Source organism: Catenovulum sp. 2E275, assembly GCF_025515275.1.
Lineage (GTDB): Bacteria > Pseudomonadota > Gammaproteobacteria > Enterobacterales > Alteromonadaceae > Catenovulum.
This window is the reverse complement of record NZ_JAOPFU010000031.1, coordinates 1-53,063: the sequence shown is the minus strand read 5'-3', so window position 1 is coordinate 53,063 and position 53,063 is coordinate 1. Positions and strand designations below refer to the sequence as shown.

At 38.0% G+C, this 53,063-nt stretch carries 42 protein-coding genes, 1 tRNA gene and 1 other RNA gene; 19 read left to right on the top strand and 25 right to left on the bottom strand.

Annotation, left to right across the window (positions count from 1 at the left end; all coding sequences use genetic code 11):
- Positions 1-82 precede the first annotated feature (82 nt).
- From N7931_RS13840 to N7931_RS13825, 4 genes are all read right to left on the bottom strand, one after another.
- Entirely contained in the window at positions 83-457 is a 375-nt protein-coding gene (locus N7931_RS13840; RefSeq protein ID WP_262794870.1) for a rhodanese-like domain-containing protein, read from the bottom strand.
- A gap of 112 nt (positions 458-569) precedes the next feature.
- On the bottom strand, positions 570-908 hold the full coding sequence (glnB, locus tag N7931_RS13835) for a nitrogen regulatory protein P-II (protein WP_262794869.1): 339 nt from the start codon (positions 906-908) through the stop codon (positions 570-572).
- A gap of 12 nt (positions 909-920) precedes the next feature.
- On the bottom strand, positions 921-2,522 hold the full coding sequence (locus N7931_RS13830; protein WP_262794868.1) for an NAD+ synthase: 1,602 nt from the start codon (positions 2,520-2,522) through the stop codon (positions 921-923).
- Positions 2,523-2,681: 159 nt separating this feature from the next.
- Positions 2,682-2,879, bottom strand: a complete 198-nt coding sequence (locus tag N7931_RS13825; protein WP_262794866.1) for a DUF4250 domain-containing protein — start codon at positions 2,877-2,879, stop codon at positions 2,682-2,684.
- 219 nt (positions 2,880-3,098) lie between these two features.
- Here N7931_RS13825 and dnaB point away from each other — a divergent pair, with 219 nt between their 5' ends.
- Positions 3,099-4,502 (top strand): replicative DNA helicase, encoded by a 1,404-nt coding sequence (gene dnaB, locus N7931_RS13820; RefSeq protein ID WP_262794865.1) that lies wholly within the window; start codon positions 3,099-3,101, stop codon positions 4,500-4,502.
- A gap of 236 nt (positions 4,503-4,738) precedes the next feature.
- Entirely contained in the window at positions 4,739-5,269 is a 531-nt protein-coding gene (locus tag N7931_RS13815; RefSeq protein ID WP_262794863.1) for a hypothetical protein, read from the top strand.
- A 171-nt stretch (positions 5,270-5,440) separates the two neighbouring features.
- Here N7931_RS13815 and N7931_RS13810 read toward each other — a convergent pair whose 3' ends face one another.
- The 7 genes from N7931_RS13810 to N7931_RS13780 form a co-directional block, all read right to left on the bottom strand.
- Positions 5,441-6,883: a sugar porter family MFS transporter gene (locus N7931_RS13810; protein ID WP_262794862.1), complete on the bottom strand. Its 1,443-nt coding sequence runs from the start codon at positions 6,881-6,883 to the stop codon at positions 5,441-5,443.
- 133 nt (positions 6,884-7,016) lie between these two features.
- On the bottom strand, positions 7,017-7,604 hold the full coding sequence (locus tag N7931_RS13805; protein ID WP_262794861.1) for a cytochrome c3 family protein: 588 nt from the start codon (positions 7,602-7,604) through the stop codon (positions 7,017-7,019).
- Positions 7,597-8,070 (bottom strand): nitrate reductase cytochrome c-type subunit, encoded by a 474-nt coding sequence (locus N7931_RS13800; protein WP_262794860.1) that lies wholly within the window; start codon positions 8,068-8,070, stop codon positions 7,597-7,599. Before N7931_RS13800 ends, N7931_RS13805 begins: the two co-directional genes overlap by 8 nt.
- An 11-nt stretch (positions 8,071-8,081) precedes the next feature.
- On the bottom strand, positions 8,082-10,577 hold the full coding sequence (gene napA / locus N7931_RS13795; protein WP_262794859.1) for a nitrate reductase catalytic subunit NapA: 2,496 nt from the start codon (positions 10,575-10,577) through the stop codon (positions 8,082-8,084).
- A gap of 26 nt (positions 10,578-10,603) precedes the next feature.
- A complete protein-coding gene (locus tag N7931_RS13790; protein ID WP_262794857.1) occupies positions 10,604-10,897 on the bottom strand; it encodes a chaperone NapD in 294 nt (97 codons plus the stop codon).
- 5 nt (positions 10,898-10,902) lie between these two features.
- A complete protein-coding gene (gene napF, locus N7931_RS13785; RefSeq protein WP_262794856.1) occupies positions 10,903-11,421 on the bottom strand; it encodes a ferredoxin-type protein NapF in 519 nt (172 codons plus the stop codon).
- A 29-nt stretch (positions 11,422-11,450) separates the two neighbouring features.
- A complete protein-coding gene (locus tag N7931_RS13780; RefSeq protein WP_262794854.1) occupies positions 11,451-11,606 on the bottom strand; it encodes a periplasmic nitrate reductase, NapE protein in 156 nt (51 codons plus the stop codon).
- A 416-nt stretch (positions 11,607-12,022) separates the two neighbouring features.
- Between N7931_RS13780 and N7931_RS13775 the strand changes: the two genes are divergently transcribed.
- On the top strand, positions 12,023-12,628 hold the full coding sequence (locus tag N7931_RS13775) for an ANTAR domain-containing response regulator (RefSeq protein WP_262794853.1): 606 nt from the start codon (positions 12,023-12,025) through the stop codon (positions 12,626-12,628).
- A gap of 103 nt (positions 12,629-12,731) precedes the next feature.
- A complete protein-coding gene (locus tag N7931_RS13770; protein WP_262794871.1) occupies positions 12,732-13,457 on the top strand; it encodes an RluA family pseudouridine synthase in 726 nt (241 codons plus the stop codon).
- Between the two features lie 107 nt (positions 13,458-13,564).
- On the opposite strand, the gene aroA is transcribed toward N7931_RS13770, so the two are convergent.
- Positions 13,565-14,851 carry a 3-phosphoshikimate 1-carboxyvinyltransferase gene (aroA, locus tag N7931_RS13765; RefSeq protein ID WP_262794851.1) on the bottom strand — a complete coding sequence of 429 codons (1,287 nt, stop codon included), beginning with the start codon at positions 14,849-14,851 and terminating at the stop codon, positions 13,565-13,567.
- A gap of 208 nt (positions 14,852-15,059) precedes the next feature.
- On the opposite strand from aroA, the gene ffs reads away from it, so the two are divergent.
- Positions 15,060-15,156: signal recognition particle sRNA small type (ffs, locus tag N7931_RS13760), an RNA gene on the top strand.
- A 363-nt stretch (positions 15,157-15,519) separates the two neighbouring features.
- Here the strand turns inward: ffs and N7931_RS13755 are convergent.
- The 7 genes from N7931_RS13755 to N7931_RS13725 all read right to left on the bottom strand — a co-directional run bounded on the left by N7931_RS13755 (position 15,520) and on the right by N7931_RS13725 (position 22,960).
- Positions 15,520-15,993 carry a murein L,D-transpeptidase family protein gene (locus N7931_RS13755; protein WP_262794850.1) on the bottom strand — a complete coding sequence of 158 codons (474 nt, stop codon included), beginning with the start codon at positions 15,991-15,993 and terminating at the stop codon, positions 15,520-15,522.
- 356 nt (positions 15,994-16,349) lie between these two features.
- Positions 16,350-17,714: an adenosylhomocysteinase gene (gene ahcY / locus N7931_RS13750; protein WP_262794849.1), complete on the bottom strand. Its 1,365-nt coding sequence runs from the start codon at positions 17,712-17,714 to the stop codon at positions 16,350-16,352.
- A gap of 73 nt (positions 17,715-17,787) precedes the next feature.
- Positions 17,788-18,786, bottom strand: a complete 999-nt coding sequence (locus tag N7931_RS13745) for an adenosine kinase (protein ID WP_262794847.1) — start codon at positions 18,784-18,786, stop codon at positions 17,788-17,790.
- A gap of 15 nt (positions 18,787-18,801) precedes the next feature.
- Positions 18,802-19,782: a cobalamin biosynthesis protein gene (locus N7931_RS13740; RefSeq protein WP_262794846.1), complete on the bottom strand. Its 981-nt coding sequence runs from the start codon at positions 19,780-19,782 to the stop codon at positions 18,802-18,804.
- Positions 19,779-20,483, bottom strand: coding sequence for a 5'-methylthioadenosine/S-adenosylhomocysteine nucleosidase (mtnN, locus tag N7931_RS13735; RefSeq protein WP_262794844.1), 705 nt, complete (start codon positions 20,481-20,483; stop codon positions 19,779-19,781). The genes N7931_RS13740 and mtnN overlap by 4 nt, the downstream gene beginning before the upstream one ends.
- Positions 20,484-20,665: 182 nt before the next feature.
- A complete protein-coding gene (locus N7931_RS13730) occupies positions 20,666-21,883 on the bottom strand; it encodes an aspartate aminotransferase family protein (protein ID WP_262794842.1) in 1,218 nt (405 codons plus the stop codon).
- A 108-nt stretch (positions 21,884-21,991) separates the two neighbouring features.
- Positions 21,992-22,960 (bottom strand): GGDEF domain-containing protein, encoded by a 969-nt coding sequence (locus tag N7931_RS13725; RefSeq protein ID WP_262794840.1) that lies wholly within the window; start codon positions 22,958-22,960, stop codon positions 21,992-21,994.
- Positions 22,961-23,177: 217 nt separating this feature from the next.
- Between N7931_RS13725 and mfd the strand changes: the two genes are divergently transcribed.
- The 3 genes from mfd to N7931_RS13710 all read left to right on the top strand — a co-directional run bounded on the left by mfd (position 23,178) and on the right by N7931_RS13710 (position 30,515).
- Positions 23,178-26,660, top strand: a complete 3,483-nt coding sequence (mfd, locus tag N7931_RS13720) for a transcription-repair coupling factor (protein ID WP_262794839.1) — start codon at positions 23,178-23,180, stop codon at positions 26,658-26,660.
- Between the two features lie 5 nt (positions 26,661-26,665).
- Complete coding sequence (locus N7931_RS13715) at positions 26,666-27,949, top strand: peptidoglycan binding protein CsiV (RefSeq protein ID WP_262794838.1); 1,284 nt, start codon at positions 26,666-26,668, stop codon at positions 27,947-27,949.
- Positions 27,950-28,151: 202 nt separating this feature from the next.
- Positions 28,152-30,515, top strand: coding sequence for an ABC transporter substrate binding protein (locus N7931_RS13710; RefSeq protein ID WP_262794837.1), 2,364 nt, complete (start codon positions 28,152-28,154; stop codon positions 30,513-30,515).
- Between the two features lie 5 nt (positions 30,516-30,520).
- Here the strand turns inward: N7931_RS13710 and N7931_RS13705 are convergent, their stop codons facing one another.
- Positions 30,521-31,282: a DUF4197 domain-containing protein gene (locus N7931_RS13705; protein WP_262794835.1), complete on the bottom strand. Its 762-nt coding sequence runs from the start codon at positions 31,280-31,282 to the stop codon at positions 30,521-30,523.
- Positions 31,283-31,341: 59 nt separating this feature from the next.
- Positions 31,342-31,416: transfer RNA gene (locus N7931_RS13700), tRNA-Arg, on the bottom strand.
- Positions 31,417-31,754: 338 nt separating this feature from the next.
- Between N7931_RS13700 and N7931_RS13695 the strand changes: the two genes are divergently transcribed.
- The 8 genes from N7931_RS13695 to N7931_RS13660 all read left to right on the top strand — a co-directional run bounded on the left by N7931_RS13695 (position 31,755) and on the right by N7931_RS13660 (position 42,268).
- The gene (locus N7931_RS13695) at positions 31,755-34,685 is read left to right on the top strand and encodes an EAL domain-containing protein (RefSeq protein ID WP_262794833.1); all 2,931 of its coding nucleotides are present in this window, start codon (positions 31,755-31,757) and stop codon (positions 34,683-34,685) included.
- Positions 34,686-34,824: 139 nt separating this feature from the next.
- Positions 34,825-35,433, top strand: a complete 609-nt coding sequence (locus N7931_RS13690; protein WP_262794832.1) for a MarC family protein — start codon at positions 34,825-34,827, stop codon at positions 35,431-35,433.
- Between the two features lie 60 nt (positions 35,434-35,493).
- On the top strand, positions 35,494-36,399 hold the full coding sequence (locus N7931_RS13685; protein ID WP_262794831.1) for a lysylphosphatidylglycerol synthase transmembrane domain-containing protein: 906 nt from the start codon (positions 35,494-35,496) through the stop codon (positions 36,397-36,399).
- A 141-nt stretch (positions 36,400-36,540) separates the two neighbouring features.
- A complete protein-coding gene (locus tag N7931_RS13680) occupies positions 36,541-37,593 on the top strand; it encodes a glycosyltransferase family 2 protein (RefSeq protein ID WP_262794830.1) in 1,053 nt (350 codons plus the stop codon).
- Positions 37,594-39,195 carry an ArnT family glycosyltransferase gene (locus N7931_RS13675; protein WP_262794828.1) on the top strand — a complete coding sequence of 534 codons (1,602 nt, stop codon included), beginning with the start codon at positions 37,594-37,596 and terminating at the stop codon, positions 39,193-39,195. It abuts the gene before it with no gap.
- A gap of 4 nt (positions 39,196-39,199) precedes the next feature.
- Positions 39,200-40,003: a phosphatase PAP2 family protein gene (locus N7931_RS13670; RefSeq protein ID WP_262794826.1), complete on the top strand. Its 804-nt coding sequence runs from the start codon at positions 39,200-39,202 to the stop codon at positions 40,001-40,003.
- 56 nt (positions 40,004-40,059) lie between these two features.
- Entirely contained in the window at positions 40,060-41,568 is a 1,509-nt protein-coding gene (locus tag N7931_RS13665; protein ID WP_262794825.1) for a glycosyltransferase family 39 protein, read from the top strand.
- Positions 41,555-42,268 (top strand): phosphatase PAP2 family protein, encoded by a 714-nt coding sequence (locus N7931_RS13660; RefSeq protein ID WP_262794823.1) that lies wholly within the window; start codon positions 41,555-41,557, stop codon positions 42,266-42,268. Before N7931_RS13665 ends, N7931_RS13660 begins: the two co-directional genes overlap by 14 nt.
- A 118-nt stretch (positions 42,269-42,386) precedes the next feature.
- On the opposite strand, the gene N7931_RS13655 is transcribed toward N7931_RS13660, so the two are convergent.
- Both N7931_RS13655 and N7931_RS13650 read right to left on the bottom strand, forming a co-directional pair.
- Entirely contained in the window at positions 42,387-45,098 is a 2,712-nt protein-coding gene (locus N7931_RS13655) for a TonB-dependent receptor (RefSeq protein ID WP_262794822.1), read from the bottom strand.
- 34 nt (positions 45,099-45,132) lie between these two features.
- Positions 45,133-46,254, bottom strand: coding sequence for a phosphatidylinositol-specific phospholipase C1-like protein (locus N7931_RS13650; protein WP_262794821.1), 1,122 nt, complete (start codon positions 46,252-46,254; stop codon positions 45,133-45,135).
- Between the two features lie 213 nt (positions 46,255-46,467).
- Between N7931_RS13650 and N7931_RS13645 the strand changes: the two genes are divergently transcribed.
- The 3 genes from N7931_RS13645 to N7931_RS13635 all read left to right on the top strand — a co-directional run bounded on the left by N7931_RS13645 (position 46,468) and on the right by N7931_RS13635 (position 48,727).
- Positions 46,468-46,962 carry an RNA polymerase sigma factor gene (locus N7931_RS13645; protein ID WP_262794820.1) on the top strand — a complete coding sequence of 165 codons (495 nt, stop codon included), beginning with the start codon at positions 46,468-46,470 and terminating at the stop codon, positions 46,960-46,962.
- Between the two features lie 119 nt (positions 46,963-47,081).
- Entirely contained in the window at positions 47,082-47,864 is a 783-nt protein-coding gene (locus tag N7931_RS13640) for an NPP1 family protein (protein ID WP_262794819.1), read from the top strand.
- A 50-nt stretch (positions 47,865-47,914) separates the two neighbouring features.
- Positions 47,915-48,727 (top strand): hypothetical protein, encoded by an 813-nt coding sequence (locus N7931_RS13635; protein WP_262794818.1) that lies wholly within the window; start codon positions 47,915-47,917, stop codon positions 48,725-48,727.
- A 43-nt stretch (positions 48,728-48,770) separates the two neighbouring features.
- Here the strand turns inward: N7931_RS13635 and N7931_RS13630 are convergent, their stop codons facing one another.
- Positions 48,771-51,785, bottom strand: coding sequence for a TonB-dependent receptor domain-containing protein (locus N7931_RS13630; protein ID WP_262794816.1), 3,015 nt, complete (start codon positions 51,783-51,785; stop codon positions 48,771-48,773).
- 14 nt (positions 51,786-51,799) lie between these two features.
- Positions 51,800-52,753, bottom strand: coding sequence for a FecR family protein (locus N7931_RS13625; RefSeq protein ID WP_262794815.1), 954 nt, complete (start codon positions 52,751-52,753; stop codon positions 51,800-51,802).
- Positions 52,754-53,063 lie beyond the last annotated feature (310 nt).

Here is a 53,063-nt window from a genome sequence, read left to right as displayed (position 1 = left end):
AACCTTTAACCTTTAACCTTTAACCTTTAACCTTTAACCTTTAACCTTTAACCTTTAACCTTTAACCTTTAACCTTTAACCTTTAACCTTTAACCACAGGGTGACCTAAATCGGTCCAACGGCGATATCCACCATCCATATTAATTGCATTCTGATAACCCATTTTAACCAAATTATCAGCCGCTAATGCCGAGCGAAAACCGCCACCACAATATAAAACCAAGGTAGTTTGAGGGTCTGGATATTTCGCTTGAATATCCCGTTCAATAACACCTTTGCCAATATAAACGGCATCAGGTAGGTGCCCTGCCGCCCATTCATCCTGTTCTCTCACATCAACTAATACAAAAGATTCACCCGATGCTTTCATTGCCAACATAGTTTCAATGTCAATTTCTTTAATATTCTGACGAGCCTGATCAACCAGTTGTAAAAATGCAGAGCTATGAGTAGACATAATATTAATATCCTAAATTAAACTGTACGTTAGATTAATAAACCTGAGCTATAAGTAAAAAGCCGACATTTAGTCGGCTTTTATAGCAAATCATGATTAAACAAAACCTAGACTAAATAGCGTCTTCGTTTTCTTCACCGGTACGAATACGCACCACACGCTCAACATTAGTCACAAATATTTTACCATCGCCAATTTTGCCACTTTGAGCTGTTTTAGTAATCGTATCAACACAACGTTCAACCTGATCATCCGATACCACAATATCAATGCTCACTTTAGGTAAAAAATCCACGTTATATTCCGCGCCACGATATAACTCGGTATGACCTTTTTGGCGACCAAAGCCTTTTACTTCGGTTACTGTCATACCTGTGATGCCAATTTCAGCCAAAGCTTCACGAACATCGTCTAATTTAAATGGTTTAATAATGGCTTCAACTTTTTTCATTGTTATATCCTCTTATTTGTGCTCTTTTCCAAATCCGGAAGTAATTGGATAGCGTCTATCTTTACCAAAATTGCGCTGGGTGATTTTAGGACCAATCGCCGATTGACGTCGTTTATATTCATTAATATCAACCAGTCGCATCACTTTTCGCACTACAGTTTCATCATAGCCTAAGCCGACTATATCTGACAGTGATAAATCATTTTCTACATAAGCTTCTAAAATTGCATCTAACTCATCGTACTCAGGTAAACTATCCTGATCAACCTGATCCGGTGCTAATTCTGCTGAAGGGGGCCTGTCGATAACACGTTGTGGTATCACCGGCGATAAGCTATTACGATACCTTGCCAAACGATAAGCCAAGGTTTTAGGTACATCTTTAATTGGCGCAAAACCACCAGCCATATCACCATATAAAGTGCAATAACCCACCGCCATTTCAGATTTATTACCCGTGGTTAATACTAAACGACGTTTTTTATTAGATAACGCCATTAAGATTACACCCCGGCTTCGGGCTTGTAAATTTTCTTCTGTCGTATCCGCTTGGGTATTTTTAAATAAAGGGTCAAGCGCTTGCATAAAGCTGTCAAACATAGGTTCAATCGAAACAATATCAAATTCAATTCCCATAGTTTGTGCCTGAGCTTTCGCATCTTCAACACTCATTTGTGCAGTATATTTAAATGGCATCATAACGGCTTGAACTTTATCAGCACCCAGCGCATCTACCGCAATCGCTAAAGTTAAAGCCGAATCTATTCCGCCGGATAAGCCTAATACCGCGCCTTGAAAACCATTTTTAAATACATAATCACGGGTTGCTAAAACTAACGCCTGATAAACTTCAGCTTCATCAGTTTGTGGTAACTGCGCTATTTCACTGTTTGCTATATCTTGCTCAAACTCTATTAACTGAGTTTTTTCCTGATACGCGGGTAAACGTGCCACTAATTGTGCCTGACGATTAATCGCAAACGAGCCGCCATCAAAAACCAACTCATCCTGACCACAAATATGATTCACATAAACAATGGGTAGGTTATGATTTTGAGCCCGTTTTTTTAATAGCTCTTCACGCTCATTTTGTTTTTCACTGTTAAAAGGCGAAGCATTTAATGACAGTAATAAATCAACGTTTTGTCCGTCTAATTTTGCAATAGGCTGATCTGTCCATAAGTCTTCACAAATCAACAAAGCAATGCGTTTACCTGCATATTCAAAAATGGCAGACTGATTACCTTGAGTAAAATATCTTTGCTCATCAAATACACCATAATTAGGCAATGCCTGCTTAAAGTAGCGAGTTAATAATGTACCCTGATAATAGACACTAGCCGCATTAAAAATGCTTTCGTTTTCGCGCCACGGGTGGCCAACTACAATTACTTGCTCGCTCGACGCGGCTGCAATTTTTTCAAGCGCTTCATCAACTCTTTGATATAAATCTGGGCGATACAATAAATCTTCTGGAGGATAACCGGTCACCGCTAATTCAGGAAAAACAACCACCGCACCTTTAGGTGCTTGTTTGCTAGTTTCAATAATCTTCTGACAATTCTGAGCTACAGCGCCAACGGTTAAATTGCACTGGGCAATAACAATCTGCATAAATACAGCCAATTAAATTAATAAACATTTATAAACGAATGATATTAAAAGCCTTAGCTTGTGTCCAAAGTTGAATGCAAATTTCGCCTATAAAAATGATTAATTACAAAAAAAAACGCTACCGAAGTAGCGCTAAAGGGAATGTTCGAGGGGATCGTTTTATAAGTCTGGGCTGAATTGGTTTATTTCAGCTTCGTAGTGGTAACCTATTCTGGCCAATTTATCTTCAATGGTAAATTCATCTACCTCCATCACGCAGGCTAAACTATGTAAGTCTTCACAGTCATGACGTAACTGATCATTCACTATACCTAATAAAATATTAGGTTCTAATGATACGGCTCTGTGTAAATCCATCTAAACCTCCAAGTAAAAGGGTATGTACCTTGTGCATCTTTACTAACTTTAAAATATAGACCAAGCGAGCAATTAATCTATTGCTTGTTTATCTCAAATTCACTCACAGAAAAACAAACTGTAAATTAATATGAACAATCGATTTTATTAATTGAATCGCTTTAACCCAAATTAAAATATGGCATAATCAACTTTTCATTTTTGGCAGCGGTACTTTTAATGGCACAAAACTTAACTTGGCAGGCAAAAAAACCAACTCAATCGGTTGAAGATATAAAAACAGCTCCGCATTCAGAGGAAGCTGAACAGTCGGTTATTGGCGGTTTATTACTTGAAAACGATGCCTGGGACAGAGTAGCCGAACGAGTAGTATCCAAAGACTTTTATCATTATGCCAACCGCGCTATTTTTGAGCACATGGCAAAATTGGTTGAGCAACATAAACCTATTGATTTAATTACGCTGTCAGAATCGCTCGAACAAGAAAAAGTATTAGATGATGTGGGTGGTTTTGCCTATTTAGCAGAAGTTGCCGACAACACCCCAAGTGCTGCCAACATTACGGCTTATGCCGATATTGTGCGCGAACGCGCCATTATCCGAGAAATGATTGCCGTTGCTAACGAAATTGCCGAAGCCGGTTACGATACTCAAGGACGCAGCAGTAACGAATTATTAGACTTAGCAGAAAGCAAAGTTTTTAAAATTGCAGAACAAAGAACAAACGCGAACGAAGGTCCACAAAGTTTAAAAACCGTATTGGCCAGCACAGTCACAAAAATTGAAGATGCAATGAAAAACGGTGCTTCAGGTGTTACAGGGGTTACAACCGGTTTTCATGATTTAAATAATATGACCTCAGGCTTACAAGGGTCGGATCTAATCATTGTTGCTGCCCGTCCTTCTATGGGTAAAACCACTTTCGCGATGAATTTATGTGAAAATGCAGCAATGTCGTTTGATAAAGCAGTATTAGTATTTAGTTTAGAGATGCCGTCTGAACAAATTATGATGAGGATGCTTGCCTCACTCAGCCGGGTTAATCAAACTAAAATCCGTACAGGTCAACTTGAAGATGAAGACTGGGCAAGAATTTCTTCAACTATGGCGCTACTGGCTGAAAAAAATAATATCTACATTGATGATTCATCAGGCCTAACCCCGACCGAAGTCCGCTCACGCGCCCGCCGGGTTGCACGAGACCATCCCGGAGGGATTGGACTTATCATGGTCGATTATTTGCAATTAATGCAAGTACCGGGGTTATCAGAAAACCGGACTTTGGAAATTGCAGAAATTTCGCGTTCATTAAAAGCGCTGGCAAAAGAGCTTAATGTGCCTGTTGTTGCCCTCTCCCAGCTTAACCGTAGTTTGGAGCAAAGATCAGATAAACGCCCCGTTAACTCAGATTTACGTGAATCAGGCTCTATTGAGCAAGATGCTGATTTAATTATGTTTATTTACCGCGACGAAGTTTATTACCCTGATTCGGAACGAAAAGGCGTTGCCGAAATCATTATCGGTAAACAAAGGAATGGTCCAATCGGCCATGTCGATGTCGCATTTTTAGGTCAGTATTCTCGCTTTGATAATTTAGCCCGCACCGAGTATGACGGTTATTAGAGGCTTATAACTAAGCTGTCTTAATTCCAGTGCCGTCTGTAAAATTTACTGACGGCCTTGTAGATATTAGTCATCCTCTCAATATAAAAGCGTCTATCAAGCTCTCTTTATATTTGTAAAAAATCAAATAAATCATAACGATAAATTCTATTTCGCTTTGGCATTGAGTTTGCTCATTCTTTACCAGCTAAAAGCTTAAACCTCAGATTTAAGCTTTCTACAGCAAAAGGAGCAAAATGATGAATATTGAAATGAGTCAAGAAACCTATCCTAGCAAAATTGCTGGTGTCTTTAATTCAGAAGAAAGTGCACAAGCTGTAGTTAAAGCACTACACAGTAAAACTGATTTATCGCCGGATAAAGTTAGCTTAATTCAACCCGGTGATATGCATTTTGATGAAAAACTAGAGCCGGAAGATAAACAAATAGGTAAAACCTTGCTTAAAACCCATATTACATTTGGCTGTATCGGCTTAATTTTTGGCTTATGTATTGCCACACTTTTAAACCTAACAGGCTTTGTATTGATGCAAAACTATTTAATAGAGGCTTTTGTTTCTATTAGTTTAATTTGTCTGTTTTTAGGGTTATTAGTTGCAGGTTTTGTCACAATAAGACCAGACCACGACAGTATGATCAACAAAATCAGAACCGCCACCCGCTCTGGTCAGTGGTCTGTTATTGTCCATCTGCCAGACAGCTCAAAAATGGAAGAGGTTAAAAAAGTAATGCAACCATTAGCCAGCTCATTAACCGCTACTTTGTAAATGATCGATAATACCGAATGCGGCAAAAGCGTTGCCCATTCGGTATGTTTAACGCAAATTAAAAACTAGAGGTAGTAAATCTTTTGCATACAATTACCTCTAAGCATAATGTTTAATTATTCTCAATTTTCCTTAACCCCGAATAGACAAGTTCTGCGCAAAAAATGCAGGTTACCCCTGCATTTGCTCCAGTTCTTTACCTTTGGTTTCTTGCACCATTTTATAAACAAATACCGCAGAAACAGCGGCGCATACCGCATAAAAACCATACGAACCAGCCAATCCGACTGAGCCAAGCATAATTGGGAATGTCATGGTAATCGCAAAGTTAGCAATCCATTGGAAAAAACCTGCGATGGCTAAGCCTAAACCACGAATGCGATTAGGGAACATTTCACCCAACATAACCCACATTACAGGCCCCCACGACATATTAAAGAAAATCACATAGAGATTTGCAAAAATAAGCGCTAGCGTACCCATAGTATCTGATAATTGTGGTTGACCAGATTCGCCCACAGTGGCGGTTGAAAATGCATAAGCTGTAATACTTAAAGTAACCGCCATCCCAATAGAGCCAAACCATAGTAAAGGTTTACGACCTATTTTATCGACCAGAACAATGGTGACTAAACAAGCTGCAATGCTCAGTGAGCCGGATAAAATATTGATAAACAAAGCATCACTTTCGCTAAATCCAACCGATTGCCAAAGCACTGCACCATAATAAAAAACCACATTAATACCAACAAACTGCTGGAAAACCGCTAAACCAATACCAATCCAAATAATCGGTCTGATTTTTTGTGTAGCCTGATCATAAAGGTCTGATAATTTAGGTTTGTCTGACGATTTTGAAACAGTTTGTTGAATTTCATTTAGCTTTTTATTCGCTTCTTGTGCGCCGTATAAACGCGATAACGTATTTAACGCGCTTTCATCTTTATGGCGGGCAACTAAATAACGCGGGCTTTCTGGAATTAAAAATAACGCCAGTAAAAAAATGCCTGCCGGAACCAGTTCAACCCAAAACATCCAACGCCATGTTTCATAACTCATCCATAATGGGTTAAGGGCAGAGCCTGAAATATCCGCTAATAAATAATTACTTAAAAAAGCCGCAGTTAAACCAGAAATAATTGCCACCTGCTGGATTGTTGCCAAACGTCCGCGATAACGAGCCGGAGCAACTTCACTAATATAAGCTGGAGTCATCACACTGGCCGCACCAACCGCAAAACCACCAACTACCCGAAAGAAAATAAACCATTCAGAAGTTGTAGAAATACCGGTTCCCCAAGCAGAGACCAAAAAGAAGATAGCCGATAAAATTAACATCGCTTTACGGCCGTATAAATCCGCTAACCGGCCAGCCAAAGCTGCACCTAAAGCACAGCCAAGCAGCATAGAGGCAACATTAAAACCTGTGCCGACAGAATCTGAGTTAAAGGCAACTTGAATGCCATCAACCGTACCATTAATTACGCCACTGTCGTAGCCAAATAAAAAACCACCGATAGTTGCAATACAGCTAATTAAAATAATAAAAGCTTTGTTTTCAGTTGCGGGATTAGCGGCAAGCGAGGAGCTTGCCGTTATTTCTGGATTTGCCATTGATTGTCCTTATAAGTCTATAATTTTTGGCAAATCATACCTTAATCAAAACAAAAAAGTTAACACAAAATGTAACAATATCATTATGATTTTTAACAGCGGTAAATATTAATCAAAATATTTAAAAATAAGATTACCAACCCTCAACACCACTCATATCCGGTAGCTGATGAGCAATTCCTTTATGGCAATCAATACAAGTTTTTTCACCGTTAGCTAAAGCCGAACTATGCATGGCAACCGCCCGCTGACTTTGCATGGTAAAATCCATTGAATTAAAGTTATGACAGTTACGGCATTCTAACGAATCATTTGCCTTTAACCTTGCCCATTCGTGTTCAGCCAGTTCGCGGCGTTTATCCAGAAATTTTTCACGGGTATTAATCGTGCCAAATACTTTACCCCAAACCTCTTTGGAAGCGGCCATTTTACGCGCTATTTTATCTGTCCATTCGTGCGGCACATGGCAATCAGGGCAAGTTGCCCTAACCCCTGAACGATTTGAGTAGTGAATGGTGCTTTGCAACTCTTGATACACATTGGCTTCCATTTCGTGGCAACCAATACAAAACTCTTCCCGGTTGGTTAATTCAAGCGCTGTATTAAAACCACCCCAAAATATAATGCCGGCAATAAAGCCACCCAAAGTTAAAAAGCCAAGGCTAAAATGAACACTCGGACGCTTAAATATTTGCCAGACAAATTTAAGCCATTTAATCATGGTTGGCTCCTTGATTATTTTGCTGATCGCTCTGCATGATATGCTCCATATCTACAAAGTTATTTTCCACCACGTCTTTCGCATCGGTTTGTGGAACATGGCACTGATTACAAAAATAACGTCTTGGCGAAATCTCAGCTAAAAAGTTGCTATCACGGTCCATAAAATGGGTGACAGAAATCATAGGTGCCTGACTATCTTCGGTACGGGTTCGGCTATGACAAGCCATGCATTTATTCACGTTTAAATTAATCTCGTAGCCGCGAATATTATGCGGAATTAACGGTGGCTGCATTGGATAGTTACGCGCCTGTTTAAGATCATTATTAATCGGTTTAGCAATCGGCGGAGCCGATACAGGCTGATCAATTTCAGCCTGTAAAATAGGATTAATCGGCTCTGCGCCAGCAAAACTAACAACAAAACATAAAGATATCAGGCTTAACATTTGGGTGAATAATTTCATTTTCTGCTCCTTTATGCCTTAACCACTTTAACCGCACATTTTTTATAATCGGTTTGTTTTGAAATTGGATCGGTGGCATCTAGTGTCACTTTATTAATTAAACGCGATGCATCGAACCAAGGTACAAACACTAACCCCTGCGGTGGACGATTACGGCCCCGGGTTTCAACCCGAATATTAATTTCACCACGGCGCGAAATTAATCTAACCTCATCTCCTCGGCGTAAATTACGTTTACGCGCATCTTCTGGGTGCATATACATCAGCGCATACGGAATCGCTTTATGTAACTCAGGTACTCTTTGAGTCATAGAGCCACTATGCCAATGCTCTAACACCCTGCCGGTACTTAGCCATAAATCGTATTCATCATCCGGTGACTCTGGCGCAGGCTCATAAGGCAGAGCAAAAATAATAGCTTTACCGTCTGGTTTACCATAAAACTCAAACCCTTTGCCTTTGGTGACATAAGGATCACTCCCCTCGCGGTAGCGCCACAAGGTTTCTTTTCCGTCTACCACCGGCCAGCGTAAACCGCGTTCCTGATGGTATCTGTCGTAAGGGGCTAAATCGTGTCCATGACCACGACCAAATTCGGCATATTCTTCAAATAATCCTTTTTGAATATAAAAGCCAAATTCGCGTGACTCCTGATTTAACCTGTCATTTGGAATTTCATTTAACTTAAATTGATTAACGTTACCGTTTTCAAATAACACCTCAAATAAGGTTTTATCTGCTAATTGGGGTTGTTTGGCAACTAAGTCCGCAGGCCATGCTTCTTTTACTTTAATCCGTTTAGCTAACTGGAGCATTTGCCATAAATCAGATTTTGCTTCACCCGGCGCCTCAACTTGCTGATACCAAACCTGAGTTCGGCGCTCTGCGTTGCCATAAGCGCCCTCTTTTTCAACCCACATGGCTGCCGGTAAAATTAAATCCGCAGCTTGCGCAGTAACCGTTGGGTAAGCATCGCTGACAATGACAAAATTATCTGGGTTGCGGTAACCGGGAAAAGCTTCTTCATTAATATTGGCTGCTGCCTGCATATTATTGTTGCACTGCACCCAATACACATTCAGTTTGCCGTCTTTTAATTTTCGATTATGTTCAACCGCATGATAGCCAGGTTTTGCTGGAATAGTGCCCGCAGGTAAACGCCAGATTTTTTCAGCAGTCGCTCGGTGTTTTGGATTCGCCACCAACATATCTGCCGGTAATCTGTGGCTAAAAGTGCCGACTTCACGAGCGGTGCCGCAAGCAGAAGGTTGACCAGTTAATGAAAATGGGCTGTTGCCTGGGGTTGATATTTTGCCAGTTAATAAATGAATATTGTAAATTAAGTTATTACACCAAACACCACGGGTATGCTGGTTAAATCCCATTGTCCAGAATGACGTTACTTTAATATCTGGGTTGGCGTATAACTCAGCTAATTGTTTTAGTTTTTCAACCCCAACACCAGATAATTCAGCAACATATTCAGCGGTATATTCACTCACAAAATCTCTAAATTCAGCAAATGTCATTGGTGTTGAATCATTTGCGTTTTTATCGTTTTTCGCTTTTTGCTGAAGCGGATGCTCATTGCGTAAACCATACCCAATATCTGTGATCCCGCGGCGGAAATTAGTATGTTTACCAACAAACTCCCAATTAACTTTACCGTTTTGAATAATATAATTAGCAATAAAGTTTAAAATGGCTAAATCCGTTTGCGGGGTAAAAATCACCGGCACATCGGCTAAATCAAAGCTACGGTGCTGATAAGTAGACAACACAGCCACTTTAACATCAGGATTACTCAAGCGGCGATCGGTCACCCTTGTCCATAAAATGGGGTGCATTTCTGCCATATTAGATCCCCATAAAACAAAAGCATCGGCATTTTCAATATCGTCATAACACCCCATTGGTTCATCAATACCAAAGGTACGCATAAAACCACCCACAGCCGATGCCATACAATGCCGTGCATTTGGGTCAATATGATTACTACGAAAACCAGCTTTCATTAACTTAACTGCAGCATAACCTTCCATCACAGTCCATTGCCCAGAGCCAAACATACCAATACTATCGCCACCATTTTTTGCTAAAGCGGCTTTGTATTTTTCGGCCATGATGTCAAATGCCTGATCCCAGCTTATTGGTGTAAACTCACCATTTTTATCAAACTGTCCATTTTTCATCCTAAGCATTGGCTGAGTTAATCTGTCATCGCCATACATTATTTTGGATAAAAAATACCCTTTAACACAGTTTAAGCCTCTGTTTACCGGCGCTTTAATATCGCCATGAGTTGCGACCACTTTGCCATTTTTGGTTGCCACATTTATCCCGCAGCCTGTTCCGCAAAAACGGCACGGCGCTTTATCCCACTTTAATTGGGTATGATAAGAACTGGTAATTAAGTTACTGGCTGAAGCCGGCACAGTCATTCCAGCCGCGCTGGCGGCAACACTCACGGCACTGGCTTTCACAAAATCTCGTCTGCTAATTTTCATTTGATTCCTCACTCAGTTTTTTCAACTCAAGCTGGTAATACAGGTGACTGGTTTACAATTTCTGTTTGTTCAGACAAAGAGAAATACTCGTGGTACACAGGTACTGACTGAATAACGCCTTTAATCAAGGTGATGCTATCCATTAATCCGGCAAGCTGTTTTTGGCTGTCGGCTTCAAGGGTAATAATGACTTTGCCTTGTTCAGCGGCATGCACTTCACATCCTTCTACAGCGCCTAACCTGTGGCATATTTGGTTTTGTTGCTCAGGCTCTAAATACACAATTAAGCTTGAGATATGACATTCGTTTTGCTCATTCATAATAATTACCTAACCGCTTGGTGGTTTAGTTGATAACTTAAAGGGTTAAATTGAATTGCCTCAACCGGACAAGGCGCAGCACAAGCCCCACAACTTGTGCATTCATCCAGATTAATTTCGGGTTTTGCGATAGCGCCATTTTGATAACTAAACTGAATCGCCATAGGTTCACAATTTTCAGCGCAGCTACGGCAATAAATATCTTGCTCGGTTAAACAGGTTTGATTAATGACAGGGATAAATTGAATTTGCTGTGGATTATTTTTAGATAAAGCTTGAGGCTGACATTGCGTCACACATACCTGACAATAATCACATTCTGATTTTTGAAAATTAAGCTGCGGATAGCCATCGGCACCTAGCTCAATCACCTGAGTCGGGCAAGCTGTCACACAGGCATTACATTGTGTACATTTAGCTAAAAATGTATTTTCGTCACCGCTAAACGGAGGCCTGATTGCAGGCTTTTTCTTGTGCTGTTGAGCTGATTTACTAAACCAAGCTCTTTTGGTTAAATCCGCCATTGGATAGACCACTTAACAGTTAAATAAAGTTAAAAATGCGTTGGTGCAAATAAAAGCTGACTAATCCAAATAGCAAACCCATAACTACTCACCAGTAATATGCTTAGCACAGGAAATAAAACAATTGTGATAAACAGAAACATCCATAATTCCTGTTTTTTGCTTGCTTGGTTTGATTTTTCCATTGTACTTACCCCTAATTTAAAAATGTTAACATTGACAACCGAACAAAAAACATACTGTAAGGTTGCAAGGTATAGTTAACCATTTGATGCTTATCTATTATCGTAGCGGTAGTTACAGTTTCGATTATTGATTTAAATCAAACTTAAAACTCGTTTAATTTATTGAACCTTTTACGGGGAAAGTTTATAAAAATGCCAAATATAAAATAGATGGTTAACAACCGAAGAGATTCTACTTTGCCAGCTTGTCATCCATACCAATGCTTAACAAAAGTGCCAACTTAGTGCAAAAATCCGCCCTTTTAGTGCAAACGCAAATTAGAGAAAAAACATAACCAGTTGATTTTAAATAATAATAAAAACGGATCGCTTTTTGCTTATTCAAATTTAAACAATAGCAAAGTCGTTAAAAATTTATGCAAGATCAATATAAATCGCAAAGTAGCAATGGCTTAAAAGTCCTCTTATTAGTTGAAGATTCAAACTATGACAGAGATTTACAAAATGCATTAGTCACCTGCGGATACCATGTTTATCCAAGGTTAACCAATGTATCTATCCTCAAAGTGGTTGATGAAGTAGCACCAGATGTATTAATTCTGGATGTAGACAGATTAAGCAGCGAGGATATTCATAGCCTGACCATAGTGAATCAAATCGATCCAAAACCGATTGTGGTTTTCACTGAGTTTTCAGATGAAATCATGATTAACAAGCTTATTAACTCACAGGTTAATGCTTATATTGTTGGAGATAAATTACCACATCACGTTGGGCCAACTATGCAAATTGCAATTGCCAGATTTAAGCAGGTTCAGTCTCTTAAAGATGAGTTAAATGAAGCCAAGCGCAGATTAGATGGCCGTAAATGGATAGACAAAGCCAAGGGCATTTTAATGCAACATAAAGGGCTAACCGAAGATCAGGCATACCGGACATTGCGAAAAATGGCGATGGACAACAGCCAAAAAATAGATGATGTTGCTAAAAATGTTGTCTCTGTGATGCAAGCGGTGAGCTAATATAATAGCTCCCCCTCATCGCACAGCGTCTATTTAAATTAATTCTGATAGACAGAATTTTACTGTTTAAAGCGCTAATCCAGCATTCAGATAAAATCAGGACATTCGTTTAAATAATAACGAGCTTTCGGGTAATATAGGCGTTATAAAAAATAACAGTGTTTTTGATTATTGCATGCAAAAGTTTATTTATAACCCGCCACAAGATGCGCTCGAAATTATCTTTGAAGATGACAGCATTATAGTGATCAATAAACCTTCTGGTTTATTGTCTAATCCTGGGCGCGACCCTAAAACACATGACTGTGCACTTACCCGCCTCCAACAACAATATGAACAGGTATTTTTAGTCCATAGGCTCGACTGTGAAACATCCGGTATTTTAATTTTTGCCAAAACTAAAGCAGCTGAAATTCATTTAAAAAAACAATTTGAAGCCAGGCAAACTGAAAAAACTTATCTCGCCGAAGTGAATGGTATCCCTAAGCAGTTAACCGGTGTGATGGACTGGCCTTTAATTGCAGATAAAGAACGTATTCCATTACAAAAAGTATGCGTCGAAACCGGTAAAAATGCAGAGACTTATTATAAAGTGTTACACAAAAAAGCGGCATCTTGTTTAATCGAATTAAAACCTGTGACTGGCAGAACACACCAGCTAAGAGTGCATTTATTAACTTTGGGTCATGTGATTTTAGGTGACAATTTTTATGCACCTAAAAAAATAAAACAAGCCAGCGACAGATTATGTTTACATGCAATGTGCTTAAAGTTAACTCACCCAACCACAGAAAAAATGATAGAGTTTCACTGCCCGGCAGATTTTTAGCTAGCAAGTTTTATATAGTTATTTTGAGCCAATTAAAACGAAAAAAGCCAGATAAGGTGACTCATCTGGCTTTTTTATTTGAGCTGATTGTCCACTATCTGGCGGTATTATCTTTGTACAACCGATTCAAACAACTCAAAATAGTTAGGGAAAGTTTTTGCGGTGCATTTAGGATCATTAATAATCATAGGGTTTTTGCCCATAGCCGCTAACGAAAAACACATGGCAATCCGGTGATCATTATACGTATCAATTGCCGCGGTTTTAATTTCAGCTGGCGGCTCAACAATAATATAATCTTCACCTTCTTCAACTACTGCACCCACTTTTTTAAGCTCAGTCGCCATTGCATATAAACGATCCGTTTCTTTAACACGCCAGTTATAGATATTACGAATCGCAGTGGTACCCTCAGCAAATAAAGCGGTTGTCGCAATTGTCATCGCCGCATCTGGAATATGGTTTAAATCTACATCAACCCCGGTTAATTTACCTTGACCAGTTACTTGAATGTATTCATCACCCCATTCAACTATAGCGCCCATTTGCTCAAGCACTTCAGCAAATTTAGCATCACCCTGTACACTCTTTAAACCCACACCGTTGACTTTAACCGTGCCACCTTTAATTGCAGCCGCCGCTAAAAAATAAGATGCAGAAGAGGCATCACCCTCAACTAAAATACGACCTGGTGATTGATAGGTTTGATTACCTTTAACGCGAAATACCTGATAATTTTCGTTTTCAACTTTAACACCAAACTGCTCCATTAAATGTAAGGTAATTTCAATATAGGGTTTTGATACTAGTTCATCGACTACCACAATTTCCATATCTTCTTGTGCTAATGGTGACGCCATTAACAAAGCGGTTAAAAATTGGCTAGAAATACTACCCTGAATCTCAACTCGGCCACCTTTTAAGCCGTTTGCAGTAATTTTAAGTGGCGGATAATTCGTATCTTTTAAATACTCAATATTAGCACCCACTTGCACTAACGCATCAACCAAATGACCAATCGGGCGCTCAAACATTCTTGGCTCGCCTGTTAATACAAACTCACCTTCACCTAAACATAAAGCTGCCGCTAACGGACGCATTGCTGTGCCCGCATTACCTAAAAATAATTCTGCGCTGCCGTTATATTTTATTGGGCCTGCTAAACCTTTAACTGTGCACTCAGTTTTATCAGCAGACAATTGATAATCAACACCTAATAATTTAAGTGCATTAAGCATGTGACGAATATCGTCGCTATCAAGCAAGTTAGTAATGTGAGTTTCACCATTAGCTAAAGCAGCTAATAATAAAATGCGGTTTGATAAACTTTTTGAGCCAGGAATAGTTACTTCACCATTTACGTGTGAAATCGGCTCTATTGTAATGCTTTCCATTGGGCACTCTGTAAATTAAAAATTTGAACACAAAAAATGTCGATGATTATAACTTGAGCTTAACCGGATTGCACAAGCAATTCGTATTAAATTACAGTGTTTCGGTGAGTTTTTAAACAGTTAAACAAAATATCTGGTACGAATCCCAAATTACCCTTGATCAAACAAGCTGAATATGGATAATGCGTGGCTCACATTATGGTGGCCTTGTTGGTTCCCCCGCAATGATAATTTGTGAATCTGGTCAGGCCCGGAAGGGAGCAGCCACAGCAAACGACTCATGTGCCGGGGTGTGGCTTGCAAGGCCGCCACCTCATTTTTGCTCTGTGTTGATCCAAGCATAAGCTGACAAATTACAACCATAACTTGACAACGCCTACTTTTTGAACAATTCTTACGTAAGTTTATTACATTTTAGTGAGAACACAAATGTACGAACGTATTGTAAAAAATTGACTTATGCTTGACCTTACTACACGACAGAATTAATTCCAATAACTAGAGCGACTAAAAGACTCAAAGATAATAAAACTAAGAAGCAGTTGAACTAGAAATTCTAGTGAATTCTCTATAAGTAGACGCTCTTTTTCTGGTAAAAACAAAAATGTGTATAGCTTTAGTCGCGAGATATTCCTCAATAACCGTACTATGCATTTTGTTTATCCCAATCACCACTCAATTTGGATTTTTGTACCCACTTTAACTAAATCCATAAATTCATCCATTTCCGAATTTTTTAGAGCAATACAACCATTTGTCCAATTGAAATTTTGAGTAATCCAAGACAGCCAGCCCAGCCAATTCCGTTGTCCATGCACCATGATAAAACCTCCTGCAGAAACGCCTTGTCTTTTAGCATTATCTAAATCTGCTTCATTGGGGTAATTGATGTGCATTGCACGATAAAAAGATGAGTCTTCTTTTTTATAGTCTAATGTGTAAACACCTTCGGGTGTTTTCTGATCACCTTCTTGTTGTTTATGACCATTGGGCGAGCCACCAAAAGCAACATGATATTCTTTTATTACTTCACCATTATCTAGTAAATACATTTTATTTTCAGATTTATCGACTTTTACTAAATTAACCTCAGCAAAACTAAAAAATGATAGAACACTCAAAATTAAAGCAAATAGTTTCATGGAATATCAACACAACACTTAAAACAAAGGTTATTTACAGTATTTAGCGCCGCGCTTATAAATAATCCTTGGCTTTTGTTATTACTTGGCTGTTTGCACCTTAGAGCGTTTTACTACGGATTAACAACCCCAAAAAGCGAATTGACTTGGCCTAATCAACCAAATAAACATTAAATTCGCCAAAACAAAAAAGCCTTAATCACTTTCGTAATTAAGGCTTTATCTTAAAACCAAATCAGGTTATGTAGCTCGGTTTAGCGAAGTATGAGCGTAAGCCGAGTATCGCATAGCTTGTTGAATATCACATAAGCTCAAATATCAGCATAAACTCGGCTACATAAATCCAAGCTGTTATTTTAGTATCTGTAAGTTTCTGGCTTAAATGGGCCTTCAACTTTAACACCAATATATTTAGCTTGCTCTGGTGTTAACTGAGTAATAACGCCGCCAAATCCTTTAACCATGTAAGCAGCCACTTCTTCATCTAATTGCTTAGGTAATACTTCAACCGTGATTGCGGCTGCTTTTTCTTCGGCTGGTAAATCGGCAAATTTAGCGCCAAATAAGTGAATTTGAGCTAAAACTTGGTTAGCAAAAGAACCATCCATAATACGAGATGGGTGACCCGTTGCATTACCTAAGTTCACTAAGCGGCCTTCTGATAATAAAATTAAGAAATCGTCTTCGCTATCGCTACGATAAACCTGATGAACTTGTGGTTTAACTTCGTCCCAGCGCCAGTTTTTACGCATAAATGCAGTATCAATTTCGTTATCAAAGTGACCGATATTACAAACTACCGCGCCCGCCTTTAATGCTTGTAATACGTTAGCGTCACATACATTATAGTTACCTGTTGTTGTAACAATTAAGTCTGTTTTAGCTAATAGTGCAGTATTAATATCTTCTAATTTACCCGTGTTAATACCATTGTTATAAGTAGAAACGACTTCGTAACCGTCCATACAAGCTTGCATTGCACAAATCGGATCGGCTTCAGTAACAGATACTACCATACCTTCTTGACGTAAACTTTGAGCAGAACCTTTACCCACATCACCGTAGCCAATTACCAATGCTTTTTTACCTGATAATAAGTGGTCTGTACCGCGTTTAATCGCATCATTTAAGCTATGACGACAACCATATTTGTTATCGTTTTTAGACTTAGTTACTGAGTCATTTACATTGATAGCTGGTACTTTTAATTCACCGTTAGCTAACATTTCTTGTAAACGGTGAACACCGGTTGTGGTTTCTTCGGTAATACCGTGGATATTTTCTAATAATTGAGGATAGTTTTTATGAAGAATTTCAGTTAAATCGCCACCATCATCTAATACCATATTTGCATCCCAAGGCTTGCCATCTTTATTAATGGTTTGCTCGATACACCAAACGTATTCTTCTTCTGTTTCGCCTTTCCATGCAAACACAGGTACGCCAGCGGCAGCAATAGCAGCAGCAGCATGATCCTGAGTTGAGAAAATATTACAAGACGACCAGCGAACTTCTGCACCTAATTCAACCAGAGTTTCAATTAATACACCCGTTTGAATTGTCATGTGAATACAACCTAAGATTTTTGCACCTTTTAAAGGTTGCTCATCGCGGTATTTAGCACGAATTGCCATTAAAGCCGGCATTTCACTTTCTGCGATGCGTAATTCTTTGCGGCCATAATCCGCTAAGTTAATATCCGCTACTTTATAATCAGTCATTGAGTCTTGCTCCAAAATATCAAATCAATTTAAATTGGTTCATATAGGGTTGGCAGTTTAACCAAACGCAAATTTAGTTAAATTCAGCCAATAAGTTTTGCTGTTCGGTTTGGCTAATTCTTGGGCCAAATTGAGTAACTACTTTGGCGGCTGAAGCACAAGCTAATTTTGCTGCTTTTTCAACAGTCCAGCCACGGCTAATTGCATATAAATATGCACCGGCAAACATATCGCCTGCACCGTTAGTATCTACCGCAGTTACTTTTGGTGATTCAACAGATACCACCTCGTTGGCACTATAAATACTGGCGCCATTTGCCCCACGCGTAACCGCAACCTGTTTAGCGCGGGTTAATAAAATTTGTGCCGCTTTGCCTAATTCTGTTTCACCGGTAAAAGTTAATGCTTCTTCTTCATTACAGAATAAAAGGTCGATTGGATCAGTACCTAATGCTTCATCAACACCGTCTTTAAAATATTTAACCATTGACGGATCAGAAAAAGTCATCGCAATTTTGCAGCCATTGGCTTTAGCTTGTTGTTTGGCCGCTGCAATTGCTGCTCTGGCCGTATCAGAAGGCACTAAATAACCTTCAATATACAAATAATCGGCATCAGCCAACTCATCGATAAATAATTCGTTTTCAGATAAATCAGCGGTAATCCCTAAATAGGTATTCATGGTTCTTTCAGCGTCAGGCGTTACCATAACCATGCATTTACCGGTTTGGCCGGTTAAGTTAAGTTCAGACACCCGATTATGTACACCCGCTTGTTTTAAGTTTTGCGAATAAAACTCACCCGTTTCATCATCGCCAACTTTACATGCATAAAAAGTTGAACCACCAAATTGTGAAATGGCAACCATGCTATTTGCCGCTGAGCCACCGCCAACGCGCTTAATTAAACCAAACTCTTTAGTTAAATTATTGAGTAATTCAATATGCTGAGCTTCGTCCAGCAAAGTCATTAAGCCTTTTTCAATATTATTAACGGCTAAAAATTCGTTTGTTACTTCAAATTCTTGATCGACCAGGGCATTCCCTAAGCCATATACCTGATATTTACGCATGTAAAAACCTAAATTTTACGATGAAAAATAATGGTGCCAGATCATAACGAGGCTGGCGCTAATTACAATAATTATCAGCCAAATCCGCGCAGATCGGCGTAAAAACTTATCTATTTGCCCAATATCAGCGGCTTTTGCCAAACGATACTGAGTAAGCTGAACTCGCCTGAGTTTAACTGAGGCATAACTAACCGCGCCACCTAACTGCACTTTTAAACAAATACTAGCGGCAGCCAAAGCCGCTAAACTATTACTAAAGCGCCAGTTTTTAGCATTTAATTTAATCACTTGTTTAAGTTGTTGCCAGTTTAAACACAGCGATAATGCAAATAGTCGCAGTGGCAACCAAGCTAAAATATGCAGTAGCCATTTAGTGGGTTGAGCAAAATGGAAAAACCTTGCTTGTTTAGCATTCCAGCTTTGATTTAATTCCAGTAATAACCTAAAACCTAAAACAAACACGGGGCCGGCTAATAAATACCAGAAAATAATCGCGTGATAAAAATAACCGGAGCGTAATACCTGATTTTCAATACTGGCTTTAACAATTCCAAGCTCAGATAAATTATCTGTGTCTCTTAGTACCCAGTCAGATAACCTGTCACGCGCTAGGTATTTTTTGCCTTTAAATAAAGCTTGTGCAATTTTCTGATGTGCCAAAGCACAGTGCTGATAACTTAAACATACCCAAACCACAATAATGTCGATAAACCAGCTCACCTCAACCAAAGGCATAAATAAATACAAAATAATCATCACAGGCAAAATAGCTGAGATTAATGCCAATGTGCCGGATATTTGTAGCTGACTTTTATGTCGTTTGGGATCTGGATGCACTTTATCCGCCAGCCGCTCCACCACCTGACGAAAAAAATAAACCGGATGATATTTATCACTAATCGGTAATTTCCAGTCCAGCACCAAAGCCACAAATAAAATCAGGACTCTGATAACATAGTCTGGAAAATCTGGCAGGTTAGCTAACAGTTCTGTCACTCACCTAACCTGATAAAATCAACCACTAGCTGAGATGAGTGTTTAGCAGCTTGCTCTAAAAAGCTTTCAAAACTACCGTGCGACTCTTTACCGGCGATATCAGATAACGCTCTAACCACAACAAACGGTGTCTTAAATTGTGCGCAAATTTGGGCAATAGCCGCCGCTTCCATTTCCACAGCTATCATCTGTGGAAAATGCTGCCGAGCCATTGCCACTTTTTCAGGGCATGCCATAAAGCTATCACCGGAGCAGATTAAACCCACTTTGGTTTGTAAATCGGTTTGCTGAGCAGCCGCTTTTTGCGCCCTTTCAATTAATGCCGGATCAGATTCAAAAGCCGCAGGAAAACCAAAACCCTGCCCAATTTCAAAACCAAATGCAGTTAAATCAACATCGTGATGACGCACCTGATTAGAAATCACTAAATCACCTACATTGAGTTCACTGGCAAAACCACCAGCCGAGCCAGTGTTTAATACGAAATCGGGTTTATGATTGTCCAGCAGCAAAGTGGTGGCCATAGCCGCGGCAGTTTTACCTACCCCGCTTTGCACTAATACCACTTCATGTCCGGCTAATATGCCGGTATAAATTTTACAAGGACCGTGTTCTTCTGTGTGTAAGTTGTCGAGTTGCCCGCGCAAAATCGCAACTTCCTGTTCCATTGCGCCAATAATGGCAATTTTAGAGTTTGTCATTTGATGATATGGATAAGAAAGTAATCAAAAATGTGGGCTAAGGATAGCACAAAGCAGGGCTTTTTGACTTGTAATAAATTCAGCTTAAAAATGAGATTTTTTTAGATTTTAACGAGGAATCAATTCATTTCAATTTTAAAAGATAATGCAGCACTTTAAAAAGCAAATGCTGCATTATCTACTTAACCAGCAGCAACCACTCTAGCAACGGCTTTTTCAAAACGAGCCAAACCATCTGCAATATCCTGAGGTTCAATCACTAATGCAGGCGCAAATCTAACTACATTCGCCCCAGCAACTAGCACCATTAAACCTTGCTCTAATGCAGCAGCCATAAATTCGCGTGCTTGACCTTGATGCGCTTCATTCATCACTGCACCTAACAACAAACCTTGACCTCGAATTTCAGAAAATACATTGTATTTTTCATTAATCGCAGTTAAATGTTCACGAAACATTTGCTCTCTTTGCATAATGCCGCTTAAAACCGCTTCGGTATTAATCACATCAAACGCAGCACCAGCAATCGCGCAGCCCAGTGGATTACCACCATAAGTTGTACCGTGAGTACCAAATTTTAAATGCTGACCAACTTCGTTAGTGGTTAAAATTGCCCCAATTGGAAAACCACCACCTAACGATTTAGCTGAAGACAGAATGTCTGGCGTTACGCCATACGCCTGATACATATATAAATGACCAGTACGACCAAAACCCGTTTGAACTTCATCTAAAATCATAAGCGCATTATGTTTATTACATAACTCACGCACACCTTTAATAAAGCTTTCAGTTGCTGGGGTAACACCGCCCTCACCTAACATAGGCTCTAAAATAACGGCGCAGGTTTTGTCTGATATTAATGCCTCTAACGATGATAAATCATTATAAACAGCATGATCAATGGCACCCGGTTTTGGACCAAACCCGTCAGAATAAGCAGGCTGACCACCCGCAGTTACGGTAAATAATGTACGGCCATGAAAGCTTTGTTTAAATGCGATTATTTGATCTTTTTCTGCACCAAATTTTTCAAGCGCATAACGACGCGCCAGTTTTAATGCTGCTTCATTTGCCTCTGCGCCAGAGTTACAAAAAAATACTTTGTCGGCAAAAGTCGAATCGACTAATTTTTGAGCTAACTGTAATGCAGGTTCATTTGTCCAAATATTACTGACATGCCAAAGCTTTTGGCTTTGCTCATTAATTGCCGATACTAAAGCTGGGTGACAATGGCCTAAACAATTAACCGCGATACCGCCTGAAAAATCTATATATTCGCGTCCTTCCTGATCCCATACGTGTGAGCCTAATCCTTTAACCGGAATCATTTGCAAAGGGGAATAATTTGGCAGCATAACCTCATCAAAGGTAGCTCGCGTCACAGTTTGTTCAGACATTTAAGTTTCTCCTTTATATTTAATAGGGGGAGCAAATTTGAATTGGGTATAGTGTAACTGCAAAATCAGAATTCACACAAAAAATAATTATTAAATATTAAAGAATATTTATTCATCACTTGGTGTGTAAACTTTCACTCTGTTTCGCCCTGTTCGTTTAGCTTGGTATAAAGCTTCATCTGCGTTTTTAATAACGGTAGCCTGGATTAACCCCTTTTGCATGCTAGATATTCCAATACTACAAGTGACTCTTTGCGCTATCGATAGTTCCAACTCAGCTACACAAGTACGAATTCGTTCAGCTAAATATTGCGCACCAATACTATCTGTTTCAGGTAATATGACCAAAAACTCTTCACCACCATAACGACCCACATAATCGGTAAGACGACAACTTTGTTTAATACACTGTGCAACAGCATACAATATTTTATCACCGGTTTGATGTCCAAAATTATCATTAACTTGTTTGAAATGATCAATATCTATCATTAAAACAGAAAATATTCGGTTATATCGGGTATGATGGTTAAAATTATTTTCTAAAATTTCCATAATAGCATGGCGGCTTTCGATACCTGTTACCGGATCTGTATTAGCTTGAATCTCGAGCTCAATCGTTCTTAATTTCACTTTTTCTTCAAGTGTTTTATTAATATCCTCTAGTTCTTTTTTCACACGCTCAAGTTCAACGTTACGCTGTTGTAGCATTTCAAGACTTGGGATGGTCAATAATTGCGGCATTAATCGCCACAGCATATAAGCGGTGGTAATTGAGATAATACCGGTCAAAAATTTAACTATTCCTTCAATAAAATAATAGCCATGCCATACATTAATTAGACCCACTAGGTGAGTCATTCCACAAAAAGCAATAAATCCGGCAAATAAAACAATCAACCAGTTAAATTTAATATCTGTTCTTTTATAAACAAAATAAACAATTGCAAAAGGAATTAACCCGTATGCAAGTACAGTTAAAAAATCACCAACTACATGTAAAAAAAGTAAATCCCAGCGCCATAATAAACAATGACCATGTGGCATCAAACTACCATCAGTTATAATATCCAGCATTCAAACCTCCATTTAAGCTTATATACCCAAGCTATCTATATTGACTTTACCTATGCCTGATCATGTCTATCTTTGATTAAAATAAGGGGTTAATTAAGCATAAACCTAAAAGCTTAAATCGGCTATTTGCTATTGAATTTTTTGATTAAAATAGCCTTTATTAACAAACTTGATTAAACTAACGCCACAGTTAAATAGACAAAATATCTTTTATTGCATGGCAACTTGTGAATTATTAACTCCAACCGCACCTAAAACCAAAACCAATAAAACAGCCGATTTGATCCGCTGGGGTCAGTTACACGGAAGCAGTCCGGCATTGGCGATCAGCCAATTAGCATTGGCTCAAACTTCACCGGTTTTATTAATCACACAAGATACCAGCAGCGCACTTAAACTCTGGTCAGAGATTGACTCTTTACTGGCAGATGAAAAAATTGGCGCGTATTTTTTCCCTGACTGGGAAACACTGGCCTATGATACATTCTCACCGCATCAAGATATTATTTCGCAGCGCTTACATACCTTAAATAAACTCCAGCAAAAATCTGGCGTGTTTGTAGTTGCAGTTAATACGCTATTAATGAAACTAGCGCCCACCAGTTTTATGCAACAATACACATTAATGCTGAATAAAAATGAAAAAACCGATATTCAGCAAATGCGCGACAAATTAAGCAAAGCTGGTTATCGTTTGGTTGATCAAGTAATGGAACACGGTGAATTTAGTGTGCGTGGTTCATTATTAGACTTATTCCCTATGGGTAGCCAGCACCCTTACCGAATTGACTTTTTTGATGATGAAGTAGACTCAATTCGCCTGTTTGATCCAGAAACACAACGCAGCGGCGAAGAAATTGCAGCAATTGATTTATTACCCGCTCATGAGTTTCCAACAGATGAAGCCGGAATTGAAAAGTTTCGGCTTAACTGGCGAGAGCAATTTGAGCCAAGTACCGACAAAGAATCGATTTATTACCAAGTTAGTAAAAAAATCATGCCGGCTGGCATAGAATATTATCTGCCTTTATTTTTTGATGATACAGCCAGCTTATTTGATTATTTACCGCAAGATGCCACCTTAGTATTAGCGCAAGATATTCAAACTCACGCTGAACATTTTCAGCAGGAAGTTGGCAAACGTTACGAAAACCGCAGATACGATAAAAGCCGTCCAATTTTGTCGCCTAATCAATTGTTTTTAACTCCGAGCGAATTGTTTGCTCAGCTTAAAAACTTTGGTCGTGTACAAATTAGCAATCAAGCAATAGAAGAAAAAGCAGGACGAGTTAATTTTGAAACCGCAGCAATCACTGAGATTGCGATTAATGCCCAACTAAAACAACCAACAGCGTTACTTGAAGATTTTATTAAAACTAAAACTGACAGAGTTCTATTTTTAACCGAATCTCAAGGCCGCCGCGAAACCTTACTTGAGCTACTTAAACCGGCAAAACTAAAACCTAAAACTCAAACCAGTATTCAAGATTTTATTACCGGCTCAGATAAAATTGGTGTGTGTGTTTCTGATTTAGAGCACAGTTTTTTAGCCAAAATTAATCAGCAAAATATTGCCTTTATAACCGAAACCGAATTATTGGGCAATCGAGTTATCCAGCGCAGCCGAAAAACTAAAAAAGGCGGAGTCACAACAACCGACTCGGTCATTAAAAATCTGGCGGAACTTACTCATGGTCAGGCCGTTGTACATATTAATCATGGTGTAGGCCGCTATCAGGGTTTGCAAACCATAGATGCCGGAGGCATACCAACTGAGTTTGTCACGCTTGAATACGCTGATTCAAAACTCTATGTGCCGGTTTCGTCACTGCATTTAATCGCCCGTTATACCGGTGGAGAAAGCGATAATGCACCGCTGAATAAACTGAGCAGTGACGCATGGGAAAAAGCCAAACGTAAAGCATTAGAAAAAGTACGCGATGTCGCTGCCGATTTATTAGATATTTATGCAAGACGCAGCGCCAAACCAGGCTTTGCCTTTAAATTGGATGCAGATAACTATCGCCAGTTTAGTGCAGGTTTTCCGTTTGAAGAAACCGAAGATCAGCAAAATGCGATTCAAAATGTTTTGGCCGACATGCAAACGCCTAATGCAATGGATCGTCTGGTCTGTGGCGATGTGGGTTTTGGTAAAACCGAAGTGGCAATGCGCGCCGCTTATGTTGCTATTAACGAAAGCAAACAAGTTGCGGTGTTAGTACCAACAACTTTACTCGCCCAACAACATTACGAAAACTTTAAAGACAGATTTGCCGACTGGCCGGTAAAAGTTGAAGTATTATCTCGCTTTAAAACCGCCAAAGAACAAAATGCAGTATTAGCACAATTAGCCGAAGGCAAAGTCGATATAATTATTGGCACACATAAATTACTGTCAAAAGATGTGCAATTTGCCGACTTAGGATTATTAATTGTCGATGAAGAACATAGATTTGGGGTTAAACAAAAAGAGTTAATTAAATCACGCCGCGCCGATGTAGATATTTTAACCTTAACGGCTACCCCGATTCCGCGTACCTTAAATATGGCCATGAGTGGGATGCGCGATTTATCTATTATCGCAACTCCGCCTAAAAAGCGTTTAGCAGTTAAAACCTTTGTTCGCCAATACGATGAAAATTTGGTTAAAGAGGCTATCACCCGTGAAATTATGCGCGGTGGTCAGGTTTATTTTCTGCATAATGCAGTTGAAACAATTGAAAAAACAGCTCAGAAAATACAAGAGCTTGTGCCAGAAGCCAATGTGATTGTCGCTCACGGCCAAATGCGTGAACGTGAACTTGAGCATGTTATGTCTGAGTTTTACCACAATCGTTACAATGTGTTGGTTTGTACCACCATTATTGAAACCGGCATTGATATTCCAACTGCCAATACCATTATTTTGGATCGGGCTGATAATTTTGGCTTAGCCCAACTGCATCAGTTAAGAGGCCGGGTTGGTCGCTCGCATCATCAGGCTTATGCCTATTTATTAACTCCGCATCCAAAACGCATGACTAAAGATGCTCAAAAACGCTTAGCCGCAATTGAAAACCTTGAAGATTTAGGCGCTGGTTTTGCGCTGGCAACTCACGATTTAGAGATCCGGGGTGCCGGTGAGCTATTAGGCGAAGACCAAAGCGGACAAATCAGTTCTATCGGTTTTAGTTTATACATGGATATGCTGGAACAAGCGGTTGAAGCGTTAAAACAAGGTAAAGAACCGTCGCTTGATGATGTTCTGCAAAATCAAACCGAGGTTGAACTTAGAATTCCGGCTCTGCTGCCAGACGATTATATTGCCGATGTGAATTTACGTTTATCTTTATACAAACGTTTAGCAGGCTGTAAAACGGCTGATGAACTGGATGATTTTCAGGTTGAATTAATTGACCGGTTTGGACTCTTACCAGATGCAGCTAAAAACTTAATTAAAGTGAATACTCTCAGAATCAAGGCAAGCAAACTGGGCATTAAGCGCCTTGAAGCCGGGCCAAAAGGGGGTGTGATAGAATTTAGTCAACAAACCAAAGTCGACCCAGGTTTTATTATTGGGTTAATTCAGTCACAGCCTAAATATTATTCAATGGCCGGACCGGATAAATTAAGATTTAATATCACCGCAGAAGATACCCGAGAGCGGATCAAACTGGTAGACTCAATGTTAAATGACTTTGCGCAAAAAATAACGGCATAACCATAATGACAAAAATACTAAAAAAAACCTTACTCGCAGCTATATTAGCTGCATTACAAACGCCAACCGCTTTTGCGGCTGAGCGCTGGTTTGAGGTTGAAATGCTCATTTTTAAGCGCAATGATGCAAATACTTTAATTGAAGATTTTGATTCGAAAATTCATACTATTAGTGTGAATAAAGCGCGGGATTTAATTAGTCCGACTTATCAGCCAGACAATAGTTCATTACGTAAATGGCTGGCTGAATGCGAACAAGCGGTATCTGTATTTGACAGCCACAGTTTAGCCACACCAACCTCGGCACTTAGCTACAAAGCCAGTGTGCAACCACCAACGCTTGTTGAAGAAGAGGCAAGTGTATTAACTTACAACGACATTCAGTCACTACAAAACCAAACAGCAGATAATCAGATTAGTCCCAAACAAGCCCTGAGCTTATTAAATAAATTACAGCCAGAGTTTGATATTGAAGCCCTTACCTTTAGCAACGCTAAACCAAGCTGGCATTATGATTTTAGCTGTATCAATCCGGCACCTGGGTTATTAAACCCAGATTATAAAAAACTCACGGCGCTTGAAATTCAAACCCGCCTACCGCGCTTGCCTGTTACAGTACAAAGAAAAGGTGATGCGCCAGTCAGCCAAGCTTATTTACTAACTGAAGAAGAGCTTAAGTTTAATACGCTTAAAGGCAAAATTGGCTGGCGGGATGATATGTCACCGCTTTTACATATCGGCTGGCGACAACCGGTAAAAGCTAAATCTCAAGAAAAGCCTTGGCGTTTATTTGCTGGCGAAAACTATACTGGCAAATTTAATTATAAAGGAGAACCTGTCACCAATGACTCTCAAGCTGATAACCAAACAGCGGAGGAATTGCCGCTAGTAGATGATCCTAGTCAGGCTTATCAAAAAGTACAGCAAAACATTCAGCAATTATTAACTCAAATTGATAATAATAACTGGGTATTAAAAACCGATGCCGATACTCAAAAACCAGAGTTAAAAACTAACCGATCTGAGCCTGAGCAGGTCTGGCAGTTCGATGGTTTATTTAAAATTTATGTAAATCATTATTTATATATTGAAACTGAATTTAATATCCGTGAAGTTACGCAAATGATTCAAAAGGAAGATACTCCTAACTTGCAATCAGAAAACAATAATCTGTATTTATATCCTTTTTATTTTAAACAAAACAAGCGTATCATCAGTGGTGAAGTACATTATTTTGATCACCCAAAAATGGGAATCGTTTTGCAAGTCCGCAAATATTCGCCAGAATAAATATTCAACATAAAGTTAAATTTATGTAAAAGACAAGTATATTGATTGACTAACAACTACCTAAGATGTTTAATCTAATGCCTGTTACAAATGACCTAGGTTTAAAACGTTTTTTGGTGTTAACCCCAATTTTGTGTTTAATATACTCAGGTTATTTACATTTAGATTAATCTGAAAGCATCAGTATTTCTTAGGTTGTTTAATGTTTTTAGTTCGTATTATTTGTTTATTATTAGTTTGTCTAGCGCCAAAGGCGATTGCTAAAGATGTATTGGATATTTTAGCGATCCATTCTTATCATGAGTCATTCATCTGGACCAGTAAGCAATTCGATGATTTTAAATCTCAATTAAATAAAAACTTACCTCAAGAACGTATAAATTATTCTGTTGAATATTTAAATGCGAAACACTTGGAAATAACTCAACCAATCAGTGAACAATTTAAAGCTTATCTAACTGAAAAATATCAACTAATCCAGCCTGATCTTATCTATGTCACTGACGATACAGCTCTTGAAACTTTATTAAATAATCCACCCGCATTTTTGAAGAATATACCAATTGTATTTTCAGGCATTGATAATTTAACAGCTTTAAATGATATCCAGTATCAAGAAATCACAGGGGTTTTTGAAAGTGAATATTATGAGGAGTATTTACAGCTAGCTAAAACTTTATTTCCAGCAGCAAAACAAATTTTATTATTGGGAGATAGTTCCTCAACTGATGATATTGTGGCGCAACAACTAGAAGAGTTTAACCTTAAAAATAATAAAACTCTTCCTCTTATCCACATTAGAGCAAAGCAACTTGATCAGCTAGTTGAGCAACTTAAAACCTATCCTGAAGCTATTTTTTTAACAGGAACTGTCGGGAGTCTGTCAACAGGCAACAAACTTGTGAATTCAGAAAAGTTATTATCAGAGTTAAACCAATTAGGTAACCCAATTTTAATGACTGGCCAAGTAAAAGCAGGTGCATTAGGTGGATTACAGCCGAAAAACTCGTACGGAGAAGTTGCAGCCGATTTAGCCACACAGGTAATTTTAGGAAAACAGGCCAGTAAAGTACCTAAAATATATCATACAGATAGTGAGCTCGTATTGTATTGGGATAAATTAAAAGAGCTAGGCATTACCCTCCCTAAATCATTAGCAAAATCAGCTACTATATTGAATAAACCAGACAGCTTCATCAAACGTAATCAAACTATTTTACTCTGGATTAGCGTTATTTTTTGTTTATTCGCGATTATCTGTATTTTAGCTTTTGTATGGATTATCCAACAACGCAATAAAGTGATTAAAGAACAGTTTAGAGATTCACTTACTGACTGTGCAAACAGGCCCAAATTAATTCAAGATCTAAAATACTTTAATAATAACCTTGCTTTAATTGATATTAATGATTTTAGAATTCTCAATAATTTTTATGGCAATCAAGTTGGGGACAGGTTATTACAAGAGTTTGCCAGAATTCTAAAAGCTGAGATTGTATCCAAAATTAGGATATATAGGGCATATGGAGATATTTTTGCTTTACTTTTTCCAGATGATTTTACTCAAAGCCAGTCGATTAGATTTATTGAAAATTTAATCTCCAGAATTGAAAATTACGTATTTTTTAGTGGCGATTTAAATATATCAATTACAGTTGTTGTAGGCATCAGCTCATGTAATGGCAAACAACGAATAAATGAAGCAACAACAGCACTCAACAATGCTAAACAAGACAGAAAAAGCTGCGCTATTTATCAACATAACTCTAGCTTACAAGAAAAACAGCTACATAATGCTATTTGGTCAAGAAAGTTAAAGTCTGCGCTTAGTGCTAATCGCATTACAACTTATTTTCAACCAATTATTTGTAATCAAACTGGAAAAATCTGTAGCTATGAAGCTTTAGTCAGATTAATAGATAAAGACGGCTCTATCGTTTCCCCTTTTCATTTTTTAGATATTGCAAAAAAGAACCGACAATATCCTCAGATTACTAAAATTGTTATCGACCATTCAATTGAAATAGTCAAAAAGAAACAAGTTAATATTTCGATTAACCTAACTATTGCAGATTTATCTCACCCTGAAACTCTAAATTATATAGTTCAAGCGATTACAACGAGTCAGACTGGTCACTCAATTACATTTGAAATAACAGAAAGTGAAGGAATAGAGAACCATCAGCAAATTAACGAGTTTAGTAAACAAATTAAAGAGTTAGGGTGCCGACTATCAATTGATGATTTTGGCACAGGTTATTCTAATTTTTCTCACTTAATTGATTTAAATGCCGACCATTTAAAAATTGATGGTTCAATTATTAAACGTTTATTAACCGACCCTAAAGCTGAATTAGTAGTTGCGACAATAGTTGAATATGCAAAAGGCATGGGTATGAAAACAGTTGCTGAATTTATTGATAACCCAGAACTACTACAAAAAGTGATAAAAATGGGAATTGATTATTCACAAGGTTTCTTTCTTGGTAAACCGAGCTCAGAAACATTAGCTGACAGTCAGATTGATCTAACTGGGCTAATGAATCAACAGCCGTTTGAATCGTAAAATAGCTATAAACCAAAGACCTTTTTAAGTAGAGCTGTTGTTTGCTCGGACGGATTTTCTCTAATAGCAGCTTCTTCTTGGGCAATATAATAAAAAATACCTTCTATACCTTTATCAATAACATGTGAACTAATATCTGTTTTCACTTTGCTGACAAAAGGAATATCTTTATATTCACCCAATAATTTATCCAGTGCTTGAATGGCTCCAACCTCTGCAATTGATTGATCGACTATTGGCTTCATTTGTACACTCAATTTATCCGACATTTTTTGTTTAAAGTATTGTGTTGCCGAATCTTTTTCACCTTCATAAATAGCCCGCACATCGCTAAAACTCATATCTTGAATGGCTGCTACAAACAAGGCTTTGGCCTGTGGGGTTGCAGCTTCTGCAGCTCGGTTTAGTTTAAGCTCTAGATCATCAGCCAAATTTGCCATCCCAACTTTCGACAAAATCATTTTTGCCTTTTCTAATTCAGTTGGCAATGGGATATGAATCTTAGGATCTGCATAAAACCCATCAGTCTCCCCTAACTGGGCAATAACTTTTTCTGAACCTATTTTTAAAGCTTGCTTAAATGCCTCCGTAATTTCTTGTGCCCCTAAATTGCTTTTTGTCGCTTCGCTCGCGTTATCAGAATCGGAAGGAATGTTTTCCTTGACTACATTAGTTGCTTTTTCCCACCAGCTTTCAGCTGATACCAAAGGAGAAATAGCAAAGCTTAATGCAATACAAATGGGTAATACTTTAATTTTACCAGGCATGAATAATCCTTGTTTAAATACTATAAAATAGTTAATTGTGTAGGCGTTATTAACAGATATGGCATCCCCACCTGGAGTCGAACCAGGATCTAAGCCTTAGGAGGGCCTTGTTTTATCCATTAAACTACAGGGACTTACACTAAAAGCTAGATAATAATAAACGTGGATCCGTTACCGCTTTATGTAAAAAGTTGTTTTAACTAAATGCTTTAAATTGCACTATAGTTGTGGGTGAATACCAAACAAATTAATACAAAATCATATCTAACGGTTCAAGCATTCTTAGCTTATTATCCAAACTTCACATTAATATCTGCAAATATAACAAGCCCCCAAAAAAATGTGTACCTTGTGAACCAGATCGTTTTACATTACGTTAGTGTTAGAAAACTGATTGCATGAATACAGATTTAAAGTTAAGTTTGAAAAGTGCTTCAATGAAGATTATCGAGTACAGTAATAATGGTCTGTTATGCAAACAATTCATAATTTAGAAAATGATCTAGATGGGTTAAAGCCCAGACTATTTATTAATATACTCTTTTCCACCCTATTTGTTTTATTATCCGTTCTTATTATCGAATATATTTATATAAGCCGTACCGAACAAGCTAATATTGCAAAAGTTACCAAACAGGTTTCTGAATACCGAGCTAAATTAGAATATTTAATTAATAATAATCTACAACTAACACAAGGCATATCAGCCTTTATATCTATCAACCCTGATCTAACCCAACAAGAATATGAAACTTTTGCTGAGCATGTTTTTTCGGCTGACCACCAAGTCCGTAATATAGGAGCTGCAAAGGATCTAGTAATTACACATATTTACCCTTTAAAAGGTAACGAAAAAGCAATTGGTTTAAATTATGCCCAAATGCCAGCCCAAAAAGCTGCTGCCTTAAAAGCAATTGAAGTAGGTAAAATCGTGGTAGCCGGGCCATTAAACTTAGTTCAAGGAGGTATAGGTTTAGTCGCTAGACAACCAGTTAAAGTTAGTACTACAGGAAAGCTCTGGGGAATCTCTTCAATCGTATTAGATTTCAACACTATTTTAAAAGAAGCAGGTATTTTAGAGCAGAAAGACTTAAATATTACGCTGCAAGGTAAGGATGCCTTAGGAGAAAGTGGTGCTGTATTTTTTGGTGATAAAAAGCTTGTCAAAACATCTTCGGTAAAGCTAAAAATTAACCTTCCTTATGGGGCATGGATAATTTATGCAGAACCAAAAAATGGTTGGCATCACTATCAATTTCATTACCCTTTATGGATAGCATCCGCTTTTTTATTAATCATCTGGATTATTATTTTAAGGCAAAGATTTAAAAATCAGACCTTATATATTAAGTCAGTCAATAACCTGATTGAATCCGAGCATAAATTTCGTAATGTTTTCCATGATCATAACGCGGTTATGTTACTAATTGAACAAGCCACAGGAGCGATTGTTGATGCCAATCAGGCAGCTGAAAAATATTATGGTTATACACATCAGCAACTAACTAATAAAAAAATACAGGAAATAAATCAGCTAACTTTTGAGGAAGTTCAGACAAAACGAAAGTTAGCTGCACACCACAAACAAAATTTCTTTATTTTTCCGCATAAATTAGCTGATGGTTCAATTAGACAGGTTGAAGTCCACTCTTCCCCAGTAAAAGTAAATGATCAAACGTTATTATTTTCTATTATTCATGATGTTACTCAAAGAATAGAAAGTGAACAAAAATTAAAGCTGGATGCGAAAGTATTTGAACATTCTCAGGAGGGAGTGCTCATTACTGATGCAAATAACCAAGTTATTTCTGTTAATACGGCTTTCAGTGATATAACAGGGTATAGTGAAAGTGAAGTTATAGGCAAAAAGCCTTTATTTTTAAGTTCTCATAAAAATGCGCCTGAGCTATTCAGAGAAATCCGTAAAAGTGTTCAAGAAAAGGGGTTTTGGAAAGGTGAAATATGGAGCAGAAAAAAAGATGGCAGTACATTCCCTGAATTATTATCTATTTCAAAACTTGAAGAGTCACCAAATGTCATTTCCCATTATGTAGCTGTATTTTCAGACATTACTAAATTAAAACAATCAGAAGAAAGGCTTGAACGGTTAGCACATTATGATGCCTTAACCAATTTACCTAACCGTTTGTTATTAAAGTCACGAATCAATCATGCAATTGGACGTGTGAAACGAAATAAGCAACAAAAACTCGGTTTGTTATTTTTAGACTTAGACCAATTTAAAATCGTCAATGATAGTTTAGGGCACCAAGCTGGGGATGAGCTTTTACAGCAGGTAGCAGCTAGGCTAAAAGCTCGGGTCAGAGAACAGGATACTCTTGCCCGATTAGGTGGTGATGAATTTGTTGTATTAGTTGAGGACTTAAATAAAATTGAAGATTTGGTAATTTTAGCACATGACATTATTGTTGAGATTAACAAACCTTTTGTACTTCAAAGTCATCATGAAGCAGTTGTTGGAACCAGTGTAGGTATTACAATTTACCCTGATGACACCACTGATGCAGATAAACTCTTAACTTTTGCTGATGCTGCTATGTATAAAGCGAAACAAAATGGCCGAAATACTTATGCGTTTTATACTGAAAATATTACCAAACTAGCCGATAGAAAATTAAAAATTAACAACCAACTAAAAAAAGCTATTGAAAATAATGAGTTAGAACTTTATTATCAGCCGCAAGTCGATTTTCTAGAGCATAAAATAGTTGGGGCTGAAGCTTTAGTTCGATGGAATCATCCAGAAGAAGGTTTATTGTCCCCCGATGCTTTTGTTGAATATGCAGAAGAAAGCAGTGTTATTCACGATCTGTCTAAATGGGTGCTAAATCAAGGTTGCCAGCAACTCAAATCATGGCATGCACAAGGACTTGTAATCCCACTTGCATTAAATATTTCACCTCGTGATTTTAGTCAAAAAAGCTTTATGACTGAGGTTCAGCGTATTATTGAACAACTGGCTTTTAATCCTAAATATCTTGAACTTGAGCTTACTGAAAATACCCTAATGGAAAGGCCTGAAATCGCACTAGATATCATTAAACGTCTTCGCAAAATAAATGTATCAATTGCAATAGATGATTTTGGTACAGGCCATTCGTCAATTGCTTATTTAAAACACTTCCCTATAAATAAACTTAAGATAGACCGAAGTTTTGTTAGTGATATTGCAACAAACAAAACAGGCAAAGATATTGTCTCGACTATAATAAATATGGCTAAAAGTTTTGGTTTGCAAGTTGTAGCAGAAGGAGTTGAAAGTTCAGAGCAGGATCTCATTTTAAACTCTTTAGGTTGTGATATTGCTCAGGGGTATCTATATAGTAAACCGCTAAAGCAAAATGACTTTGAGCAAAAATTACGTGAGCAGTTTCTTCGCTAACTTAAAGTATTAGGTAGGCACAAATACATTATCGCTCAAACTAAAAATAAACACTAACTTATGGACATCATTACATATTGGCTTAGCCGGGATTGGATGCGTATAATGCCGCTTAATATCTAGCTTGGTTGAGCCTCAAATGACTGAATTAATTGCCACTTTTATCTTCTTTTTTGCTGTAATAGACCCAATTGGCACTATCCCTGTTTTTATTGCCGTGACCCGCCATCATGATGATGCTTTTAAAAAACGAGTCGCGATTAAAGCAGTATCTGTCTCAGCGGCGGTTTTACTCTTTTTTGTGATAGCTGGTGAGCTTATTTTAAATGCGATTCAAATCCCACTACCTGCATTTCAAATAGCCGGCGGCATTGTGCTGTTATTATTTGCGTTAACTATGATTTTTGGCGAAGGCAAACCAGAATCTGAAATCAAGTGCGTAAAAAGCGCCTCTGAAACGGCTATTTTTCCACTGGCAATCCCATCCATTGCTAGCCCTGGAGCTATGTTAGGTGCGGTTTTAATGACCCGAAATACCGAATACACTTGGGTAGAGCAAGCCATTACTTCGTCTATGATGTTAGCGGTATTAGCGATTGTACTGGTGTTATTATTATTGTCGCGTTATGTGCATAAGTTTATTGGCGATAGCGGCGCTAGTATTATTTCACGGGTAATGGGACTGATTCTAACCTCAGTGGCAGTCACTAATATTTTATCCGGCATTAAAGATTATTTTGCGATTTAACAATCAATGCTAACCAGCATAAATCACATGGCTCATATAACAAAAATAACAAGGGATTAAATGAATAAGTTAATCAGATGGCTACTGGCCAGTATTATTTTAATCGCAGTTATCATCTGGATTGAAAAAGATATTGGCTGGCAAAGCGTATTTTCTGCATGGCAGAACGTATCTGTTACTTTGCTGATTAGCCTGACCGCGCTTACTTTTATCAGTTATTTATTAAGAGCTTACCGAGTTTATTATTATTTTGGCAAAACTGAGAACCATCCTTTTTTAAGTTATGTTCGCATTAATTTTTTGCATAATGCGTTAAATAACTTTTTACCTATGCGCCTTGGCGAAGCTTCGTTTCCGTTATTTATGAAACAAAGTTTTAATTACCCTATTTTAAAATCAAGTGCGGGCTTATTTTTAATCCGTTTAATGGATTTACACTGGTTATTATTATTGTTATCGATTATGGCCGCGATTCAGTTTGGTGTTATTTATTTATCACTTAGCTTGGCAATTATCATCTCGCCTTTTATTTTGCTTTGGCTCAGTTTGCATTTTAATCGGGTGTTACCGGCCAAAATAAAACAAAAAATAGAACCGCTAAAACAATACACACCACATTCAGCTCAATTTTGTTTAACTGTGTATGTAATGACAGCCATAATCTGGAGCATAAAACTCGCTGCGCTCACCTTAATTATGTTAGCCTTTATTGATATTCCGGGTATGCAGGGGTTATTTGCAGTTATTAGTGCCGATTTATCCAGCGTATTGCCTATTCATGGTTTAGCCGGTAGCGGTACATTTGAAGCTGCGGTATTAGCCGCACTAATCCCGCTTGGTGTCGCAAAAGATGCTATTTTATTAGCGGCAGTTAATTTACATATTTATGTATTAGTGGTGACTTTATTATCAGTGCCTTTGGCGCTGGTTTTACCCAAAACACAACAAATGGCAGAGAATAACTGACATAAAACTGCCATATTTTTTTAATTTTTCTTTAAGTTTTGTCCATTAACCTTGACTGAATTTTGCATTGTTCTGCATTTACTATCGACTTGGGTATAATGGCCGCAATATTTTTGATTGAACAAACGAGTAATTTACAAAATGTCATTATCAAATAATCCAAGCCTGTCTATTGTGATTCCTATGTATAAAGAGGAAGACAACGCCCAGTTAATGATTGATCGCATCCATCAAGGAATGCAGGATTTTCCGGGTAACTGGGAAATCATTTGCGTAGACGATGGCAGCCCGGATCAAACCGTTCCAAGATTAAAACAAACTCAACAACAATATGGCGAGCATGTCCGTATTGTTGAATTACAGCGTAACTTTGGCCAAACCGCTGCAATGCAAGCTGGTATTGATGCCGCCCGCGGCGAATTAATCGCCACAATGGACGGAGATTTACAAAACGATCCGCACGATATTCCGCGGATGGTAAAAGAGTTGACCGAGCGTGATTTAGATTTATTACAAGGCTGGCGTAAAGACAGACAAGATGCGGCAATCAAACGTAAATTACCCTCTAAAATCGCAAACCGTTTAATCGCCAAAATTACCGGTGTAAAACTGCACGATTATGGCTGTAGCTTAAAAATTTACCGCGCTAGTGTATTAAAACAGGTACGTTTATTTGGTGAAATGCACAGGTTTATTCCAGTATGGGTTGCTGGTGTAACCGCCCCACACCGAATTGGCGAAACTGTGGTAACTCACCATGCTCGCCAGTTTGGCGAATCTAAATATGGCATTAGCCGAACCTTTAGAGTGATTATCGACTTATTATCTGTCTTTTTCTTTTTACGTTATCGTGCACGCCCAGGCCACTTTTTTGGCTCTATCGGTTTATTCTCAGGTGCACTGGGTGGCCTATTTATGACCTGGCTGATGTTTGTAAAATTTATTTTAGGCGAAGATATTGGTGACAGACCTTTATTAATTGTCGCTATTTTATTAATTATGATGGCACTGCAATTTTTAACCACTGGAGTGGTCGCAGAAATGCTCAGTCGGGTCTTTTTCCAAGGCACTGGCGATAAAAACTTTGTTGTGCGTGACGGTGAAAAACTCGACGACCACCTTGGCTGGAGTCAAGTTAAAACCACAACCCAAGAAGCGCCACTAGCTTCTGCCGACAAAACCAACGAGAGTTAAATGCCCTATCGCTTCAATCAGCCTTTTTTATTTGCATTAGTCAGTTTTATTAGCGCCGGATTTTTTATTAACTTAACCGGCATTCCATTATTTGATGTAGATGAAGGGGCTTTTTCTGAAGCAACTCGCGAAATGCTTAGCTCTGGTATCTGGTCCGCCACTTATTTAGATGGCGAACCAAGATACGATAAACCTATTTTAACCTATTGGATTCAAGCACTTTTTGTCAATTTTTTTGGCTTTAATGAACTCGGTTACCGGCTGCATTCTATTGTTGCGGTATTGTGCTGGGGCGGTGCTACCTACTATTTTGTTAAACAGTTTTGTCATAAAAAAGCCGCGCAAGCTGCTATTTTAATTTTTAGCTCAACATTATGGGTTACCGTTATTGGCCGCGCTGCAACGGCCGATGCCATTTTAAACTGTTTTATCGCCCTCACCTTTTTTGATATTTATCGCTACCAGCAAAGTCAGCATAAAAAATATATCTACCGAACTTGGCTATGGCTAGCTTTAGGCATGTTAACCAAAGGGCCGGTGGCCGCAGCAATTCCGTTTATTGCCAGTGCCATTTGGTTTATTAGTTTAAGGCAGCATAAACTGTGGTTTAAAGCCATTTTTAATCCCCTAGGCTGGGCGATCTTAATTTTAATTTTAGTGCCTTGGCTATATATGGTTTGGCTGGAACAAGGCAGCGGATTTTTCTATGGCTTTTTAGTGGATCATAACTTAAATCGCTTTTCTGCCACTAAAGAAGGCCACGGCGGTCAGCTTTTATATTATGTTGTTGTCTTGCCGCTGATAATTTTACCTTATTCTGGCTTATTATTAGTGTTACTGACAAAAGTGAAAAAGCTTTGGCAAAAACCATTTGAACGTTTATTAATGCTTTGGTTTATCACAGTTTTTATTTTAGTGTCTGTCTCACAAACTCAGTTGCCGCATTATGTTTTGTACGGTGTTACCCCTCTTATTATTCTATTTGCTAAATATCGTAATTTATTTGCCAGACAATACTGGCAAGTGATCTTTCCTATACTATTTTTTGCAATTCAAATTGCGCTGGCATTAATGGCAGCTAATTTGGCTGATAATCAAACTAATTTATATCAAAAACAAATGCTTGAATTAGCACCCCAATATATTAATAGCGGCTATTTAATATTTGCCAGTCTGTGTTTAATCGTGATTTTAAGCGTATTTTTATTTAGCCGATTTATCAGTAAAAAGCAGCCGTTGAGTTTATGGAAAAAACTCTGTTTTGCCGGATTATTACAAAGCTTGTTCTGCTATTTATTTTTAATGCCTGCGTTGGCTGGCATTCAACAAACACCAATAAAAAACGCAGCTGAATTTGCTAAAACTCTAGATAAACAAATTAATATTGTTCGTTACCAAATTCACATGCCGAGTTTTAGTGTTTACCGTGGGCAAATCACTGAGCGCCGCTTGCCCCAAGTAGGTGAATATGTTTATACCAAAGTGGATAAATTAGATGAACTTAATCAATCACTTGAGTCTAATAATATTAAAGCTAAGATAAGTATTGAGTATCAAAACGGCGGTATTATCCTTGCCCGTATTAACGACTTAACGGAATAACAATATGCAAACTAACTGGCAACAAACATGGCAAACCCATAAACCATCGACAATTTGGTTAATTAAAGCCAGCGGTGTTTTATTATTATTGGCCTTAATCATTGCTGTAGTTTTTGGCTATCATGCTGGTTTTTTAACGTTGAATCAATTTGGCGCCCGCTTTTCAGATGTGATTTGGGCTGCAATGACTATGTTGGGCGATACTTATTTAGCAATCGCACTTTTATTATTTTTTATTTTTAAAGACAAATTATTAATGCCCGCAATGTTAATTGCATCTATTCCGGCGACTATTTTTGCCCAAGGTTTTAAACGTGGTTTAGCTGTTGATCGCCCGCCCAGAATATTTGAACCGGAGCAAATTAACCAAATTGGCCGAGTATTAGAGGTGGGTAGTTTTCCGTCTGGACATACCATGACAGCGGCCGTCTTAGCTGGGCTGTTAATAATGAGCGCTAAAAACAATATATTACGTACTTTAGCACTAACTTTGGTGATTTTAGTTGGTATTAGCCGAGTAATGGTTGGGGTGCATTTTCCGATTGATACTTTAGTGGGCGGAGGCGTAGGTTTATTAGCTGCCGGTTTTGGTTATTTGGTTGCTGCCCGTTTTAATTTAGGTCAGCATAAAATTTCGCAGTTTATTTTATTCTGTGTACCGCTTTATGCCGTATTTCGTATTTTTATGCACCATAACGGTTATCCTAACGCGCATGATTTTGCTATATTAGTCGCCTGTTTGGCATTGGCGACCTTTTTTATTCAACTTGCCTGCCATTTGTATCAAAATCAAACCGGTAAACCCTAAGTGCAAATAGATTTTGCACTTTTGTTTGCATAAAAATAAAGCGGAAGTAAGCAAAATTGAATCAGTCTAATTGTTATTCAAAGTGTTTTCTGACTTTTGTTGGAATCACCCTACTCACTTTTATCTATCGCGAATGGGTAACTCTTGCCACCCCAATAACTTTATTCTACGACGAAGCTTATTATTTAAGTTGGGCACAAAACCCAGACTGGGGTTATTACTCAAAACCGCCTGTTGTTGGCTGGTTAATTAGCATAACCACCAGCTTATTTGGCAATGGAGAATGGGTTGTAAAATTAGCTGCGCCCGTTTTATATTGTTTAACCGCTATTGTTGCTTATCGCATAAACCGCAGATTATTCAGCGAAAAAGCTGGTTTTTATGCGGGACTTGCATTTTTGTTTATGCCACTGGTTAGCTTAAATTCACTCTTTATCACCACAGACGCGCCACAATTATTTTTTTGGGCTTGTGCAACTTATGCTTTTATCCGTGCCCGTGATAATAATGCACTTGGCTGGTGGATTCTAGCCGGTTGTTTTGGTGGCCTTGGTTTATTATCTAAATATACTTTTGTTTTATTACCGGTTGCATTTTTATGTTTTGCAGTGGTATCTGAGCAGGGTAAAAAAATTCTGACCAATCCAAGATTCTGGTTAGCTTGTGCAATTGCAGTATTGTTTTTATTACCTAATTTATACTGGAATTATCAGCACGATTTTATTAGTTTTCAGCACACCTCTGAAATTTCAAAACAAGGTGAAAAACCAATTAGTTTTGGCCGAATGACTGAGTTTTGGTGTTTGCAACTATTAGTATTTGGCCCGGTTTTATTAGTTTTAATGTTAGTGAAAGGAGCTAAATCAAAACCAAAAACAGATAACGAAAAACTGCTGTGGTGTTTGTTTTGGCCAACAATTATTATTATTTCCACTCAAGCATTATTGGCTAAAGCCAATATGAACTGGGCAGCAGCCGCTTATGTAAGTGCTAGCTTACTAACTGGTTATTACCTATCAACAATGACAGCCAAAACTTGGTTAAAAGCTGGGTTAGCCGTCAATATTGCATTAATGGCGGCGTTTTATCACTTTAATGCCTTTACCGATGCCATTGGCGTTGAGCGCACTAAAAGCAATGACCCTTATAAACGCATTAATGGCTGGCCTGAATTTGTTGAGCAATTCCAACCTTATTTTGACCAATATCCTGATCATAAACTTGCCAGTGATCACCGCAAACTACTAGCCTATTTTGGTTATTATTTAACGCCGCAGGATTTCACCGGCGTATCATTAGATGGCGATTTTCACGTTGCGCATCATTACGATTTAATGTATCCGTTATACGAAAGTGACTATCAGGCGTTTTTATTTATTACCGATAAATGGACAGAAACCGAACTTAATCAATACTTTACTCAGGTTGAATTACTAACCGAGCAAACCCGTAAAGTGTATGACAATTACAGCCGAGAAGCGCGCTTATACAAAGTATCCGGCTTTAAGGGTAAATCTGTCATTAAAACACTAGTTCAGCATGAGGTTTCTGATGAGTCAGAATAACTTTTTAAAACAGTCTCTTTTACGAGTAGATGTTGCCCTGCTAATTTTGTCTGTGATCTTTTTTACGCTTATCGCCCCCAGAATAGATATTAGTGTGGCAGGGTTGTTTTATGATGCACAACAAGGTGGTTTTTATTTAAATAATAATCCGCTAATCAGAGCCATTTATAACGCATTTGCTAAACCACATTTTGTGATTTTACCTGCCTTGATAGTGTTGGCGATTACTTTTTACCGAAAATATAAAACCGCTGACCGTGAGCAGGATTATAAAAACTACCATAAAAAGTGGATTTACAGCTTTTTATTGGCCTCTTTATTAATTGGTCCGGGATTATTAGTTAACGAAGTTTTGAAAAACAACTCGATTGGCCGGGCAAGACCGGTTGAAATTCAAGAGTTTAATGGCCCGGATACTTACACTGCTGCATTTGAGTATTCAGGACAATGCGATAGAAACTGCTCTTTTGTTAGTGGCCATGCCTCTATGGGTTTTTATTTTATTGCCCTTGGTTGGTTGCTGCGTTCACGCCGAGCTTTTTATATTGGTTTGGGTATTGGCATTATTGTTGGCCTAACCCGTATTGTGCAAGGTGGCCACTTTTTAAGTGACACCATATTTGCATTTTGGGTTGTATATTTTACAAATCTGGCATTAGGTAAAGCTTTTAAGCTCGAAAATCCGCTTAATCCTAAATAACCTTAGCTGCACCTCAGGTTAAATAACCAGCTCTGACTCTTATAAAAAAGCGCTTAGCCGATTTTACTAGCTAAGCGCTTTTTATCTTAATCACTTGTATTAGGTTTTAACGTTCAACTTAAAATTTGTAGTTAACCCCTAAATAATAAGTCGAACCAAACTCTGTGGTATTATAAGCTCGGTCATCTGAGTCACTATATTGTTCTTCACGCTCATTACCTAGATTAACCGCTTCGATGGTCAACTTAACTTGCTCATTTAACTGATAAAAAGCGGAGAAATCGATATAAGTTGAGCCATGGAATCCAGCTTCATCTTGATCTATATCAGTTGGTGAAGCAACATGCGTTATATACTCGCTACGATAGGCAGTTGAAATACGAGCTCCCCACTTTTCAGTTTCATAATACAAGGTTGCATTAGCAGAATGTTCAGATAACCCCGGAAAAGCTTTGGTTGCAAAATAAACATCACCATCGTAGTAATCCATTTCACCATCAGCAAAAGTATAATTAGCAATCACCCCCATATTATTAAAAGGCGCTGGTAAAAAAGTAAAATCTAACTGACCGCCTAACTCTACTCCCTGAATACTGGTTTTTTCACCATTGACACTAGTATGATAAGTAAATACTGTATTTCCAGTTTGGCCCGGTGCCAATAATGATTCTGAAAATCCAGTATTCTTATATTGCATTTCAACAGATTTACTAATTACAAAATTATCTATATCTTTATAAAACACGCCTGCAGTTAAAAAACCACTATCGGTCAAATACCATTCCATTGCGGTTTCGTAATTAATAGATTCATATGGAGATAATCCAGGATTACCTGAACTAAGCTCCATTTTATCTGTATTGACGCTACCTGAAATAGCCAATGAAGCTAGTGCCGGGCGTGTTAAGTTTTTACTAATACTGGCTCTGAACTGTAGATCTTCCGCTGCATACCAGACTAAATTTAATGCAGGTAGAATATAAGAATAGTCTTGCTCAGCTTGAGTTTTAATATTTTCATCATTTTGAGAGATATAACCAATCGACTTCACATCGGTTTGAATATACCTAACGCCAAAATTACCGCCAAATAGTTCATTTTGCCATTGGTATTCAGCCCATGCTGAACGAGTTGTTTCTTCTAAATCATAAATACTATTAGTTAATAAATTAGCTTCTGTCAGGTTTGCATTAACTCCGTAATAATCCTGAGCTTTAACAACATTAGCCGCCGCCCAATTCGCTTTATCATGGTCAGTAAAAACCTCGAAGTATGCTGGATCTAAAGTATTGTCGATCTCTCCTGATTCAAACTCAGCTTTTAAGGCATCAGCAATGCGATAACTTTTACCATCTGAACTAAAGGATTTATTTAATAAACCGTATTTTAGTTCACCGCTATCACCTATAAATGTATTAAATGATAATTTAATTGTATCTATACTTGAGTTTTGCTCATCTTCGTCTAAATCAAATTCATGCATTTTCCAGTTGTCAATAGATGCAATATCAAAGTCATAGGTATTTTGTGCATAAAACCTGTCTTTACTATAATCCGAAATAATACCGCCAAACCCTTCATAAAAGACTTTGTCACTAACAGGGATCACAAATTCATTTTCTGAATGTCCAATTAAAAACTTAGCAACTGTTGAATCACTTATTTGCCAATCTGCTAATAATGAAATTTGATTAAATGTTGTATCCATGACTTGGATACGACTTTCTGTCGCCAAAGTAGCATTGCTAATATCAGTATAAATGGCTTCACCTGTATTACTGATTTTAATATCATTGACTACAGCACCACCAACAGTTTGACCACCGGCTGTTGTACTTCCACCTAATGCTGATAATCCAGCTCCACGTGTTGCAATATGGTGTTCATTTTTATTATTGTTGAGTTCTGCGTAGAGTACATCTAAATCAAAAGATAGTTTGTCACTAACATTAAATTGAAACGCGGCAGTTACCCCTAAACGCTCCTGTTCATTTTGCCAGATTGAATAGCGATTACCGCGAGCAAAACGTATTTCTTTGTTATTTATTTGATCTTGAACAGCCTGATCTAACCCGCTAATATCTGAGCCAGATGCATCTAATGGGCGCCAGCGGTAAGTATTATAGCCCTCTTCAACTGTATCTCGTTTACTATAAGCTACTGAAAACAACGCACCAAAATTATCCCAAGTGTTGGATACTAATGCTGCTAATCTTGGGCTAGTTCCGTCTGCCATAGAATTAACCCCAGCTTGAGCAGAAACTGCTGCATTAAAACCCTGATAATCAAACGGTTTGGCAGGTCTAAGTGCAACAGTACCACCAATACCACCTTCCTCCATACTGGCCGAAAACGCTTTTTTAACATCAATTTGGCTAAATAGTTCTGATGCAAACACGTTAAAGTCAAATCCGCGAGAACGATTAGCCTGACCACGACTATCCATACTACTGCCGCTGGTTGCTAAAACATCTAAGCCGTTTAATTCAACGCGAGTAAAATCTGGCCCTAAACCACGTAACGAAATCTGTCGTCCTTCCCCTCCTTCACGGGTAATTGTTACGCCGGGCACTCGCTGTAATGATTCAGCTAAATTCAAATCAGGAAAATCTGCAATATCTTCAGCAACAATGCTGTCTTGCGCTATTAATGAGTCGCGCTTTACATCTCGGTTTTTTAATAAACTCTGACGAAACCCTTTTACTGTAATTTCTTCCATTTGGGTTTGCGGCTGAGCTTGGCTTTCTGCAGCTAAAGCCGTTGAGTTATAACCTGATATAGCAGCAACAACAGCTAAACTCAGATAAGTTTTAGAAGCTTGAATTTTCATAATATCTCCGAAAATAATTGAATTAAAATGATGTTTAAAAACTGCATTTTGTATTCGGCGCTAAATGAATACAGCGTGCAAAAAGGTTTTTTGGCTGGCTTGTGACCAGCTCAAAACTCACAAAAGGAGCGTTTAGAGGGGTTTGCATTGCACCTTTATAAAAATCGGTTGAAATAATTTGTGCGCCTGAGTTAATAGCAGTTAACGCGCGCATTTTTGGTGATTCATTATGGTTAAACTCATCGGCTCTGGTGCGCACAATAAATCCCTGTTCCACAGCTTGTTTAATTTGTTCGGCCTGAAGCAATGGATGGTTATAAATTAAAAAAGCAGCATCGGGATGATTAAGCTCAAAAGCTGCAAAAATGGCGTGTGTTTGGCTGGCAGAAAACTGAGCTAACTGGTTTTTGTTGGCGTCAAATATAAATGCAAATTTACCTCTGACCTGCTCCAACTCAGGCCAACCAAACTGGCGGATAGACTGCGATAGCGTTAAGTTGGGTTGCTTAATTAAAGCGGGTGTCATTAACTTTTCGCTGCCCAATTCAGTATAAATTAGCTGGTCAAGCGCCTGATAATTTTGTGAGTTTAAAACAGCAGGGATCACACCGTTTATTTTATTAAAACGACTTTCTTTAACATTAAATAAAATATAAACCGGCAAGTGATTAGGATTTTGATTCGACCAGTTTTTTAACTGACTTAAACAGCTTTTAAAACTAATACAATGGGTTTGAACATCTATATCCGGAATATGTAATACTTTAAATCCGGGTTGATTAAGCGCTCGTTGCTGCGCTTTAGTATGTAATTGGTTGGAAGTCCACTTTTGCGCTAATGGCTTGGCAAAAAGTGCACCTTGCTCATCCATTAAAATGTCAATTTCGAGCTGACGTAAACCTAAATCTAATTGGGTTGGTAGGCTTGGGTGAGCATAACTAATTTTATCGGCAAACCCTGGTTCTATCTGATCTAACTGTTTGGCGATATGGATATCTAACCCAGTTTTATAGCTGTTGTGGCTGCCAATCACCTGAATCTGATTCAGTTTTAGCTGATTTTGTGCAACTACAAAAAACGGCAAAAAAGCAAATAGCAGTAAATAGCTAAAACGCTGTTTAAGCTTAATTAATTCGGTAAGTTGACTCGCTCTCATTTTAGCCTCGTCTACCTTGTTGGTGTCTTAGTTAAATCGCTCGGTTTTGCTATTAATGAGTAGTGAGTAGAAAAAAGGGGACAAAAAAATTTAATTATTTTGTTGATGGTTTAAAGCATCAGCCAAAACGCTAACTTAATTTAACAGTAATTAATTTGTCATATTTATCTGCCAACATATTTAAGGTTTATTAATAAAATTAAGAATATAGCTGTGAACAAAAGCGAGTTTTCAATTACATCTGCATTGTTAAAAGAAGAGCCCAAATTGAAAGCAATGATCCGTCGTTGGGTTAAAACACATGATGATCAGGCTGATGTATATCAGGAAACACTTACAACTGTTATTGAGCGTAATCAAAGTGAGCCAATTCAAAACCCACTTGCTTATGCGGTCACTGTTGCCCGCCACTTTGCATGGAAATTAAGCGGAAATAATAATGCAAACAATCATGACAGTTATGATGAAACACTCGACCCGCGCCAAACCCAAAGTGCAGAAGTAAACTATTTACAACAAGAAAAAATTAAAACCATTCAAGCTGTATTAAATAATATGCCGCCAATGCGCCAGCAAGTATTTATCCGTCGCCGTTTACAAAACCAAAGCCGTGAACAAATCGCAAAAGAATTAGAATTAAGTGAAGAAGCAGTAAAAAAGCATATCAACCGAGCTTTAGCGCAAATTGCTATGCATTTGGGCGAATAACTTAAGATACACAAAACTTTAATATTTTAAATTGTCGCCTTTTATATTCCTCGAAGCTCTTTATAAAAGATTTCATTATGAAGTCTTTTAACAATTTCAATTTACTGAGGATATATAAAATGAAAATTCAAGCATTAAGTTTACTCCTAGTTTGTTTATCAAGCATAAGCCAATTGGTATTTGCTGCACCACCACCTAAATTATTAGAAAACGCAACCAGTAGCGCAGATTTATGGTCACCTAGGTTTGATTATGATACTGATGGCTGTTATCCATCAGTTGGTATTGGTCGTGACGGACAAGCTAATGGAGGCTTGAAGCCAACTGGTGATATTTCAGGTAACTGCCATGATTTATCTGACTTAATAAATTCAAATACTAACCACAGAAGCACTTGCCTTAGTAGTAATGGCAATCAATATTGCGCACACATGTATGCACTTTATTTTGAAAAAGATCAGGCGATTGATGGTGCTTTATTTGATGATGCTTTTAGTCATAGACATGACTGGGAGTTTGTTATTGTTTGGCTTACAAATAATACAATGACGCATGTTAGTTATTCAAAACACCGCGATGTAGTTACTGAACCTGCTAATGCTTACGTATATGACGATAGCAATAATCAGCACGTTAGAATTGTGTACCATAAAGATGGTGCATCAACCCATGTTTTTCGTCCCGGAGATGCAGGTGAAATCGCAGAAAATGATACAGGTGCCTGGCACAAACCAACTCTAGTTTCATGGAGTTTGATGCAAGGCGATTCTGGTGTAACCAATAGTGATTTGAAAAACTTATTTAATACAACAGATTTTGGTAATGCGAACACACCATTTAATGACCCTAACTTTATTAATAAGTTAAATGCAGGTTTACCATCTGGCTATCCCGCTTTTTAATATATGATGCGGCCAGAGGATATCATTAATCTGGCCGCTAGGAGTTTGTTATGAGAGCGTTTCAGTTATTCCTTTTAATTGCCTTCAGTTCAACTATCAGCATATTACTTACTTATCTTTATTTAACTATATCTTCTACTCCTTATCCAAAAACGTTAGCGCCTGAACTGACTTGCCAGCAAAAAGTAAACACTCTACTTACTGATTTCCCTCAATTACATAACAGTACAAACGAATTACCAAAAGAGATAAAAATATATCCGGATCAATCAAATAAGGACACACAAAAAGTAACTTATACAAGCCTACCTCTTGAAGACAAAAAGCAGCGTCTATTAACTGCACTAAGCAGAGTCAATACTAATGATATAGCGTTATTAGAAGAGCAACTCTACTATGGTGAACAGGAAGAAAAAAATTGGATATGGGATTATTTATTAGATTCAGAGTTAATGTTAAATACCCCTCAGTTACTACCAATATTAGTCAATTTTATTTATGACTTTGAACAACCAAGACATCAAATCAGATTACTAAAATTAATTCCTAAGTTACAACAAGCTTACCCTGAGTATTATGCTCAATTTCAGCAATTTTCAACAGCGTTGATAGATTCAGATAACGAAAATATCAGCCTAAATGCTTTAATTATTAATTCAGACGACATTAATTTATCAAGACACGTACAAAATAGAATTTTAAAAAAGCTAGATTTAAACAAAACATTTTCGATTTTAGTAAATATAGAAGCTGAGCATGTAGCACCTGATTTAATATCAGCAATTAAGGCTATAGCAGCTGATTCCTCAGCCAAACTATCAGACCGCGAAAAAGCAATAAACCTGTTACAAACTTGGCAATAGAATAAGAATACCAATAAAAGAAATAAACCGCCTACACCATGACTTAAATTTGTAGCAATACACGTAAATAAAATTGCCTGCCGGTTTCTGTGGTATTGTATAAATGCTGATGTTGGCCTGCGTATTCGCGATAAAACGCATTACTAAGATTATTAATCCCTAAATTAATTTCAAACTCAGGTGTTAATTTAAAATAAGCTGACCAGTTTAGTCTGGCGTAAGGTAAAAAACCAGTTTCGAGTTGGTCCTGCCCTAAACGAGAATATTTAATTTCACTGATATAATCGCTGCGATAATTTAAATTAAACCGACTACCCCAGTTTTGGGTATGATAATTTAAACTAAGCTGCGCTGTATGGTCTGACATTCCCTCTATCTGAGCCTGATGCTGGTATAAGTCACCATATTGATAAGTTCTGCTACTGTCGGCATAACTATATGCAGCCTGCAATGATACATTTGTAGTTAAGTGCCAATACCAACTTAAATCACTCCCAAATAGCCAGCCATTTTGGTTGCCTGTTGGCGAAAATATGGCTGATTCTACAGCTTGGGGCTGGGTGTTATCAGCTAAAGTAGGCCAAACGGTTTGCTGATAATTAATTAAGCCGCTCAATTTTTTGTAATAAATACCGCTAATCAGCTCTGTTGTAGCTGTCGGTGTTGCTGATAATTGTGCTGATAATTGTGTGCTTTTATAAGCAGATAAATCTGCTGAGCCGGTTTGATATATATCCAAAGCGCTCAAATATACCTGAGCGGGTGTCATATATTTGGTTTGAACTGGGGTGAAATTTTGACTTAAGTTGACCCTCGCTTGCCAGTTTTGGTTAATTTGATAACGAAAATTGGCACTTAATAACCAAAAATTATCCTGTTTATGGTTAAGTTTGGTATTGTCTGTAGCTGTAAGTTGATTTTTTAAACTTTCATAGCGGACACCAATATCAAAACGATAGTTAGTGTGTTGATACTGATAACTAAGCCAAGCTGATCTATTTTGCCGGTTAAGCGCATAAGAGTCGGCAATCAAAATATCTTCTTCAGTAAATTGGTTTTGTGGCAAATAAGCAGCCATGATTTGGCTTATATCAACTGCGGCAAAAGCTTGTTTTTTGTGCTGTGTCGCCAATAAATAAAAATTTGCCTGCAAGTTATTATCTAAACGCCCACTGGCAAACTCAGCTTTTAATAAATCAGCTTGCTGATAAGCCCGCCGTTGATCGTAAAAATCTTTATATTGTAAGCCAAATTGCCACTGTGACTGTGTTTTTTCTGTATTAAGCATCTGATAATTAAATTGAATTTTTGCCTGATTTTGACGAATGAGGTAGGTATTTTTTTGTAGATCAATTTCATCCAATTGCCAAGTTTCAGCCAAGCTAACATCTTTACTGTAGAGGTTAATCGGGTAATTCGGATTGGCTTGGTAATCTGTTGTTAAATCACTAAATGCCGTTAAATATACTTTTTGATCTTGCGGTATAGAGAGCCTGTTTTGGGCGTGCCCGATTAACCAGTTAATATCAATTGAAGGTTTTGGCTGATATTCACCCGACCATGTCACTTGATTAAACTCTGTTTCTTTTTGTAAGAGGCGAGTTTCTGTCGCTAATTGAGCATTGCTAAACTCAGCATATTCAACAAAATTATGCTGATCGATTGTCAGTTTATTAATGCCGGTGAGTTGTAAATTATCCTGGCTGATTGCAGTCGTATTTATTCCTCTAGTAGCAAGATGATATTCGCGTTTTTGATTGGTTAGCTGACTACTCACCCAATCAAATTTATGAGCTATATTTTCGGTTATATAATAGGCAGATGCGGTTAATCCCAATTGTTCAATATCATTTAACCAACTTGAATAGCGATTGCCTCTAGCAAAATAAATACTCTGATTATTTAACTGATTTTGTAATTGTTGGTTTAACGCAGAAATATCAGTATCGCCAATATCTAAAGTGCGCCAACGATAGGTATTATAGCCTTGCTCTTGTGTATTTTTTTGTTTGTAAACAGCCGCAAACTGGTAATACCAATCAGCCCGTTTAAACTGCCAATTGATTGCACTACCGTATGAAAAGTGCTCAGATAGCGCATTATAATTTTGTTCGAACATAATATTAATTAAATCGCTTTCAGCTAAATCATCATGCTGCATGCTATAAATTTCTATATTAGATCCAATGCCACCACTATCTTGTGAAACATGATAATCACGGGTGACATTAACTTGCGCAAAGAGCTCCGCTGGTAATACATTAAAATCAAACGCCAACGCCCGTTCATTTTGTTCTCTGCTATCGAGCGTTGAGCCATGTATAGCCAGAGTTTGCATGCCGTTTAACGATATATTTAAAAAGTCACCACTTAGCCCTCTGATAGCTAATTGTCTACCTTCCCCACCATCGTAACTGGCAGATATACCAGCAATAGTTAATAAAGATTCGGCCAAATTATTTGTTGGATAACTGGCAGCATTTAATAAAGATAATTGCTCAACCCGAACACTGTTTTGTGGCTGGGCATTTTGAGTGGATTGATACCCTCTATGTTGTCTACTTTGCTCGCTTGAACCAATTACAATAACCTCTTCCGGTTTAGGTTGGGTGATTGGTTGAGTCTGAGATAATTTAACTGCTCGCGGCGTAGTTAAAGCGGGTTGAGTTGCAGGCAACTTAGCAACAACAATTGAATTTTCAATCACTTCAATTTTTACCTGATAATGCGCGGCTATTGCTTTACAAATATCAGTTAATTCAATTTGTCCTGCATATTGAAAAGCTAAGATTTGATTATCCGCAGGGGTTGTTTGAGTTAAATTTGGGTTAAAGAAAACGGCGATCTGGGTTTGTTGGGATAATTGAGTTAAAGCAGTAAATAAGTTATCTGCATCCAGCTTTATCTTATAAAATTGAGCTTGTGCTGATTCAGTCGCAAATACCTTACCTTGGAAAGTGCCGGTTAACATTCCGAGAACTAACATTCCGATGATTAACCGACCAAGAACTAAATGACTAATGACAAACCCCGATGTAAATATGTTAGCCAAGTACATTTGGTATCCGTTGGTTAATTTCGACGAATAATAATTTGCCCCGGATATTCTGATACTCTCAAATTACTGGCTAACGCAATCATTTTTAACGTTTGTTTGGGCGATTTAAGGTTAAACCGCCCGGTTACTGGCAGTGTTTTTAAACTGCTTTCTTCCAGGCTAATTTGTTCTGTGATTTGCCTATCCAGTTTTGCAATAACTGACCCTAAGCTGGTTTGATAAGCTTCTAACCAGTCAGCGGAATAGTCCTGAGTATTTAAATGGTGTTTATAATGTTGTGGCAAATAAATTAACTCTCCCATTTTGCCATCCACAATTTCAATACTTTGTCCGGCTGTTAAATGTATTTTTTGCTGATGATTTGACACCAGTACACTACCCTCAACCACCACAACTTGAGTGCTATAATCATTTTTATCAACGGAAAATTTAGTACCGGTAACTTTGATTTGTGTATCTCCGGCAGCAACAATAAATGGCTGATGATCAGTTAAATGCTGAACAGAAAAGAGCGATTCACCTTTTGTTAATTCAACCTTGCGTAAATCCGGCTGATATAAAAAATCTAACTGAGTTTCACCTGCTAGTTTTAGCTGTGAGCCATCGGCTAAGTTTAATTGTTGAGTTTGTGAGGTTTGTGTTTGAGCAACCAATTTTGGCTGGCTGACATCCTGATTAATTGAAAAATAACCGACTAACAAAGCAATAGCCAACGAGCCAAATGCTGTGGTTAATTTGAGTTTATGATTAGCTTTTTTAACGGATTGAGGCTGGTAAACATTTTCTGCTAACGCTTGGGTTAAATTTTCTGATTGCCAAACCGCCAGACACTTTTGATAAGCTTGTTGATGCTCCGTATTTTGTGCCAACCAAATTTCTAGTTCTGCTTTTTCAGCATCCGTTAACTCAGTTGCTTTTTCCGCCCAATTTGCAGCTTGTTCAAAAATGGCTAATTTGTCAGTTTTCATAACACAAAATAAAGTTAGGATTCGCGTGAGTTTAGCATGTTTATATGACAATTTAGCGACATAGAGCTAAATCAAACATCGCAGATACAAAAATGCCGCTTAACAGCGGCATTTTAATTAACCTCAACTCGGGTTAAGGTGTATTCTAACTAATGGAATTATTTAACCTTATAATTCCACATGGTTTCTAACGATAATTTTTTTGTGCGGACAAAGCAAATTCACGCGTCAATAGCTAGTCTCGGCTTTAGTTCCGACGTCGCTCTACCTCCCCCATCCATGGGGTCGTATTGCAAGTGAATTTAACGCA

Excerpts from the sequence above, each read along its gene's own strand:
- N7931_RS13840 (WP_262794870.1), bottom strand. The coding sequence starts at position 457 with ATGTCTACTCATAGCTCTGCATTTTTACAACTGGTTGATCAGGCTCGT.
- glnB (WP_262794869.1), bottom strand. The coding sequence starts at position 908 with ATGAAAAAAGTTGAAGCCATTATTAAACCATTTAAATTAGACGATGTT.
- N7931_RS13830 (WP_262794868.1), bottom strand. The coding sequence starts at position 2,522 with ATGCAGATTGTTATTGCCCAGTGCAATTTAACCGTTGGCGCTGTAGCT.
- N7931_RS13825 (WP_262794866.1), bottom strand. The coding sequence starts at position 2,879 with ATGGATTTACACAGAGCCGTATCATTAGAACCTAATATTTTATTAGGT.
- dnaB (WP_262794865.1), top strand. The coding sequence starts at position 3,099 with ATGGCACAAAACTTAACTTGGCAGGCAAAAAAACCAACTCAATCGGTT.
- N7931_RS13815 (WP_262794863.1), top strand. The coding sequence starts at position 4,739 with ATGATGAATATTGAAATGAGTCAAGAAACCTATCCTAGCAAAATTGCT.
- N7931_RS13810 (WP_262794862.1), bottom strand. The coding sequence starts at position 6,883 with ATGGCAAATCCAGAAATAACGGCAAGCTCCTCGCTTGCCGCTAATCCC.
- N7931_RS13805 (WP_262794861.1), bottom strand. The coding sequence starts at position 7,604 with ATGATTAAATGGCTTAAATTTGTCTGGCAAATATTTAAGCGTCCGAGT.
- N7931_RS13800 (WP_262794860.1), bottom strand. The coding sequence starts at position 8,070 with ATGAAATTATTCACCCAAATGTTAAGCCTGATATCTTTATGTTTTGTT.
- napA (WP_262794859.1), bottom strand. The coding sequence starts at position 10,577 with ATGAAAATTAGCAGACGAGATTTTGTGAAAGCCAGTGCCGTGAGTGTT.
- N7931_RS13790 (WP_262794857.1), bottom strand. The coding sequence starts at position 10,897 with ATGAATGAGCAAAACGAATGTCATATCTCAAGCTTAATTGTGTATTTA.
- napF (WP_262794856.1), bottom strand. The coding sequence starts at position 11,421 with ATGGCGGATTTAACCAAAAGAGCTTGGTTTAGTAAATCAGCTCAACAG.
- N7931_RS13780 (WP_262794854.1), bottom strand. The coding sequence starts at position 11,606 with ATGGAAAAATCAAACCAAGCAAGCAAAAAACAGGAATTATGGATGTTT.
- N7931_RS13775 (WP_262794853.1), top strand. The coding sequence starts at position 12,023 with ATGCAAGATCAATATAAATCGCAAAGTAGCAATGGCTTAAAAGTCCTC.
- aroA (WP_262794851.1), bottom strand. The coding sequence starts at position 14,851 with ATGGAAAGCATTACAATAGAGCCGATTTCACACGTAAATGGTGAAGTA.
- N7931_RS13755 (WP_262794850.1), bottom strand. The coding sequence starts at position 15,993 with ATGAAACTATTTGCTTTAATTTTGAGTGTTCTATCATTTTTTAGTTTT.
- ahcY (WP_262794849.1), bottom strand. The coding sequence starts at position 17,714 with ATGACTGATTATAAAGTAGCGGATATTAACTTAGCGGATTATGGCCGC.
- N7931_RS13745 (WP_262794847.1), bottom strand. The coding sequence starts at position 18,786 with ATGCGTAAATATCAGGTATATGGCTTAGGGAATGCCCTGGTCGATCAA.
- mtnN (WP_262794844.1), bottom strand. The coding sequence starts at position 20,483 with ATGACAAACTCTAAAATTGCCATTATTGGCGCAATGGAACAGGAAGTT.
- N7931_RS13730 (WP_262794842.1), bottom strand. The coding sequence starts at position 21,883 with ATGTCTGAACAAACTGTGACGCGAGCTACCTTTGATGAGGTTATGCTG.
- N7931_RS13725 (WP_262794840.1), bottom strand. The coding sequence starts at position 22,960 with ATGCTGGATATTATAACTGATGGTAGTTTGATGCCACATGGTCATTGT.
- mfd (WP_262794839.1), top strand. The coding sequence starts at position 23,178 with ATGGCAACTTGTGAATTATTAACTCCAACCGCACCTAAAACCAAAACC.
- N7931_RS13715 (WP_262794838.1), top strand. The coding sequence starts at position 26,666 with ATGACAAAAATACTAAAAAAAACCTTACTCGCAGCTATATTAGCTGCA.
- N7931_RS13710 (WP_262794837.1), top strand. The coding sequence starts at position 28,152 with ATGTTTTTAGTTCGTATTATTTGTTTATTATTAGTTTGTCTAGCGCCA.
- N7931_RS13705 (WP_262794835.1), bottom strand. The coding sequence starts at position 31,282 with ATGCCTGGTAAAATTAAAGTATTACCCATTTGTATTGCATTAAGCTTT.
- N7931_RS13695 (WP_262794833.1), top strand. The coding sequence starts at position 31,755 with ATGCAAACAATTCATAATTTAGAAAATGATCTAGATGGGTTAAAGCCC.
- N7931_RS13690 (WP_262794832.1), top strand. The coding sequence starts at position 34,825 with ATGACTGAATTAATTGCCACTTTTATCTTCTTTTTTGCTGTAATAGAC.
- N7931_RS13685 (WP_262794831.1), top strand. The coding sequence starts at position 35,494 with ATGAATAAGTTAATCAGATGGCTACTGGCCAGTATTATTTTAATCGCA.
- N7931_RS13680 (WP_262794830.1), top strand. The coding sequence starts at position 36,541 with ATGTCATTATCAAATAATCCAAGCCTGTCTATTGTGATTCCTATGTAT.
- N7931_RS13675 (WP_262794828.1), top strand. The coding sequence starts at position 37,594 with ATGCCCTATCGCTTCAATCAGCCTTTTTTATTTGCATTAGTCAGTTTT.
- N7931_RS13670 (WP_262794826.1), top strand. The coding sequence starts at position 39,200 with ATGCAAACTAACTGGCAACAAACATGGCAAACCCATAAACCATCGACA.
- N7931_RS13660 (WP_262794823.1), top strand. The coding sequence starts at position 41,555 with ATGAGTCAGAATAACTTTTTAAAACAGTCTCTTTTACGAGTAGATGTT.
- N7931_RS13655 (WP_262794822.1), bottom strand. The coding sequence starts at position 45,098 with ATGAAAATTCAAGCTTCTAAAACTTATCTGAGTTTAGCTGTTGTTGCT.
- N7931_RS13650 (WP_262794821.1), bottom strand. The coding sequence starts at position 46,254 with ATGAGAGCGAGTCAACTTACCGAATTAATTAAGCTTAAACAGCGTTTT.
- N7931_RS13640 (WP_262794819.1), top strand. The coding sequence starts at position 47,082 with ATGAAAATTCAAGCATTAAGTTTACTCCTAGTTTGTTTATCAAGCATA.
- N7931_RS13635 (WP_262794818.1), top strand. The coding sequence starts at position 47,915 with ATGAGAGCGTTTCAGTTATTCCTTTTAATTGCCTTCAGTTCAACTATC.
- N7931_RS13630 (WP_262794816.1), bottom strand. The coding sequence starts at position 51,785 with ATGTACTTGGCTAACATATTTACATCGGGGTTTGTCATTAGTCATTTA.
- N7931_RS13625 (WP_262794815.1), bottom strand. The coding sequence starts at position 52,753 with ATGAAAACTGACAAATTAGCCATTTTTGAACAAGCTGCAAATTGGGCG.